This is a genomic window from Pseudoalteromonas sp. S4741, from assembly GCF_005886135.1.
Lineage (GTDB): Bacteria > Pseudomonadota > Gammaproteobacteria > Enterobacterales > Alteromonadaceae > Pseudoalteromonas > Pseudoalteromonas tetraodonis.
On record NZ_PNCN01000108.1, the window covers coordinates 1 to 43,699 of the forward strand.

A 43,699-nucleotide genomic window follows, 5' to 3' on the forward strand; every position below is an offset into this window, starting at 1 on the left:
ATATAGCGTCCTTTTTTGTTTACTTAGATTTTATTAACGAACTTTTGCGTCAATATCAACTAAGTCAGTTAAATGACACGTTTCACCACTGTGAGTTTTAATGCCGTGCTCACCAAAGTAATCACGCTGGGCTTGAACTAAGTGCCCATTACTTGGTGTTGTTAGCGTAGCTAAGTAGGTTTGTGTTGCACTAAGCACAGGAAACGCCAGACCCGTCATAACGGCTTGGCCAGTCACTTTACGCATCGCTAATGACTCTTTTTCAAGCGTGTCAATAAACTCAACGCCTTGCGCTACACTATCAAGGTAATCAGCACGGATAATACACCCTGCACGCCATGTTTGTAGCGTTTTCGCTAAATCAACTTTCCATTGATGAGTTCGTGAAGCGCCTTTAATTAATGCAAGTCCTTGACGGTATGCCAACAGGCTCGCAAGGGTAAATGCATCTTTAAGCTCGTCTAAATCAATATCTACTTGCGTGGTATTTTGTGCGCTGTACGTCATTTCTTGTGCGGCAGTGGTATTACACGCATTGGTTAAATGACGAGCTTGTACAGCAGCCACTAGCGACGGTACCGCAATACCTAATTCAAGGGCGTTTTGTGCTGTCCATAAACCGGTGCCTTTTGCGCCTACTTTATTGTCAATTAAATCTACAAGCGGAATATTATTCGAATTTTCAAGTGATAAAATATGGCTTGAAATTGACAGTAAATAGCTATTTAGCTGCCCTTGAGACCATTCGTTAAATATCTCTGCAATTTCTTTAGGTGAGCGATTAGTGCCGTGACGAAGTAGCTGATACACTTCAGCAATCAGTTGCATGAGTGCGTATTCAATTCCATTGTGAACCATTTTTACAAAATGGCCGCTGGCTGACTGGCCCACACGCGCAAAACACGACTCGCCTTTATAGCTTGCAGCAACCTTTGTAAACCATGGCTCGACACGCTCCCAGCCACCTTCAGAACCACTGGCCATCATAGCTGGACCGTGACGTGCACCCTCGGCACCGCCTGAAATACCCATAGTGGCAAATTCAAACTTATCTTGGTATTTGAGCTTACGGTTAATACCGTCTTTGTAATTACTGTTGCCACAATCAACAATAATGTCACTACACTGAACACCCGCTTCAATAAGCTCGTTGCAAACCGCATCAACTAACTCACCAGCAGGCACAAGTAATAAAATAGAACGCGGTGCTTCTAAACGCCTAACCATATCCCCTAGATCAGAGACAATGTGAAGTTTATCAGCCATGCCTTGTGATTTAGCACAACTTAGTAATTCTTCACCCGCATTTGGGTTTTTGTCATAAGCGACAAGCGTTATCCCTTTTTCAATCAAGTTCAGGGCAAGATTTTTCCCCATAACGCCTAACCCTACTAATGCAACTTGCATTTAGTGCCCTCCTCGGTAACAACTATTTGGTTAGTAAATTAAAATAATACCGCGTGCATTATACTCAGACCGCAGCCATGAGCAAAGCTACATGCATTTATTACAGTTAAAATAAACGCCGCAATTATATCAAAAAACCGCTCTCTCAGGGCAAGAAATAGCAGTGCTATTTAAATTTTTAGATCATTGACGCCCTGTGACACCGGTGTCATAATGATGACATATTCATTTTGTATATAATAGTCGCAATGTTATAAAAATTGCATAAAACTAAAGATTGCTCTTTATTAGTAATCGCTAAAAATAAAATAACCGTCAACTTGCTTAAAAAAAGCACACAGGAGAATTTAATGTTAAGACGTACAAAAATAGTCGCGACACTTGGACCTGCAACAGATAGAGATAATAACTTAGAAAAAATTATTCGTGCAGGCGCAAATGTCGTTCGATTAAATTTCTCACACGGTGTTGCACAAGATCACAAAAACCGTGCACAAGCTGTTCGAGATATTGCAACTAAACTTGGTAAGCACATCGCGATTCTCGCTGACTTACAAGGCCCAAAAATTCGCGTTTCAACCTTCAAAGAAGGCAAAGTGACCTTATCTGTTGGTGCAAAATTTATTCTTGATGCCAAAATGGAAAAAGGCCAAGGCGATATTAACGCCGTCGGTATTGACTACAAAGAGCTACCACAAGATGTTGCCCCTGGTGATTTATTGCTATTAAACGATGGCTTAATTCAACTTACTGTAGAAAGTGTTGAAGGTCACTTAGTTCACACCATTGTGACTGTTGGCGGCGTCCTTTCTAATAATAAAGGGATTAACCGTTTAGGTGGTGGCTTAACGGCACCTGCATTTACGGAAAAGGATAAGGAAGATTTAATCACTGCTGCTGAAATTGGTGTTGATTACATTGCGGTTTCTTTTCCTCGCAGTGGCGATGATATGCGTTATGTACGTTCATTAGCGGAGGCTGCAGGCTCTAATGCACAGCTTTTAGCTAAAATTGAGCGTGCTGAAGCAGTAGAAACACAAGAAGCAGTTGATGACATTATTTTAGCGTCTGACGCTGTTATGGTTGCCCGTGGCGACTTAGGTGTTGAAATTGGTGATGCTGCACTGATGGGTAAACAAAAACTTATTATTCGTCGTGCTCGTTCATTAAATCGTACCGTAGTAACCGCTACGCAAATGATGGAATCGATGATCGATAACCCTATGCCAACACGCGCAGAAGTTATGGATGTTGCCAATGCAGTACTTGATGGCACAGATGCAGTGATGCTTTCTGCTGAAACAGCCGCGGGTGATTACCCGGAAGAAACCGTTGCGACTATGGCGCGTGTTTGTTTAGGTGCTGAATCGCAAAAAGAAACACACGTTTCTAAACATCGTTTAGACAGCCGTTTTTCTTCTAATGCCGAATCAATTGCCTTATCAGCTATGTATGCAGCTAACCACTTAGACTCTGTTAAAGCGATTATCACGCTTACTGAGTCAGGTAGCACGGCAAAATTGATGTCGCGTATTAGCTCTGGACTGCCTATTTATTCACTTTCACGTCATGCTAGTACATTAGGTCAAACAGCACTATATCGTGGTGTTTACCCTGTATTTTTTGACTCTACAAAATGCGAAAAAGATAGCATGGTTAAAGATGCATTAAGCACACTCGTAGCCGCAGGCTCTTTACAAGCAGGCGATACCGTGATCATTACCCACGGTGATGCGATGGAAACGATTGGTGCAACCAACACGATGAAAATAGTCACGGTTTCGTAATCGTAACACGCATAAAAAACGCGAGCTAAAAGCTCGCGTTTTTTATGCTATTTATTAAAGTTAGCTAGCTAATGCTGCTTTTACTTTATCACGGTAACTTCTACTTACTTTAAGCTCTTGCCCGTTATCTAACACTAATAAATATTCACCACTAACCTGAGTTACCAGCTTGCTAATTTGTTTGGTGTTAACAATCGCGCTGCGATGAACACGTACAAATAGGCTTGGATCCAATTCTTGTTCAAGCTCTTTCATAGTTTTACGTAATATATGCGTTTGCCCATCTTGGCAATGCAGACACATGTAATCACCTGCCGCATCTACCCATTGTATAGTAGCAACAGGTACTCTGACAATTTCCCCCTGCTCTTTTACAGCCAATGATTCAGGATAGCGACGATCAGTTAAAGTATCGCCAGTGGCTAATTTCTTTAGAATTTCTTCGCAGTTATTACCTGTTATCCCTGCTACGAAACTCGCTAGTTTTTTCTTATGGGCGTTATCCTGCTGAGTTTTTAAATAGGTATGCACTTTTTCTACCGCCTGTTTTAATCTGTTATCATCAACGGGTTTTAAAATGTAATCTAAAGCATGAATTTCAAATGCTTTAACAGCAAAGTGATCAAACGCCGTAACAAACACAATGGCAGGTAAATCTTTACTGCTTTCACTTAAAGCACGTGCGACTTCAAAACCGTTCATACCAGGCATTTGAATATCAAGAAAGACAAGATCAATTTTTTCGTTTTTACAACTTTCAATCGCATCAAAACCTGAGCTACACAGTTTGATCACTTCAATATCAGAAAACTCTTCAAGCCTGACGGCTAAACCTTTACGTGCTAATGGTTCATCATCAACAATAAGCGTTTTTATTCTTGTCATTTCTTCACAGCCTTCTCAAACGGGACACGCAGATTAACTTTTAATCCACTTGGCGTATTATGTGATAATACAAACGAGTAATTATTTTCGTAGAGCGTTTTTAATCTGTCTCGGGTGTTTGCCACCCCTACGCCTTGTGCATTAACTAACTGACCATTTTCAATATCAGTGCCAGGCCCATTATCGCCCACTTCAAGTAATAATTCATTAGCAAAAACTTGCGCTTTTATATCAATAACACCACCTTCTGACATATGGGCAATGGCGTACTTAATGGCATTTTCGATGATCGGTTGTAATATTAAGCTTGGCACTAATGCTTGTTTGGCCTGCTCACTCACGTCCACATTAACTTGTAAGCGCTCATCAAAACGTACACGTTCAATTTCTAAATAGAGCATTAATGCATGTAACTCTTGCTCCAGCGGCACTTTTTTAATTGGATCAGTATTAAGCGTATAGCGTAAAAAGTCACTCAATTTAGATACCATCAAGTTAGCATCTTTATTTTCTTTTACCAAAACTAAGGTTGATATTGCATTGAGCGTATTAAACAAAAAATGAGGATTTAGCTGGTATCTAAGCATTTTTAACTGCGCTTCGTGCGCCATTGTGGTCGCTTTTAAGGCTTTTTGACGTTCACTTTGTAATAACTGGTAATACTTAACACCAAAGTACAAACCACTCCAACACAAAATAATATAAACAGAATCAAGTCCTTGTTGTAAATAATAAAACCATTCTTCAGGACGGTATCCGTGGCGATAAATTTCCCACAGGTTAAACTTTTGCACCACGGCCCATAATGTACCGGTTATATAAGAGGCGCCAAATACAACAATAATTAATACCCAAGGTGAGGCATTCCAAATTTTGCGATAAATATAACGCAGAGGCACAGTCATTAAACAGCCCGCATAGGCGTTTAGTAAAATAACGAATACGTAAATATCACGCATTTCGAATACTTTAGAACCAATGTAGTTAACTAACGCATAACCTATCCAGCCTGCAATTTGCAAAAGCCAGAAAAAACGTTGCCTGTTATCAATTAAAGACTGCCAATTCAAAATTAATTATTACCTTGTAAATTTGTCACTATTATATCGATTTATCGTCAGGTATAGCACTACCAACTGTCTTACTTTTTAATAGCCCTATCGCAAACAATAAATTAAATAAATACAGGATGGATGTTCAGTTCTGGTTTAGTTGTTACATTAGTTGTTACATTAGACAAACTAAAACTCGTGTTGCAATTACCCCTGGCGGATGGTTTAAAACGCATAAAAAAAGCGAAAGGCATCCACCTTTCGCTTATCAATGTTTACTTTTATTTTTTAAGCAAGCTTATCTGAAGCAACTTTATAAGTCGGATCTTCAATTACGTTCACTTCAACTAAGTCACGTGCTTTATGAAGTAGTTCTGTACAGTCTTTACTTAAGTGACGCAAGTGCAGCTTTTTACCCGCTTTATTGTATTTGTCAGCTAAACTGTCGATGGCCTCAATCGCACTATGATCCGCAACGCGGCTGTATTTAAACTCAACAATCACATCTTTAGGGTCGTTCTTAACATCAAATAAATCAGCAAAGTTTTTAACCGAACCAAAAAATAAAGGCCCATGTAGCTCGTACACTTTTGAACCTTCTTTATCAATATAGTTAGTTGTGTAAATATGTTTTGCATGCTGCCATGCAAACACTAACGCAGAGACAATAACACCTACACACACCGCAATCGCAAGGTCGGTAATAACCGTTACACCCGAAACTAATACAATTACAAAAGCATCAGATAAAGGCACACGTTTCATCATTTTGAAACTCGCCCATTCAAATGTACCCAGTACCACCATAAACATAACCCCAACTAATGCGGCCAGTGGAATCATTTCGATTAAGCTTGAAGCGAAGATAATAAATGCCAGTAACATCAATGCGGCACTAATACCTGATAAACGCGAACGTCCACCTGAATTAATATTGATCATGGATTGGCCAATCATGGCACAGCCACCCATTGCACCAAAAAAGCCACATGTGACGTTGGCCGCACCTTGGCCAATACATTCTTTATTAGAATGGCCACGGGTTTCTGTAATTTCGTCAATCAAGCTTAGCGTTAACAGCGATTCAATTAAGCCAATTGCTGCTAAAATAAGCGCATATGGAAAGATAATTTGTAGTGTTTCTAAATTAAAAGGCACCATAGGAATATGAAACTTTGGTAAGCCACCGGCAATGGTTGCAGCTTCATTTCCTGTCATGCCTTTTAAGAAATCAAGTACCGTACGTGCTTCTAAATCAAGACCAATCACTAAACCCGTTACAGTAACAATAGCAACCAGTGATGAAGGCACCGCGGTAGTTAATTTTGGTAAAAAATGAATAATTGCCATCGTTAGCGCCACTAAACCTAACATGATGTAAAGCGCACTGCCCGTCATCCACATTTGGCCGCCAGCACCATCAGGCACTTTAAACTGTCCAAGCTGGGCTAAAAATATAACAATCGCTAAACCGTTAACGAAACCGAGCATAACAGGATGTGGAACCATACGAATAAATTTACCGAGCTTAAATACCCCAGCCAATATTTGTAGTAGCCCCATCAGCAACACAGTGGCAAATAGGTATTCCACTCCGTGATCAAGTACTAAACTTACCATCACAACCGCTAATGCACCGGTTGCACCCGAAATCATACCCGGACGACCACCAAAAATAGCCGTAATTAAGCCCACAATAAATGCAGCGTATAAACCAATAAGAGGTTCTACATTTGCAACAAAGGCAAATGCAACAGCTTCTGGGATCAAGGCAAGTGCCACTGTCAATCCAGAGAGAATATCGTTTTTAGCAGAGCTTGGCGCTCTGCTGAGTAAGTTAAACATTGAGTTCCTCAGTTTTATTTCGCTAACAAAAAAAGCGCTAGATTTTATCGAATTAGCGCTCATTTCACAATTATAGTTAATTCAGCCTGTGTGTTTTTAGCTGCTTAGTAAAGTTTAAAGTGGCAGTGCTGTGCTTCGTTTAACACACGTCATGGTCACATTAGAATGAACCTCTTGTACATATTCTAAGCTAAGCAAGTTATCGCGTACAAAGTGCTCATAACCTTCTATGCCTTGAGAAATAATACGCAACATAAAGTCCATAGTGCCAGCCATGGTGTAACATTCAGTCACTTCATCATAGCTAAGTATTAATTTTTCAAACTCAGCTAAATTCTTTTTACCATGGTTTGATAAACGTACATGGGCGTAAACCAACATATCAAAGCCCAGCTTTTTTTCATCAAGCAATGCGACTTTACTTTTGATATAGCCATCTTGTTCTAATTTAGCAATACGACGCCAACAAGGAGACTGAGAAAGTCCGACTTTGTCTGCAATCTCAGCAGTTGATAAACTTGCATCTTGTTGTAAAAGTGCCAATATTTGGCGATCTACGTGATTTAGAGACATTTTATTTCTTATTTATCTAATAAATTGGTTAAATTATACAGCCTTTTTAAAAAGCAGTCTGCTTATTTTTAACAAATATGCACATCAACCAAACTGGCCACTTACAAATGGGTTAGTAGCCTGTTCATGAGCAACATGGGTGTTGTTACCATGACCACTTAAAATTGCAGTGTTCGGTGGTAATGTCATGATATGTTGCACTATAGAGTCGATTAGCTGCTTGCTGTCGCCTCTAGGAAAGTCGGTACGCCCTATTGAACCTTTGAAAATAACATCCCCGACGATAACCGTATTGTGTGCTTGTTGATAAAACACAACATGCCCTGGTGTATGCCCTGGGCAATGAAGTACTTTAAATTCAAGCAGCCCAACCTTGATACTATCACCATGAGCTAACCATTCATCAGGATAGAAGGAATTGATCGGTTTAAAGCCAAACATAGTGGCTTGCATCGGTAAATTGTCGAACCAAAAACGTTCATCCTCATGAGGTCCAATCATTTTTACCTTGTGTTGCTCGCGTAAATTATGCGCAGCGCCCACATGATCTAAATGCCCATGGGTTAACCAAATCGCTGCCAATGATAAATTATGCTGCTTAAGTGCTGCATTAATTTTGTCAGCATCACCGCCAGGGTCAACCACGACAGCTTGCTGGGTTTGTTCACATACTATAATGCGGCAATTTTGCATAAACGGGGTTACGGGAATAGTGATTATTTTCATCTTATATTTCTTTATCTTTTTGCGCTGGAATAACTATATTCTCTTCGTATGACATTAAAATTGGGTATTTTAAATAAGCTTGATCATAAAATGGGCTATGCTCATATAACCAATTTAAACGTGCATCAGCGTTCTTAGCAAAGTCTTTATCCTGGTTTACTTTTTTATCAAATTCTTGGGCTAATTTTGGGTCATCAGCAAGCATTTTTTCAGCAAACGGTATCAAAGCATAATTTTCCATATATTCAGTGCGCTGAAAAATACTATTAAACTCCCCCCAAGCAAAAAATGAATCTGGTGCCTCAGGATGTAGCAAGTGGACAGCTAACTCTCCTACCTTTTGCTGTGTACTCACTTCAAACCAACCATCTAAATCCACATTTGTAGCTGGTACATAATCAAAACTAGCCGACACTCTAAAACGCCCTTCAAATGGCGCTTTATCAAAACTATATTGCGCTACTTTTGCCATTTTTAATGGCTGAGTGTTGGCACCACTGAGCTTATTAACTGACACCCCATGCAGGACTAATTTCTCAATAATATCGGTGTAAACAGGTGGAATAAAAAATGATTTTGGTACTTCAACCCTGTGCTGCACCTCTTTTTGCCAAAAAATAGGCAGCTTGTCATAATCTTGTTTTTTACCCAAATAGCTTACTTCTTGTTGATTTGACAATGGGCTCAGGCTTTTAGAATAAGCAATACCTTTAAACGCGATATGATCAGGCTGCTCAGAGTAACCACGCTTAACAATTAATTGCTTAGGAACAAATTCTTGTTCTTTTTTTACTGCATTAGCGAGTTTATCTTTATGCGCTGATAATGCTTCAATAGCACCATCTATAAACACATAAGTCCCTAACACGCGTTGTTTGTATGGCTTTAAAGAATGGTTTTCAACTAAAATGGTAGGCAATGACTTTAAATCACCCCACCCGTTTGAAAACCGCGGTGTGGCAACCCAACCGGCCAGCCCCGATTTAAATTCTTGCTTATCCATAACGAACACTAAAGGGCCCGGAATATGGCCTTGCTCAGCGAGAGTTTGATCAATCACTGGTTTAAAATAACGGTTAAGCGCATCTGAAATGGCAGGCGACTCGCTAGCAAATACTGGGTTATAGCCGTAGGTGACATCGTATTGGTAATCAGCCCCATCAGTCACATGTACGTCTATATATAAATTCGGATTATAATCGTTAATGACTGCAAGTACGCTTTTAACCTCGGGGGTATCTAATTTAGTGAAATCACGATTTAAATTAAGATTATTTGCGTTTGTTCTAAAACCCATTTTGACAGGGCCACGCTGATTAATACGATTAAACGCACTACTACGCTCGTGACCATCAACGTTTAATATTGGAATAAATAAAATGTTTACCTTTTTTAATATATCGCGTCGTTTACCCGTAGCAATATCTCTAAGCAACATAAACATTGCATCTTTACCATCAATCTCACCAGCGTGAATACCAGCCTGAATAAGCACGGTTGGTTTGGTGCTATTGGCCATTTGCCCCGCATTAAAAAAACCTTGTTCGCTGGCAATCAACATTTTTATTGCTCGTTTACTATTACTATAGCCAATCGTTTTTGATTTAAATTGAGTGGGATTCGCCGCTACCAACCTACCAACAAATGCCATGGTATCAGCATAATTAGGAGACGAGACACCCGCAGAAATTTCAAAGTCTGTGGTTAAAGGTCCCTGTTGTTGTAATAGTGAGGTACTACTACCTTCCCATGGTAATAATGGCGGTAAATGATCGCTATTTGCCATACTTGCAGATAAAACCAATAAACTTATAAACATATACTTCTCTAGCAAACGCATTAATTAAAGAAATTATAGCAATTAAAGCTTTTTAGATGCCAAAACTGCGGTGGTTCAACAAAAAAATGCAGCCAACTGCAGTTCCCTTTGATTATTTGCTCAAGTACTGATAAAAACATAATTAATATCAACCTTAAGAGCAACAATGAACATGCCTAAAATTCTGGTTTAGCTAATTTAAGTTAAATGGATACACGGCACTAAAAGGTATGACATAGCTAAAACAGTAAATTACAGGCACAAAAAAAGGAGCCATGGGCTCCTTTTCATTACTTATACAAAAACTTAAGCTGCCGCTAGGCCTTCTTTTGCTTTTGCTACAAGCGCTGCGAATGCAACTTGGTCGTAAACAGCGATATCTGCAAGGATCTTACGATCGATTTCTACAGATGTCTTTTTAAGACCATTGATAAAACGGCTGTAAGACAGACCATTTTGACGTGAAGCAGCATTGATACGTGCAATCCATAGTTGACGGAAAGTACGTTTCTTAGCACGGCGGTCACGGTAAGCGTATTGACCCGCTTTAGTAACAGCCTGGAAAGCTACGCGGTAAACACGTGAACGTGCTCCGTAGTAACCTTTCGCTTGTTTTAAAACTTTTTTGTGACGTGCACGTGCGACAACGCCGCGTTTAACTCTTGCCATTTCTAAAAACCCCTATTAAGCGAATGGTAACATACGTGAAACTAGACCATGGTCATTTTTATGAACCATCATCTTAGGACGTAGGTGTAACTTACGCTTAGAAGTTTTCTTAGTCAGAATGTGACGAAGATGCGCTTGTTTACGCTTGAAACCGCCAGAAGCAGTCTTTTTGAAACGCTTAGCTGCGCCTCTGTGACTTTTTAGCTTGTAAGCCATTGCAATAACTCCAATTGTATTGCTTAAAATTTAGTAAGAAGGCGTGAGATATATTGCTATAGCTCCACTTTAAAGGCCTAACTTACTGCTATGTTCCGGTGAAAACCCGATATAAATACCGCAATTTTACTTTAAAACCGGTTAACTCAGGTGGACATTTTCACACCACTTGCAAACCTGAGCTAAATTCGGTGCGTATTATCGCCTAATTATTACTTTTTAGCAACCGGTGCCATCATCATAACCATTTGACGACCTTCAACACGATTTGGGAAAGACTCAACAACTGCTAACTCTTCTAAATCGGTTTTAATACGGTTTAATAATTCGATACCAATTTCTTGGTGAGCCATTTCACGACCACGGAAGCGGATAGTTATCTTAGCTTTATCGCCAGCTTCTAAGAACTTACGTAAGTTGCGCAGCTTAACCTGATAATCGCCTTCATCCGTTCCCGGACGGAATTTGATTTCTTTAATCTGGATTTGCTTTTGCTTTTTCTTCTGCTCTTTTAGTTCTTTGCTTTTTTCAAAGATGAACTTACCGTAGTCCATAACCTTACAAACAGGCGGCTCAGCGTTTGGACTGATCTCTACAAGATCAACACCCGCTGCATCAGCCATAGCTTGCGCGTCTTTTAATGACTGAATTCCAGCTTGTTCGCCGTCGATGTCGATTAAACGAACTTCTAGCGCTGTAATTTCTTCGTTAATACGATTTTTTTGAGCTGTTTGTTGCCCTTTCTTGCCGCCTCTAATGGTACGTTCCTCCAAGAATATCAATAATATAAGCGTGTAGTTGGCCGTTTGTGATTGCCCTACACGCTCGATTTTTACTGTCGATTTTTGATTTCTTCACTGATTTTAGCGATAAAATCATCGACATTAAATTTGCCTAGGTCTTCACCTGTGCGAGTTCGTACTGCTACTTGCTGTTGTTCAACTTCTTTATCGCCAACAACCAGTAAGTAAGGAATACGCTTAAGTGTATGTTCTCGGATTTTAAAGCCAATCTTCTCATTTCTCAAGTCAGCAGCGGCTCTAATTCCAAGTTTATTTAATTTTTGTACAATTTCCTGCACATAAGGTGCTTGTTTATCGGTGATATTCATAATCACCACTTGCTTAGGCGCAAGCCACGTTGGGAATAAACCAGCGTACTCTTCTGTTAAAATACCGATAAAACGCTCAATAGACCCTAAAATAGCGCGGTGTATCATAACAGGTGTGCGACGTTCGTTATTTTCAGCTACATAAGTAGCGCCCAAACGACCCGGTAATGCAAAATCTAGTTGCACTGTACCACACTGCCACGCTCTGTCTAAGCAATCGTACAAAGTAAATTCAATTTTAGGGCCATAAAACGCCCCTTCACCTGGTAAATAATCAAATTCAATGTCATTTGCTTTAAGTGCGTCAGCAAGTGCAAGCTCTGCTTTGTCCCACATTTCATCTTCGCCAATACGTTGCTCTGGGCGAGTTGAAAGTTTAACAACAATTTTTTCGAAACCAAATGTTTCATAGGTATCGTAAACCATTTTAATACAGGCCGATACTTCATCCATGATTTGCTCTTCTGTACAAAATACATGAGCATCATCTTGGGTAAAGCCGCGTACACGCATTAAGCCATGAAGCGCGCCTGATGGTTCATTACGGTGACAACAACCAAACTCTGCCATACGTAGTGGTAAGTCACGGTACGATTTTAAACCTTGGTTGAAAATTTGTACGTGGCCTGGGCAATTCATTGGTTTAATTGCGTATTCACGCTTTTCAGATTCAGTGGTAAACATTGCCTCTGAATATTTTTCCCAATGCCCTGATTTTTCCCACAAAGAGCGATCCATCATCATTGGACCTTTCACTTCTTCGTATTGGTACTCACGTAATTTTTCACGCACAAAGTCTTCTAGCTCGCGGTAAATGCTCCAACCATCGTTGTGCCAAAATACCATACCTGGCGCTTCTTCTTGCCAGTGCCATAAATCGAGTGCTTTACCGATACGACGGTGATCGCGCTTCTCAGCCTCTTCTAAACGCTTTAAATACGCTTTAAGTTGCTTTTTATCGCCCCATGCTGTGCCGTAAATACGCTGTAGCATTTTGTTTTCACTATCACCGCGCCAGTATGCGCCGGCCACTTTCATAATTTTGAAGTTTTGACAAAATTTCATGTTTGGCACATGAGGACCACGACACATATCGATGTATTCTTCGTGATGATATAAACCTGGACGGTCATCTTGTGCGATATTTTCGTCTAGTATTTCAATTTTGTATGTTTCGCCACGCGCTGCAAAAGTGTCGCGCGCTTCTTGCCAGCTAACGGTTTTTTTCACTACGTCGTAGTTTGTTTTTGCAAGCTGTAGCATACGTTTTTCAATGGCATCAAGATCATCTTGAGATAACGAATGTTCCATATCAATATCGTAGTAAAAACCGTTATCAATTGTTGGACCAATCGCCATTTTTGCATCAGGGAAAAGTTGTTTAACAGCATGACCAATTAAGTGCGCACACGAGTGGCGAATAATCTCTAGGCCATCGTCGTCTTTTACGGTAATGATCTCAAGACGAGAATCGTCACTAATTAAATCACACGCATCTACGCGTTCGCCATTAACACGACCCGCAATGGTGGCTTTAGCAAGACCAGGGCCTATATCGTTTGCTACATCAAGAGTGCTTACAGGGTTTTCAAAACTACGCTGACTACCGTCAGGAAGAGTAATAACTGGCATTATAAATCCTTACATACAGTGGTGACACCTACAATGTATCACGTGTATTTTTAATTAATTAAATGAGAATGACTCGACAACGCTTTTACGAATAAGCATTGACTATTTTTCGCCGTAAATGGCTAATGTAGATGCTGAGTCTGCTCAACTACAAGAAAGTTATTGTCGCGTGCTGCAGCATTAATTACAAGTTTTAAGCTATTAAAAACCACCCAATTTTACCATAAAAGTGCAATTAATAACGTTTAATAAGAGTCTGTTGAGTTTTCAGTATTAGGATTTGTTTAATCTAGGGGCGATTTAGTTAAAGCCCGGGAGCTATCACCTGGTGCTAAGTAAAAATTGAGCAACGCTCACACCTGTTTAAAGTAAACAAACCATAGCGCTGTCTTAGCTAAAAAAAGGAGGGCTGCACATTTAGCCGCAAAGATAAACAGACCTTGTTACATCAAAATGACGAATGGACGTTAAGCGCAAACAAAAACACCACTGTAAGTGCTTAAACTCGCATTTTAATGCGTGTTGCGTATAATAACGGGTAATTAAGTTATAGTAGAGATTAGCAATGAGAACATGTGGTGTAGAAATTACCGGTAGTGATGTACTACTTTGTATTTTAAGTAAAGATAATGACGTTTTTGATATTCGTGACGTGCGCCAAACACGCTTTACCTTAGGTAACGGTAACGACACTGAAATAATGCGTAAATTTCAATTTGATTTTGCAAAGCTGATGCAAGATTACCAAATTGATTCTGTTGCCATTCGCGAACGCCAGCCTAAAGGTAAATTTGCAGGTAGCGCTAAAGGGTTCAAAATGGAAACGGCTATTCAATTAATCGACAACCTCGATGTTCGCGTGTTTTCAACCACCGAAATAAAAGAGCAAGTAAAACGCAACCCAATCCCTATCGCGTTCGAAGACACTGGTCTTAAAAAATATCAAGAAAATGCATTCGTTAATGCTTACGTTTATATCATGAAAAAAACCTACCGCAGCGACGAAATGTAATACCAATTGCATCCATGTAAAAACGCGTAATAGCTCAATATTACGCGTTTTTTTATGTCTAAATTTTCAAATAAAAGTGTAAGACATTAGTCTAACCCTCTTCCCTTTGTCGACAATTCATGTTTATTTAATCAACAAGCCTTGGATAGATAAAAACATGGAGAATGTCATGAAAGCGACACAAACAGTGCATAAAGAAGTAGAACAAATAAACACTATACCGCTATCAAATAGTTATTTTAAGGGGATTCAAAGCACACCGCTAATAGAGCAAACTATTGGAGAATACCTTGATTCAATTGTCGACAATAACCCAGAGGCATTGGCAGTTGTTGTTGCTCACCAAAATATTCGCTTAAACTATAAGGAGTTTCAGCAGCAGATTAATCAACTTGCTATGGGGTTGTTGGCATTAGGGGTTAAATCAGGTGACAGGGTCGGTATTTGGTCACCGAACAATATACAATGGTGCTTAACTCAATTTGCCACGGCCAAAATCGGCGCAATCATGGTGTGTATTAACCCAGCTTACCGCCCAAATGAACTGCAATATGCGCTTAATAGTGTTGAATGCTCTACACTTATTACTGCCACAGCGTTTAAGGGCAGTCACTACGTTAATATGCTACAAAGTTTAGCCCCAGAGCTAAATAGTTGCCAAAAAGGGGAATTAAAAGCCGCTCAGCTTCCTTCATTAAAAAATGTAATTTGTATAGGTGATGAGCCAGTAAATGGTATGTTTTCGTTTAATGAAGTACTCGCCATGCCCTCAGATGCCCACCAGTTAGAACTTCAAGCGGTGGCTAAAACCCTAAACTGTAATCAAGACATTAATATTCAGTTTACCTCTGGCACCACAGGAAACCCTAAAGGGGCTACGCTAACGCATAAAAACATTCTTAATAATGCACTGCTTGTTGCCCAAGCAATGCATTTTACTGAACATGATAAGCTGTGTATCCCTGTACCGCTTTATCATTGCTTTGGCATGGTTTTAGGCAGCTTATTGTGCGTAAGTAAAGGCGCTGCAGCTATTTATCCAAGTGATTCTTTCGATCCAAAAACCACATTAGAGGTGGTACAACAAGAAAAATGTACCGGGCTTCATGGCGTGCCTACCATGTTTATAAGCGAATTAGAGCTTAATAACTTTAGTGATTATGATTTAAGTACATTACGAACCGGCGTTATGGCAGGCTCAACCTGCCCCGAACAAGTTATGCGTAAAGTACAAACACTCATGAATATGAACCAAGTCGTTATAGCCTATGGACAAACAGAGTGTAGCCCAATCAACAATATCACTGAAACCGACTCATCAATTGAGCGTCAAGTCACCACAGTAGGACGAGCGCTTGCGCACACTGAAGTAAAAATTATTGATGAACTGGGTGAAATTCAAAAAATAGGCCAGCCTGGTGAAGTTTGTAGCCGTGGAGCTGGCATTATGCGTTGCTATTGGAATGATGAAGAAAAAACCAAAGCCACTATCGATGATCAAGGTTGGTTACATTCAGGCGATTTAGGGGTAATGGACAGTGAAGGCTTTGTTAGTATTGTTGGCAGAATTAAAGACATGATTATTCGCGGTGGTGAAAATATATATCCCCGTGAGATTGAGGAGGTTTTATACACCTACCCGGGTATACAAGACGCCTCTATTTTTGGCATTAGTGATGAAAAGTTTGGCGAAGAAGTGTGTGCCTGGATCCAGCCTAAAGAAGGTGAAGTACTTGATGAGCAAGCAATTCGATTATTTTTAAAAGACAAACTCGCCTACTTTAAACAGCCTAAATACATTCGCTTTGTTGAAAATTACCCGATGACGGTAACCGGCAAATTGCAAAAATTTAAAATGCGCGAACAAATGCAAGAAGAGCTCGCCGAGTCAGCATTTTCGTAATAATTAACGGCTACTTTATTACAATGCAACGATTAAGCGTTGCATTGTATTTTATTATAAATTATCGAGCTAAGACTCAATTAAGTCTGATAGTTAAAGATGTGCCAATTATGGGCAAAAAATGAATTTGAAAGATTGTTGGGTGGCGCCTTCGGCTTAACCAACCTACATTTTGACGTAGGTCGGATAAGTGCCAATTGCGGAAATGGATAACGCCCGCCTAATGCGCCTTACACTGGTGGGCTTTTTTGCATTGTTTGCTAAAAGTGTGGCAGCTGGCAATGTCGGATTTAGATGCTTGTTAGCAATACATTCTGTTGCGGCTAACCTGCCACCTTAGACAAGAACATGAAAAAGCCACCCAGCAAAATAATTGCAATGATGACTATAGCTGTGAGCGTCTTCGACTGAAACATTGATTCAATTAAACCAACTTCAGTTTGCATTTTAATTAGGTCTTTTGGCTCAACACCTTCTTTAATGCGAGGGTTATTTGTTTCGTTATTCATTGGCAACTCCACATGCGAAATATTCATGTATTACTAACGCCGCGTGAAGCGGACTAAAATTGTGGGTTAAAATGTGTAGCGAAGCGAAACCCACTGTTTTAGTTACGTTTAAACGCCTTGTTAGCACTCGCCTACCGAAAGTTTTTTCTAATACTATTAATGTAATTTAAATCAGTAGGGCATTGATTTGATGGCATCATTAAGCTTTTGACGCCAAAAACTAAACCTGCGCCAGCTACACCTGCAATTAAAGGAGACATTCCAATAAATGCTGAAATACCTGCGCTTCCGAGACCCGCACCAGCAATACCAGAGAAATCAGCATTAATTACATTTTTTAAATGAGTTGTAACTCGTTTTACACCTGACTCATTTAAAGTTTTATCAATATCTTTTAGCGCCAATTCAATGCGATCCAATTGTGCATTTCTAGCGCGTGGTACATTTCTTGAACTCAAGATATTTTCGTTTACTTCATCCATATGACAACGGAATGCAGTTAATTCATCTTGCCTTTTTTCCTTAAACTCTAAAATGTCTGCTAATGGCGTATCCGCACTTGGAACTGGTAGCATGTCATAAAGTTCAACTTCAACACCAACACTTACATTTTGTTGAGTGTAAAAAGGGATATCAGCAAGTTGTGCGATCGTCCAGCAACCTGGCTCTTCATCTTGATTTTTCCTAAACGCGGCTTCTTGAGCCTGAATGAAGAACTCACCTTGACCCGTGTTTATTGTTCCTTGAAAGCGAACATGAGTGCGTTTTAGTTTTCCTGACTGCTCTAAATAATCAATTTCAGGAGAAGAAACATGAATTAACATATTAGATGGGTAATCTATTTCGTCCCAATACATAAGATACTTTCGTAACTCTATTGGATCAGGAGATCCGCCACAACTGACTCCCCCGTATAAATAGGCTTGAAAGGTGGAGATACTACTATTCCTTTTTTATTCATACAGACCTCAGATTAGAGTGCTAACAGCATATTGAACACCGCTTTGGTGGTTTATAACACACCAAAAGGTGTATATCACATACCCTGATAATTTCACCAATAATTACCTTTGTAAACAAGTAATTAAAACAGCTAGGAACTAAGCAAGGTATTTTGCCCCAAAACGGCGTTTAATAATGTTATCGGAGAAAATTAAGCTCCTACTCAAAGAAGTAGGAATGAATTTAACTTTTTCAGTGTCCAATTAAAACAGCTTAAAAATTAAGCGAGCGGTTACACTACACCTTGTTCAATCATTGCATCGGCTACACGTCTAAATCCAGCAATATTAGCGCCTAATAGTAGGTTGCCGGGTTGATCAAACTCCTTTGCGGTGTCGTTGGCTGTGGTGAAAATATCTTTCATTATTTGTTTAAGCTTTTCATCTACTTGCTCAAACGTCCAGCTTTGCATACTGGCATTTTGTGCCATTTCTAATTGGCTCGTTGCCACCCCACCTGCATTTGCTGCTTTGCCAGGGCCATAAGCTATTTTTGCTTCAATAAAGCAATCAATCGCTTCTTTGGTTGAAGGCATATTCGCCCCTTCACTGACTAAAATACAACCATTTTCAAGTAGTGCTTTTGCATCCGCTTGGGTTAATTCATTTTGCGTGGCACAAGGGAATGCCGCATCCGCACTGTAACGCCATACAGCATGACCATCCTCTGGGTAATCATCGCGAGGGGTATACTTGGCTTGAGGATGAGTATCTAAGTAGTCACTTAAACACCCTCTTGATTGCTCTTTGAGCTGTTTTATCAGCTTTAAATCAATACCATTCTCATCGTACAAAGTGCCTTTTGAGTCACTACAGGTAATTGGTGTTGCACCAAGTTGATATAACTTTTCCATGGCATAAATAGCCACATTGCCTGAGCCTGAAATTAAACAGCGTTTTCCTGATAAGCTGTCATCACGATCTTCAAGCATATAGTTAGCAAAATAAACTGCGCCATAACCCGTTGCTTCTTTGCGAGCAAGCGATCCGCTCCAAAGTAAGCTTTTACCGGTTAGTACGCCTTCATAGCGCCCTGTTAAGCGTTTATATTGGCCAAACATATAACCAATTTCTCTTGCCCCTACGCCAATATCTCCTGCAGGTACATCGGTTGTAGGACCAATGTGGCGATATAACTCGGTCATAAACGATTGGCAAAAACGCATTATCTCGCCATCAGAGCGTCCTTTAGGATCAAAATTAGCGCCTCCTTTTCCACCGCCTATAGGCAAACCAGTCAGTGCATTTTTAAAAATTTGTTCAAAGCCTAAAAATTTTATGATGCTGGCATTTACACTTGGATGAAAACGTAAGCCGCCTTTGTAAGGGCCCAGCGCTGAATTAAATTCGATTCGGTAGCCTTTATTCACTTGAATATTGCCCTCATCATCAACCCAAGGCACACGAAACATTAACTGGCGCTCTGGCTCTACCATTCTTTGAATAATTGCTTGTTGTTGGTAATGACTGGTTTGCGCAAATATAGGCTCTAGCGAGTCTAGCACTTCTTCCACTGCTTGATAAAACTCACATTGCGCAGGGCTCGTCTGCTTTAATTGCGCAATTGTTCTGTGTATATAATTCATATTTATTCTTCCATGTAGGTATTTTTAATTTGAAATAGGAAAAATGATCAATGCTATTGCTAGTGAAGAAATTAATTATCCGATCATTATTTTTACACTTTAACATCATAGATAAACTGGATGCACGTGTTTGATGTTGAATTAAATTGTTGTTTCTTTTGTATAAAAACTCATTAAAAAAGAATTTATATGCTAAAAACAGCCGCTTGAATGAATAACATGTTAAAAGTATTAAAAAAATAGTAAAACAAAATACGACTCTACACTTTTACGAGAGCGACAAAATAAAATGCTTTATGAGACTGAAGTTGTAGAAGAATAGACGGATAATTGAGTAAATGTGGAGAGGTCAAAATGGAGGTTGTATTCAACCTCCATAAAATGCATTAAGCTTTTTCGCCATCTGGGCGAAAAGTACGCTGTACACCGGTTAAAAATAAACGCAAGATTTGATCGTTACACACACGGTAATGCTTGTTTTCAACTTTACGTGAAAATGCGCTTAGCTCATGTTTACTTAAATCAAAATCAACCAACGCCAAGGTCGCGATCACATCTTCTGCTTTCATATTTAAAGCAATACGTAGCTTCATAAAAATAATATTGTTGTTCAATTTACTTTCAGGCTCTGGCTGCTCACCTTCACGCTTGCCGCGCTTGGTATTTATAAAACCATTTAAAAATACCGCAAATTCAGTGTCACTTATTGGGGTATACCCAGGCTCGCCCTCTTTAGTTAACCATGCAATCACCTGCTCAGTGCTTACGCTCTGCGCTGCTGCGGCGAAAACATCAACCATAGCTGAATCTGTTAAATCAAAGGTGTAGCGAATACGGCGTAAAATATCGTTATTTGTCAAAGTAAATTCCAAGGTAAATAAGTGCTCAGCAAACAAACGCTGTTAAGTAGCGGCGCAGTTTATCAGAGTTACACTTAGTGCCCTATTAAATACTGTCTTTAATTACCCAATACTTTTGCCGGATCAACTCGTGTTGCTTGCCATGCTGGATACAGCGTCGCCAATATTGCAAGCACAAAGGTGGCAATAACAGTTAACACTATATCTTGCCAAACTAATTTACTGGGCAAAAATTCGATAAAGTACACACCTTCTAGCGGGTTTTCACCCAGTAACAAGCTCAGCCAAGTAAATAGCTCACTAATATTAATTGCTAAAATCACGCCAACAATTGAGCCTAAAAGTACACCCACAAATGCTTGGGTTAAGCCTTGCATGACAAAAGTAGCCAATATGGTACTGTCTTTGGCACCCATGGTTTTTAAAATAGCAATATTGCCTTCTTTTTCACGCACTTCCATTACCAGTGAAGACACAATATTGAAACTCGCCACCGCGATAATTAAAAACACCACAATATAAACAATCGTGCGCACCATTTGAATATCTTGATACAAGCTACCTTGCGTTCTAAGCCAACTCGAAATATACACATAATCGGTAATAGTCTGGCCAACACGAAGCGCTATTTGATGCGCCGAAAACACATTATCAACACGCAAGCGTAACCCTGTTACTTGGCTTTGATCATAGCCTAAGGCTTGTTGTGCTTTGTTAAGATGAATAAAAGCAGCGCTGCTGTCGATTGGTCCGCCCATTTCTATAATGCCCGCAAGCGTGAGGGTAACACGTTTTGGGGCGAGTATTGACCGGCCTTTTTCACTAATTTGCGGGATTAACAAGGTCACGTTATCACCTAATGCGATATTAAGTTGCTTAACAATTTGCTTGCCTAAAATAACATCATCACCTGTTAACTGGCTGACTAATTTACCTTGTGTAAATTGGTTGATGGCTGACACGTCACCTTCCAACGAAGGCTCAACACCTCGGATCTCAACCGCTTTTAATTGGCTTTTAAATTGCGCCATACCATTAACGGCAATAAATGGGGCTGCGCCTGTTACGTGTGGTTGCTGTTTTAACTTTTCGACTTTGCTAGGCCAATCGGCAATCGGCCTACTTGGGGCAACATATTCAACTTGCGGCACGACACTTAATAAACGATGAACCAATTGTTGTTCAAATCCATTAATCACCGATAACGCCACAATTAACACTGCAACACCAAGTAAAATACCGATAGTGGATGCTTTGGCTATAAAACTTACAAAGGCATTTTTTTCATCTTTATGGCCTGAATAGGCTCTAAAGCGTTTACTAATAAAGGCACTAAGCAACATGACTAGACTCTTTTATCGTTAGTTTACCATCATCTAAGTACGCTATTTTACCCAGCTTATCAGCCAGCTCTAAATCATGAGTAACTACCACAAAGCTGGTGTTTAAACTTTTATTTAGCTGATTAATTAAATCGTAAATTTTAATTGCATTTTGCTTATCTAAATTACCTGTTGGCTCATCAGCAAGCACCAGCGCAGGCTCTGTCACTAGAGCGCGTGCAATGGCAACACGCTGGCGTTCACCACCAGAAAGAGCCGATGGCTTATGGCTACTTCTATGTGCAAGGCCTACCTTATCTAGCATGTTAAGCGCTTTCTTATTGGCTTCTTTTGCGCTCAATCCTTTTATGAGTAATGGCATGGCAACGTTTTCAACTGCACTAAATTCCATTAATAAATGGTGGAATTGATAAATAAACCCTAAGTTTTTATTTCTGAAAGCCGCTTGCTGCGAGCGAGATAACTTAGCAACGTCTTGGTTTTTTATTTTTGCACTACCCGCACTGGCCGTGTCTAAGGTGCCTAAAATATGTAACAAGGTGCTTTTACCTGAACCTGAGCTGCCAACAATTGCCAGCATTTCACCTTGCGTTAGGGCTAAATCAACCCCTTTTAATACCTCAACCTGATTTTGCCCGTCTTGGTACACCTTACTTATTTTTTCACAACTAATTACTAAATCATTCATAACGTAATACCTCTGCTGGGTTTACTTTAGCGGCTTGGCGCGCTGGATATAAAGTCGCTAAAAAGCTCATTGCTAAGCTTAAAACGGCAATAACACTTAAACTAACCACATCAAATTTGACGGGGAGTGAAATTCCCGATAGTAAATTTAAACCAACCAAAGCCAGCAGTTCATTTATATATAAGCTTAATAAAATACCTAAAGAAGCACCCACGACTGTGCCAATTACCCCGTTATAGAGCCCTTGTACCATAAATACGGTTTGCACTTGGCTTGGTGTGAGTCCTAATGTTTGCAAAATTGCTACTTCGCTTTGTTTTTCACTGACCATCATGGTCAGTGCCGATACAATATTAAATACCGCCACCAGCACAATTAAGCCAAGGAGCATAGACATGATGCGTTTTTCCATCGCAACGGCGGCAAATAAAGTGCCTTGACTGCTTCGCCAGTCGGTGAGTTTAAAGTCATTGAGTATGTGTTGGCTGTCTTGCATAAATTGGTCAAGTGCAAACGGCTCATGCAGTGACACGCTTAAATTAGGTACCGTATTGTTACTAAGTTTTAAAACCCGTTGTAGTGATACGCCACTGGTAAATGCCAACCCCATGTCTATTTCGGAGCCAGTTTCATAGATAGCAGCAATTTTAAATAAACGTTGGCTTGGCATGCGCCCAAGTGGGGTGTACGTAGATGCGTTAGGCATAATTACACGTAACTTATCACCTAAGCCAACGCCAAGTTTGCGGCTTAAATAACGACTTATTGCAATATTATAATTATTGTTTAGTACATTTAGCCAATTGCCTTGCACTATTTTGTCGGTGATTTTATATAGCGAGCCGTTGTTGTCGTAAAGCCCTTGTAATAACACCCCGTGAAGATCTTTATTGGTTTGCAATATGGCTTCACCATGGCGATATAAACTAACATGATCAACATACGGTGATTGCTCAAGCGCAGATTTTAACGAATTCATTTGCGCTTTGGAGTGATCTTTGGCTTGCACTTCAACATGTGGAATAAGCCCCAACATATTTGATTTTAAACTACTCTCAAAGCCGTTCATTACACTACTGACCGTAAAAAGCGCCATTAAACCAATCGCTATACCTGCAATAGAAAAAAACGAAATGAACGAAATAAACGCATTGCCTTTAGAGGAGCGGCTATATCTGAGTCCGATAAATAGGCTAACAGGTTGAAACATATTAATTAAACATTAATGCCAAAAGTGTGGCTTATAGTAGCACGAACTCAGCGCAATTGAATATCACCATAAATGTAAGAAATAATTTATAAATCTGACACTTGGCTATATTTTAAACAAGCCAGTAAACCCTGCTAAACTTTCAGCCCTGTTATTAAGTAATCCAGTAATACCCGTACATTAGTAGCCACAAATTGCCGTGACGGATATAGACCCCACACGCCCTCTTGTTGTGGTTGGTATGCAGTTAATATAGGCACTAACTGACCGGATTTAATTTCATTTTCAATATAGTAATCAGGCAACTGAACAATACCCAAACCTTTTTTAGCGCCGTCAACCAGTGCCCAGCCGCTATTACAATGCAATCGCCCTGCGACCTTAATATGTTTATCACGATTATTTTCATTTACTCGCCAATAACTACTATTGCCAATTAAACATTGATGATTATTAAGCTCCCCCAAAGTGTGAGGCTCACCAAAACGCGCTAAATATGCAGGTGAAGCACACATAATAAATCGTCGCGAACTCAAGCGCCGCGCTTTTAAGCTTGAATCTTTTAAATGGCCTAGTCGAATGGCTAAATCAAAGCCCCCCTCTAATAAGTTTTCTTGCTCGTTAGAGAGCGTTGCGATTACTTCTACCTCAGGGTGATCATGCATAAATGAATGCACAATGGGCATAATAAAACTTTCACCATACATAACCGGTGCTGTTAATTTAATTTTACCTTTAGGTGAGGTTTGTACCGATGCTAAACCTTGAGTGGCCTCGTCCATTGCGTGCTGTAAATGTTTAACTTGGTGTAAAAACTGCTCGCCCTCTTTGGTTAACACAACCTTTCGAGTGGTACGTGTTAATAATTGCGTATTTAACCGTTGTTCAAGCTTTGTAACATGGCGGCTAATATGAGCAACCGATAAACCTAACGTCTGTGCAGCTTGGGTAAAACTTCCCTCTTCGCCAACAGCAATAAACTCATCAATACCTTCCCAACGCATAATTATTACCATACTGTAAAAGTGTTTTATTAAATTGAAGATTATCATCATCTGAGAAACAAATACAATAACCTCATCACCCAAACAGTATGGGTCTATAATTCATATTCAAACCACTACAAAGGATATACACATGTCTGAATTTATAAAATCAAAAGCAGCGATTGCCTGGGGCCCTAATCAGCCTTTAAGCGTTGAAGAAGTTGATGTGATGATGCCTAAAAAAGGCGAAGTAATGGTAAAAATCACTGCCACTGGTGTTTGTCACACTGATGCTTTTACATTATCTGGTGAAGATCCAGAAGGTATTTTCCCTGCTATTTTAGGCCACGAAGGTGCTGGCGTTGTTTACGCTGTAGGTGAAGGCGTAACCAGTGTTGAGGTAGGCGATCATGTTATTCCACTTTACACTGCTGAATGTGGTGAATGTAAAATGTGTAAATCTGGTAAGACTAACTTGTGCTCTGCAGTACGTGAAACGCAAGGTAAAGGCCTAATGCCAGATGGCACTACACGCTTTTATAAAGATGGTGAGCCTATCTATCACTACATGGGTTGCTCAACATTCTCTGAGTACACCGTACTCCCAGAAATTTCACTTGCTAAAGTAAACAAAGAAGCATCACTTGAAGAAATTTGTTTACTTGGTTGTGGCGTAACCACAGGTATGGGTGCGGTAACAAATACAGCAAATGTTAAACCAGGTGATACTGTCGCTATTTTCGGCCTAGGTGGTATTGGTTTATCGGCTATTATTGGTGCAAAAATGGCGGGCGCGGGTCGCATTATTGGTGTTGATATCAACACCAGCAAGTTTGACTTAGCCACTAAGCTTGGTGCAACAGACCTAGTTAACCCTAAAGACTTCGACAAGCCAATTCAAGAAGTGATTGTTGATATGACCGACGGCGGTGTTGATTACTCATTTGAGTGTATTGGTAATGTTGATGTAATGCGCTCTGCACTTGAGTGTTGCCATAAGGGTTGGGGAGAGTCTGTGATTATTGGTGTAGCCGGTGCTGGCCAAGAAATTTCAACTCGTCCGTTCCAACTTGTTACTGGCCGTGTATGGCGTGGTAGCGCATTTGGTGGTGTTAAAGGTCGCTCACAACTTCCTGAAATTGTAGAGCGTTACATGGCGGGTGAATTTGCGCTAAACGATTTTATCACTCATACCATGAGCCTAGAAGAAATTAACGATGCCTTTGATTTAATGCATGAAGGTAAAAGTATTCGTACTGTAATTCATTACTAATACGCTCATTTCACTTAATTACCATCACAAGCCGTTGCTATTAAGTAACGGCTTTTAAGGATTATTATGTTAGAAAATATTTCAACAGCTAAAGTGGCTGGCGGATGGCATAAGCAATACAGCCATAGCGCCTCAAGCACTCGTTGCACTATGCGTTTTGCAGTGTTTTTACCGCCAGGCGCCAGTGAAACCAATAAGGTGCCGGTACTGTACTGGTTATCAGGTTTAACCTGTACCGATGAAAACTTTATGCAAAAAGCAGGCGCATTTAAAAAAGCATCGGAGCTGGGTATCGCCATTGTAGCGCCAGATACGAGCCCACGTGGTGATAACGTGCCAAACGAAGACAGCTATGATTTTGCACAAGGTGCTGGGTTTTACCTTAATGCCACAAAAGCGCCCTACAACACCCATTTTAATATGTATGATTACGTTGTTAATGAGTTACCGGCACTAATTGAGCAACACTTTCCTGTTACAGATAAAAAAGCAATTAGTGGTCATTCAATGGGCGGGCATGGCGCATTGATGATTGCACTTAAAAACCCACATTCGTACGCCAGCGCTTCGGCATTTAGTCCTATTGTTAATCCTATGGCGTGTCCGTGGGGTGTAAAAGCATTTACAGGCTACTTAGGTGACGACAAAACAACGTGGGCACACTACGATACTTGCGAATTAATGCAACAAGCCGAGCAAGCAAACTATTTACCTATGCTGGTAAGCCAAGGTGATGCTGATAACTTTTTAGAAGAGCAGCTTAAGCCGCAAAACTTGGTCGATATCGCTGATAAAAAAGCGTATCCGCTGCAGCTCGAAATGCACGCTGGCTACGATCATAGTTACTTTTTTATTAGTAGCTTTATAGACCAACACTTATTATTTCATCATCAGTTTCTAGCGGCTTAGATCCATTACTGTGTAGAGTAGATTTATCTACTTCTACACATTCTTTTAAGACCTTAGTAACCTGCCTACATTTTTTAATCACACCGTCATCTCCTTTTATAAATTCAATTATGGCTTTATCAGTTTCGTAACCAAGCTTGCTAAAACTAAAACTATCTTTATCCTTTACAAAACTGTTAGTGCTATTGATGTTTGACTTGGATCTCGCCGTTTCATCCAAAAATATACCCATAACTGTACAACCACTTAATACATTATTTGAAAAGATAATAATTAATAAAATGCGCATGTAAACTCTCGTTGCAAATGAGCCAAATTATATACGACTTAAAAAGGAGTGTTGTAAAAATATGTAAGCCCCACAATTTTACCTAATAGAGTTTGCTTGTGTGGTACGCAGCTGAAATTCATTGCTGGGTAAAAACGCACTTTATTGTGTAAATATTGCTAACGCCACTCATCCCCCTCGATAAAAAAAAGGTAACACAATGATTTTATTTAAATTAATACCTTGGTTCAATTTTTGCTACTTATTTAGAATTTATCCGTGGAAATAGCAATGGAAATTGATCTACAGTGGAGTGACATTATTGATAATTTGATTCATCTTGGCATGGCGTATTTACTTGCCCTGCCAATGGCATATGATAGAGAGCGTAGCCATAATGGTGCAGGTCTAAAAACGTTTCCTTTAGTTGCCGTCGCATCATGTGGTTATGCACTGATTGCAATGTCAGTTTTAGAGGGCGCAGAGGCGCAATCTAAAATGTTACAAGGTATTATTACAGGTATTGGTTTTATTGGTGGTGGCGCTATTTTAAAAAATAACCAGTCTACATCTGGAACAGCAACAGCTGCGAGTATTTGGAATATGGGTTTAATTGGTATCGCTATTGCGTACAGCCGCTATGAAATAGCTATTTTGTTGGCAGTAATAAACTTCATAACGCTTAGGTATGTTAAAAAATTTAAATAAGGAAAATTATAATTAATTGCTTAGCGCTGACGCGATCACCCTGTTAAATTCAACCCTCAAACTCGCCTTTTGATATAATATAACATATTATCAAGTTCATTTTTTTCATTCTTGTTAATTGTATTTTATGTCATTAGCTTTATCGCAAAGTCGCTTGCATCATATTGATCTATTACGCGGCATTATCATCATATTTATGGTGATAGATCACGGCATGTATTATTGTCTAAATTATTCAGTAACTGATCCCATGACCTTACCCGGAACAGATGCGCTTACTTTTTTCACACGCTTTATATCGCATTTTTGTGCGCCATTATTTGTATTTCTAGCAGGCCTCTCTGCCGCTATTACAGAGCATAAATACGCGTGTACTCGTCAGTTTGCTAACGCTTTAATAGTTCGAGGCTTAGTGCTTATTTTATTTGAGTTTACAATTGTATCATGGTCATGGAGTTTTAATCCTCTTTTCCCGACGTTATATGCTCAAGTAATTTGGGCGATTGGCTGGGGCTTTGTGGTGCTTGGCTTGCTTCGCTTAATAAGTATATACCCTGTATTTATAGCTGGGTTATTACTGGTATTTGGTCATAACTTATTAGATGGTTTCAACTCGATTTAAGATCTTGCGCAAAACCTCAATATTTGTCGATATTGTGTTGTTAAACCTTAGTGAAACTCCATTGGATTTAACTTCTCCGATAAGGACATCAATATTATTACTGTCATTTAGCTGCAAACGTGAACATAACCCCGCTTCTCTTTCGGATTCACTATGATTTGGGAATCTAACTCCCAAAATATCAACTTCTGAGCTAATCCTGCCATTAATATCATGATGAACAATAAAACCATCAGAAAAGTATCCGTTTAATCGTAAGTAAAGTTTTACTAGTCGCTCTTGAAGCTGTGATCTTTCTTTATCTGTTAACATTCCTATTAACTTTTGAGTTTTAACAGCTTGTTGAACACCACTTTGAGGGTTATAACACCCCAAAACGGCGTATATTACATTGTTTAATAATTCCACTAAACAACTTCAATTTAAACAATTAATTACGTAGGCTGTAAAACACCTCTTGTTAAATACACCAAAGCGACTTTAAATAATGTTATTGGACAAAACACCTCAACTGCATAAATAAACAGTATCGATAAACATGCCATTTTTCGCTTATAAAACACTCAACTCATTGGCTAGTGATTTAGCTAGGTGGTTATAATTTTTGCTGTTGTATATTATGATGAGCTCACCCCCTGCATTTTTAAATCCATTAAGGTTTTTTCAGTCATTTTATTAAGGATTATCTCATGTCTAGCTATAACGAATCCCCAGAGCAAATTGCACAAGCCACTGAGGGCTATGTGATGCAGCAAACTATGTTACGTATTAAAGATCCAAAACCGTCGCTGGCATTTTATGAAAACGTATTGGGCATGAAGTTGTTAGGTAAGTACGACTTTCCTGATATGGAATTTACATTGTACTTTTTAGGCTACGAGCAAGATATGCCAAAAGGCGATGATAAACAAAAAACCCAGTGGGTGTTTCGCCGCCCTGCGCTGATTGAGCTTACCCATAACTGGGGCACTGAAAACGACGACAGCTTTAGCGGTTATCACAGCGGTAATGAAGAACCAAAAGGCTTTGGCCATATTGGTATTAGTGTACCCGATGTATACGCTGCCTGTGAGCGCTTTGCTAAGTACGATGTGGAGTTTGTAAAACAGCCAGATGACGGTTCTATGAAAGGCCTTGCCTTTATTAAAGACCCAGACGGTTACTGGATTGAAATACTCTCGCCGGAGGGCATTACTGACATAATTCAATCGCAATAAAAAACATTAAAAATAAAAAAGCCTGCAAATGCAGGCTTTTTGTTTACAAGTACTGTGAAAAACTTGAATTTTTTTAACGACGTAGTGCGTCTATACGTGCGTCAAGCGGCGGGTGAGATGAAAACAACTCAGCCATGCCTTTACCACTGGCAATACCGAAGGCCATCATTGAGCCTTCTAATTGCGATGGGTGGTTTTGCTTTAATCGCTCAAGGGCTGAACGCATTTTATCTGCGCCTACCAACTGAGCTGCGCCGCTATCGGCTGCAAATTCACGCTTACGGCTATAATGAGCAACCACTATGCTTGCCAGTACGCCAAATAATATTTGGAATAACATATCGAATAAGAAGTAAGTCCAGCTGCTGCCGCCCTCTTCTTCATCGCTATTGATGAAGTTGTCAACAATGCCAGCCATTACTTTAGCGGCAAAAATAACAAAGGTATTCACAACACCTTGAATAAGCGTTAGCGTTACCATGTCGCCATTAGCCACATGCGATACCTCGTGCGCCAATACGGCTTCGGCTTGATCTTGGCTCATGTTATGTAATAAACCCGTACTTACCGCCACCAGCGAATTATTTTTACTCGGGCCAGTTGCAAACGCGTTCATTTCTGGGCTGTCGTAAATCGCCACTTCTGGCATGTTAATACCGGCTTTTTTAGCTTGAGCAGCCACAGTGTTTACCAGCCATTGTTCGGTTTCGGTACGAGGTTGGGTGATCACTTGCGCACCAGTTGATTTTTTGGCGATCCATTTCGACATAAATAACGAAATAAACGATCCACCAAAACCAAATACAGTCGCAATTAGTAAAATTCCGCCAAGGCTACGATGGCTTAAGCCCAGCGCACTCATTATTATTGAAAGCACCACACCTAATACCAACATAACCGCGAGGTTAGTTAATAAAAACAAAAATACACGTTTCATACGAGTTCTCCAAAAATAACATTTATTGCTGAGCGATTTACTATGTTTGATCGGCTTTGAGCAATCACTGCGTTATGACACACTATGTCATAACGTCAGCGCTATTCTGTGACAAACTATGTCACAACACAAGGGTTATTTATGGATTTATCGATAATATTTCAAGCAGGGTTTTATAAATTTGTAATTTATGAGCTTGCTCTGTGTATGGGCTAATGGCAAGCAGTGGAAATGGTAAACGTGTTTTCAGTGAATCTAGGTTTGCTTGGAATTCATCCATAGTGGCATCAACTTGGTTTGCAATCCACCCTACACAATTAATCCCTAAGCTTTGCATGTGTGCAGCAGTGAGTAATGCATGATTTATACAGCCTAGTTTCATCCCTACCACTAATATTACTGGCAGTTGCTCTGCTTTTACCCAGTCGTATAAATACTCGTTATTATTAATTGGTAATGCCCAGCCGCCTGCACCTTCTGTTAATAGGTAATCGGCGCCTTGTTGCTTAACATGTTGATAAGCTATGCTGAGCTTTTCTACTGTTATGTTTATACCTGCTTGCTCTGCAGCAATGTGCGGAGCTATTGGCGGCGCAAATGCAAATGGGTTAATTATGTCGTATTTAGCGCTGACTGTGGCGCTTTCCATTAGCATTAGTGCATCGGCGTTCACAAGCTGCTCAAACGCCATTTCACACCCAGAGGCAATCGGCTTAAAACCTATTGCGCGCTTTTTATGTTGCGCGAGTAACTTTAACAGCAAACTGGTTACATGAGTTTTACCGGCGTCGGTATCGGTACCGGTAATAAAAAACTGGTTCATGGCATGGCCTTATTATTTTTACTGGGCTTTTTCTAATGATAACAATACTACATGGTAAGATACATGGGCTTTATTGTTTATAATCGGATAAGCATCACATACTTTTTGCAGCGCTGATTTAGTTAATAAACCACGACGACTTGTTGCATGATTTTGTGTGGTGGCACCAATGGCTTTGATCGATTTTATAGCCGCTAATGCACTACTGTGCTGATCGGTATAAATGACTTTTTTTGAGGTGGTGATCTTAAACCCGGCATTTTCGACCGATTGGTTTATATTATTATGGCTTGCAAACTGATTAATATGATTATGTGAATCAAGCACTGCAAAGGCGGTTTTGATCTCGTTTAATGACCCTGCAACAACCGTACTAATATAGGCTTGTCCGCCTGGTTTTAATGCTTGATAAAGCGAGTGCATTAAGATTTCAAAATTAGTAGACCACTGCAAAGCAAAATTACTAAATAGCACATCAATACTGTTAGCTTGCAGCGGTAAATTATCCATGTCGGCGCACAGTTTTGGGGTGTATAAATCACTGCTTTTTAGCATGTTAAAACTTAAATCTATGGCAACAACTTGGCCAAATAATGCCCTTAAAGCCTGAGTATTAACAAGCGGCCCTGCGCCTAGGTCAACACAGAGCCTTTTAGGGTTTGCTCTAATGAGTTTAAATAAATCATTTGCTGCTTGTTTTTGCACATTGGCATGCTGGCTGTAACTGTTTGCTGCTTTTGAAAAGTTATGCGCTGTGGTTTTTTTTAAAGCCTGAGTCGCTAAATACACTGTGGTGGGATTAAGTGGCTTAGTTTTAATTGCCTGCGGGCTTATCATGAAATGACCTTCTGTAAACTACCAACGAGTTGTTTTATATCGTCATGGGTGTGGGCTGCACTTAAGGTAATACGCAAACGCGAGGTATTGTGTAAAACAGTTGGCGGGCGAATAGCCGTTAGCCAAATGCACTGCTGCTTTAGTTGCTCACTGGCTTTTAACGTTTGCTCGGCGCAGCCTAAAACAATTGGTTGAATCGCGGTGTTAGAGTCCATTAGCGCAATGTGCTGCTCTTTTGCTAGGCGTTTAAACAGCGCAATATTAGCGTTTAATTTGGCTCGCTTGTCGTTGGCGCCTCTTATGCTCTTTATACGCGCTAAAGTATGTGAGGCAATAAACGGCGACATAGCGGTTGAGTAGGTATAATCACGATTAAACTGCAGCATGTAATCTATAAAATGCTGCGAACCTAATACGCACGCCCCACTACTAGCAACCGCTTTACCAAAGGTGATCACTAAGATATCGGGCAAGGTGTCGGCTGCAATTAAGGCTTCACAACTGCCAAGCCCCGATTTTCCTAAAGCACCAAAACCATGGGCATCGTCTATCATTAACCACGCGTTATGCTGCTTTGCTAAGGTTAATAGCGCTTTGATTGGCGCGGTATCACCATCCATGGAGAACACACCTTCAGATACAATGAGCTTATTTCGCGCTTTTGATTTTTCTAGCCGTGAGCGTAAATGGTTTATATCGTTATGGTTAAAGCGTATTAACGCGGCGTTGGCGTGTAATGCGCCATCAATTAAACTGGCATGATTGAGTTTATCTTGAAAAATCGCACTGTGTTGCGCTGTCGCTTTATCTTGAAATAGCGCTTTTATAACACTGCTATTAGCACTAAAGCCCGAATTAAACAGCATACCTGCCTCATAACCCAAAGCACTACATAAAGCTTGCTCAAGCGCTTGCTGTGGCTGTTGATAACCTGTCACTAGTGCTGAACTGTGGCTACCTAGTAATGGCGCGCTGGTTAATTCCACCGGCGAATCGCCAAACCCTAAATAATCGTTACTCGCAAAGTTAAGGTAGGTTTTATCATCAACCGTAATAGTGCGCGCTGTTGCGCTTTGTACTACATAGCGTTTACGCAAGAGCTGCTGTGCTTTGCGTTCATCTAAATGGGTGTTTATAAATTCAAATGACATAAATGCTTTAACCTTCAACGCAATACTTTAAACCATTAGCATAGTACTGAGCACTTTACGCTTCGTAAAACAATTCTGCGGTTGCTTTATCAGCCACTTGCGATGACAAAGACGCAGCAACGGCTTCATCTGAATAATCGTGGCGTGTTTCTGGGTTCATCCCGAGCTTTTTAATTAATTGCATGTCGGCATCGGCTTCTGGGTTTTCGGTAGTAAGAAGTTTATCACCATAAAATATAGAGTTAGCACCGGCAAAAAAGCACATTGACTGCATTTGCTCATTCATTGCTGTGCGTCCTGCTGATAAACGTACGTAACTATGGGGCATCATAATACGTGCTGTGGCAATGGTACGAATAAACTCAAACTGATCTAAGTCATCAACGTTTTCAAGCGGTGTCCCTTTCACCTTTACTAGCATATTAATTGGCACGCTTTCGGGCTGCTGGGGTAAATTAGCTAACTGCATTAATAAGCCATAGCGGTCGCTTGCTTGCTCACCCATACCGACAATACCGCCGGAGCATACTTTCATACCAGCGTCTCGCACATTGCCTATAGTATCAAGGCGGTCTTGAAAGGTACGAGTTGATATAATTTGCTCATAGTATTCAGGTGAAGTGTCGAGGTTGTGGTTATAGTAATCAAGCCCTGCACTGCGCAGTTCATGAGCTTTTTCGTTATTTAACATGCCTAAAGTCATACAGGTTTCAAGGCCAAGGGCTTTTACTTCTTTTACCATTTGCGAAATGTATGGCATGTCTCTGTCTTTTGGATCTGACCATGCAGCCCCCATACAAAAACGAGTGGCGCCTTTTTGTTTTGCTAACCGTGCTTGCTCTACCACTTTTTCTACTTCTATTAGGCGCTCGCGTTCTAAATCAGTTTTGTAATGCCCCGATTGCGGGCAATATTTACAGTCTTCTGGGCAGGCACCTGTTTTAATAGATAACAACGTAGAAATTTGTACTTCGTTTGGATTAAAATTAGCGCGATGCACAAAGGCGGCTTTAAATAATAAATCGTTAAATGGCATTTCAAATAAGGCTTTTACTTCCTGATGGGTCCAATCGTGTCGAACTGTTGCAAGCTCCATAATACTCTCTTTTATTTTTTGCTCTTGGTGTTATTGGCTTAGAATACGTATTGCCGTACCATTGTCAACGAAGCCCACTTAGTTAAAGTTTACATATGAACAAAAAACAAACGATAGACCTTGATTTTGATCGTCAGCACATTTGGCACCCCTACACCTCAATGACTCAACCTATTCCGGTTTACCCCGTTACGCATGCAAATCACAACCTTATTTACTTAGAAACGGGTGAACAACTTATTGACGGTATGGCCTCATGGTGGAGTGCTATTCACGGCTATAACCATCCGGTTTTAAATGAAGCGATGCACGCCCAGATAGATAAAATGAGCCATGTAATGTTTGGTGGCATAACCCACCAGCCGGCAGTAGAGCTCTGTAAAAAGCTGGTAGCGATAACGCCAGAGGGATTAACAAAGGTGTTTTTAGCCGACAGTGGCTCAGTAAGTGTGGAAGTAGCGATAAAAATGGCGCTGCAATATTGGTTAAGCCAAGGGGTTACAACAAAACAAAAATTAATGACTCCGTTCAAAGGCTACCATGGCGATACGTTTGCAGCGATGAGTGTGTGCGATCCTATTAATTCTATGCATAATTTGTACGCTGGTTTTTTGCCTGAGCATATTTTTGTGCCTGCCCCTATTAGCCAATTTAATAGTGCGTTTAATCAAGCTGAGGCTGATGAACTCAAAAGCTATTTTTTAAAGTACCACCAGCACGTTGCCGCGTTTATTATTGAACCTATAGTGCAAAACGCCGGAGGAATGAATTTTTATCATCCTGAGTATTTAGCCTGTGTGCGTAAACTATGCACTCAATATAATGTGCTGCTTATTTGCGATGAAATTGCCACCGGATTTGGCCGCACCGGCAAATTGTTTGCTGTAGAGCATGCCAATATAGAGCCCGATATACTGTGTATAGGTAAAGCGCTGACTGGTGGCGCAATGACACTTTCGGCAACCATAACTAGCGAAAAAATAGCCACAGGGATCAGCGAAGGAGAAGCTGGGGTTTTGATGCACGGACCTACATTTATGGGAAATCCCCTTGCCTGTGCTGTTGCCTGTGCCAGTATTGATTTATTACTAAGCCAAAACTGGCAACACCATATCAGCGAAATAAATACTCAATTACAGCAGCTGCATAAATGCCAAGCGCTCAGCACCGTGGCGAATGTACGTACTTTAGGAGCTATTGGCGTAGTAGAGCTTACAGAAGAGGCTGGTAGCATTGATGTCGCTAAAATTCAGGCTTATTTTGTATCTCAAGGAGTATGGATACGCCCCTTTGGTAAGCTAATTTATCTAATGCCACCGTATATAAGTGACAAAAACAGTATTCGCGCTTTATGTGATGCTATTTATAACGCCATAAAAGGTAAACATTACGTATAGATAGGTTAACTATCATCAAGGATTACGTTAAAATTTATGCAAATAATTAGTTTGCTGCCTATTCGTCCCAAAACATTGGTATTTTTAGCCCTGACCTGTCATTTAGTGTGTTGATCTGAGTGATCTTTAGGGATATGATAATGCCTATCATTTACAATAACATTTATGGACTCACTTGCTATGAAAATATTACTTAAGCCTGCCAAGACATTAAGTGCAAGTTTTTTACTCGCCTCTGCGATTTTTGCACAACCGGCACTTGCTAATGGCCCTATTGGTGAGCATGTTAATCACCTTCAAGCTAATTTAAAAACTTACAATGAAGACGTTGAATGGATGATCTCTAAAGTCGATACCATGGTAAGCGATTACGAGAAAAAAGGCGCAAAAGCAGTCAATAGTGATGATTTGGTTGAGTACTGGGAGTCAGTTAAATTCCACAGCGCCATAGAAACTAATTACGTGCCTGTCTATGCCTCTATTTGGCAAGGTTTGTATGGCATAAAAATGGCTATCGATAATAAAAAACCAGCGTCAGAAGTACGCAAACAACAACAAGCAATGAATAATGCCCTATGGCAAGGATTAGGCGCAGTTAAACTGGCGGCTAAGTTTCAACAAAAAGGGTTATTAGATAGCGTTAAAGCAACAGCAACCAAAGAAATGACGCAAAGCGCGACTATCGACGAAATTAAACACAAATTAGACCGAGTGGTCGCTAAATACGCAGAACGTTTAAGCGATGAAGCCACCAACATAGTGCACGACACCTACCTACATTTATTCGAAGGTGTTGAAGGTACACTAATTGAGCAAGACGCGAAGTTAGTAGAAATCCTAGAAAAAGACTTTAACGTCACACTTCCACAAGCAATTTCTAATAATAAAAGTGTTGATGAAGTTCGTGATGTGGTTGTTGATATGCAAACCAAACTAAGCCGCGCTCAAACGCTGATTGAAAAAGCAGAAAAAGCACGTAAGGATGTATTTTAAGTGAAACGCAGAACCTTTATTCAAGGCTTAGCTGCGTTAGGGGTAGCGGGTGCTTTACCGCTATCGCTTTCACGCGCTTTTGCCGCTGATATTGCTATTGCAAACCCCGTGTCTGTTGATACATTGCCTAAACTAAAAGGTGCATTGACGCTTTATTTAGGCCGTGGTGAAGGTGGCTTATACGAAAACGTATTACAAGCCATTCAAAAAAAGAACCCTGAACTTGACCTTGCCATTCGTCGCGGCCCTACCGCAGCGCTTGCCAACACCATTGTTGCCGAAGCAAATGCAGGGGTTAAACGTGCCGACTTATTTTGGGCAGTCGACTCTGGGGCAATTGGTTTAGTTACCGATGCCGGTCTTGCCAAGCCCATGCCGAGTGATTTATCAGCGCAATTACAGCCACAATTTAGATATGATGAATGGGCACCTGTTACTGGCCGTATTCGTACTTTACCCTTTAATACCGATCGCTTAACCAAAGAGCAAATTCCAACGAGCATTATGGACATTGCCGACAGTGATTTAAGTATTGGTTGGGCGCCTGCTTATGCTTCTTTTCAATCGTTTATTACTGCTATGCGGCTTTTAGAAGGTGATGATAAAACGGCTAAGTGGCTCAAAAAAGTTAAAAAACGATCTAAAACCTACGCCGGTGAACTCGGTGTGGTAATGGGCGTTGAACGTGGTGAAGTAGACATTGGTTTTGCTAATCATTACTACACGCTGCGCTTAAAATCAGGTAAGCCCGATGCAAAACTTGATTTAGCCTTTACGCAAAATGATGCTGGCTGTTTAGTTAACGCTTCAGGTATTTTATCGTTATCTGACGACCCACTGGCAATCAACTTTATGCGCTATTTACTTAGCATTGAAGTGCAAAGTTATTTAGCAAGCGAAGCCTATGAAATCCCACTGGTTAATGGCATTACTCAACCCGATGGATTGCCAAAGTTAACCAGTATTTCGCCACCTAAAATTGATTTAACCCAGTTGGCTGATTTACGCCCAACTATAGATTTAATGCGCAGCAGCGGCGTTTTATAATGCGAATACCTACATCTTACCCAATGGCGCTGCTTGCAGCGCTAGTGACCCTGACCCCTATTTTTGTTTTAATTACGCTTGCCTCTGACGCAAGCTCTTTTTTTGATAGCCATAATTTAACTATTTTAGGCAATACCTTGTCGTTAATGGGATTAACTGTATTAGGTTCAATTTTAATTGGTGTGCCCTTAGCATTCATTAGCGCCTATGTGCAGTTACCGTTTAAAAAGTTTTGGCTGGTGGTGTTTGCAGCCCCGCTTGCTATTCCCAGTTACATTGGCGCTTTTACGCTTTATGCTGCATTTGGTCCTGGCGGTGAAATAAACAACTTACTTGGTTTTGAAACCCCTTCTATGTATGGCTTAACGGGAGCCGCCATTGTCATGACCTTGTATACTTTTCCGTTTGTTATGATGACTACCCGTTCGTCTTTACTTAGTTTAGATGCCAGTATGGTCAACGCTGCTCGCACACTGGGTATGTCGATGACGCAAAGCGTATTTAAAGTTATTTTACCCCGCGTAATAAATGGCATTGCTGCAGGGTCATTATTGGTTGCGCTATATACCTTATCTGACTTTGGTACTCCCGCAATGATGCGCTTAGATACGTTTACCCGTGTTATTTATGTGGAATACAATGCCTTTGCCTTAAGCCGTGCGGCTATGTTATCACTGCAACTGATGGTGATTGTTGGCTTTTTATTAATGATTGAATCACAAATAAAAACCGCCTCAGAGCGTCAAGGTCGTTCGCTTATTTTATTCCCTAAAAAATGGCAACTAGGCGCTATGTTTGCCACCTTTGCACCTATTTTGTTACTCGCTATTGGCCTACCTTTAGCAGTATTTACTTTGTGGTTAGTGCGTGATGGCTTTAGCTCGTTTGATTTTAGTATTGCCTGGCATTCAACTTACGCTTCAGCCATTGCCGCTATTGTTACAGTTATTGTTGCCATTCCGGTTGCCCATGCGGCTTTAAGTGGTAAGGCTGGTAAAGTAATGGAACGTGTTACTTACTTTGGTTTTGGTATTCCGGGTATTGTTATGGGTACAGCGCTTGTGTATGGCGGCTTACAACTACCCTTTTTATATCAAACGCTGGGCTTATTGATTATTGCTTATATGCTACGTTTTTTACCACTTGCGGTAGGTTCTGTGCGTACCAGCACCGAGCATCTTGACCCAAGTTTAGTAAAATCAGCACGGGTATTAGGCGCAAGCCCGCGCGAAGCCTTTACGCGTATTACTTTACCCCTAACTATGCGTGGTATTATTGCAGGTGGCGCCTTGGTCTTTTTAGAGTCAATGCGTGAATTAGAAGCCACACTTTTATTAGGCCCCACTGGCTTTGAAACGCTGTCTACCTACTTATGGCGTGTTTACGAAGCCGGTTATTTTGGCCGTGCTGCTATTCCTGGCTTATTGTTGGTAGTGATTTCTGCGGGTGCTTTAGCTATTATGATGTCTGGCGAAAAACGCAACCAGTTTGAACATTAAGGATTTATAAAAAATGCTATCTGTAAGTCAGTTGTCTATAGATTATGGCAGTAACCGTGTTGTTAGCGATTTAAATTTCACCTTAGGTGAAAGCGAAATATTAATGCTTGTTGGTCCAACAGGTTGCGGAAAAAGTACTATTTTACAAGCGTTAGCGGGGCTTTTACCAATTAGTGAGGGTGAAATTAAAGTAGCTAAATGGACAGCGACACCAAAGCATACTGTGGCGCCTGAAAAACGCAGCGTAGGTATGGTGTTTCAAGACTTTGCGTTGTTCCCTCATTTAACAGTTGAGCAAAACGTATGTTTTAAACTTAAAGACACCAGCCCTGCCGATCACTGGCTAAAACTTCTTGGTTTAGATGCATTTAGGCATAAAAAACCAGCCACACTGTCAGGCGGGCAAAAGCAACGCGTAGCATTAGCGCGTACCCTTGCCCACCAACCTGACTTTGTATTACTTGATGAGCCGTTATCTAACCTTGATGCTGCCTTAAAAGATATGTTGCGTTGGGATATCCGCAACGCATTAAAAGAAGCTGGTGTACCGGCAATTTGGGTAACGCATGATCAAGAAGAAGCGCTTTCGGTGGGCGATCGTGTGGGTGTTTTAAAAGGCGGTAAAATACAACAAATTGACACCCCAGAGCAGTGTTTTAGTACCCCAAACAACCGCTTTGTTGCGCGCTTTTTAGGTGAAGCCAGCTTTATAAAAGGAACCCTAAATAACGGCCAAGCGCTTACCGACATTGGTAATGTGCCTGCAAACGGCATTGATTGTGACACTTGTGAGGTAGAAGTTTTACTTCGTCCAGATGATGTATTATTAGTACAAAGCAGTATTGGTAATAATGGTGAAGTAATTTGGGTACGCTTTGAAGGCGGTAGCCGTTTATGCGCGGTTAAACTTGCATGTGAAACCGTAGTAACTAGCCGAGTAAGCCATGAGGTGGTTGTACACCCAGGTGACAAGGTACATGTTTCGCTCAGTACATCTCACCCATTGGCGGCATTTAAAAGCTAGTAGCGTATTTATCTTACTTGAGAGGAAACCATGAACGGACCAAATCCAAACAATCCATCACCTATGGACGGTTTTCCTCAAGTAGGTTATTTAAAAAACTTTATTAAGTCACCTAATATAGAAGTGGGTGATTACACCTATTACGACGACCCTGATGGGCCTGAACATTTTGAAAAATGTCCTTTATCATTTCGATTTTATTGGGGATCGTCTCATCATAGGTAAGTTTTGCGCCATAGCTAAAGACGTTACTTTTATAATGAATGAGGCTAACCATCAAACCTCCGGCTTTTCTTCTTATCCATTTTTTATATTTGGTAACGGTTAGGAAAAGTCTGCACCTCAACAAAGTGACTTACCTTTCAAGGGCAATACTGAAATAGGTAATGATGTATGGATTGGTTACAACGCCACTATTATGCCGGGGGTAAAAATTGGCAGCGGCGCCATCATAGCGAGTAAATCTGTGGTAACCAATGATGTACCTGCCTATAGCATTGTTGGCGGTAACCCTGCAAAAGTAATAAAAAAGCGTTTTGATGAAACAACTATCAATCAACTTTTAGCAATTGCATGGTAGGGCTGGAGCAGTGGAAAAATTACCGCTCATTTAGATGCCATTACCCACGCTGATATAGACGTTTTAGCTGAAATTTAATAATTACCACTCAAACATGTAGGCCATTTTACTAATGGTTTTAAGCGGTATGTTATGACTATTGCGCTTGGCATATAAGTGTTGCATTGATTTGTCTTTTACTTCACCAACAATCACTTCTTTTACTTGATACCCTAAAGCTATCGCTGCTTGCGAATAGGCAATGAATTCCCATTTTTTAATGTTAGTGTTATCAACAATAACCAGTTCAATACCTTGTGCTAACGCGTTAATAAAACGTGCTAGGTTTAGGTTATGATATTGCGATAATTTAAACTTATCGAAATGATATTCACCCTGCTCGTTTACAAAGTAATCATCTGTTGAGCAAATAAAATAATTGCTTTCATCTGCGCCCGATAATTCGTCAGCGAGATTTTGCGCATAATATGACTTACCACTGCCTGGCAGTCCTCGTAAAATAAAAACTTGTTTCATAGCATCCATTTTTTATTAATGGTAAACGTTAATTCGGTTTGATTACTAATAATGCCACAAATTGATGAATTTTCAGAGTAACAAATGGTAATAGTAGCCATTTAACTCTAAAAACTGGTTAAAAAAACCGCGCGTGACTAAAAACTTTTAAAGAGTTGCCCACAACAGTTTTTTTATTTTACTTTACTAGGTATTATACAAGGTTCAAGTGCAGTGACCTTACATACATAAATGCATGAGTAACGCACAATTAATTTATATAGTTAGGCAACTTATATCATTGGAGTGAAGATGAGCCATTTAGCGATTTCAGAGCTATTAAAAGGCAATGTTGCGGTAGACAGCCAAGTAACCATTAAAGGCTGGATCCGTACACGCCGCGATTCAAAAGCAGGAATATCATTTTTAGCCGTTCATGACGGTTCGTGTTTTGATCCTATTCAAGCGGTAGTTCCTAATTCACTGAATAATTATGATGAAGTTACAAGCTTAACAGCAGGCTGTTCTGTGTCGGTTACCGGTGTATTAGTGCAATCTGCAGGACAAGGTCAATCTTTCGAAATTCAAGCTAATTCAGTGACTGTGTTAGGTTGGGTTGAAAATCCAGATACTTACCCAATGTCGGCTAAGCGCCACAGCATTGAATATTTACGTGAGCACGCTCACCTTCGCCCGCGCACCAATATGATTGGCGCAGTAACGCGTGTACGTAACTGTTTAGCGCAAGCGATTCATCGTTTTTACCATGAGCAAGGCTTTTACTGGATCAGTACACCAATCATCACAGCCAGTGACTGTGAAGGTGCGGGTGAAATGTTCCGCGTATCAACCCTTGATATGCAAAACCTGCCAATGACAGATAAAGGCGAAATTGATTACAGCGAAGACTTTTTTGGTAAAGAAGCATTCCTAACGGTATCTGGCCAGCTAAACGGTGAAACATATGCATCAGCTATGTCTAAAATTTACACCTTTGGCCCTACGTTCCGTGCAGAGAATTCAAATACATCTCGCCACTTAGCTGAATTTTGGATGGTAGAGCCAGAAGTTGCGTTTGCTGATTTAGAAGATATCGCAAAATTGGCTGAAAACATGCTTAAGTACGTGTTTAAAGCGGTATTAGAAGAACGCCGTGACGACATGGAGTTTTTTGCTCAACGTATCGAAAAAACTGCGATTAGCCGTTTAGAAGAATTTGTTGAAAAAGACTTCGCACAAGTTGATTACACAGACGCTGTAGAAATTCTAAAAGCATGTGGCAAGAAGTTTGAGTACGCTGTTGAATGGGGTGTAGATTTACAGTCTGAGCACGAGCGTTACCTAGCAGAAGAACACTTTAAAGCACCGGTTGTTATTAAAAACTACCCGCGCGATATTAAAGCATTTTACATGCGTCAAAACGAAGACGGTAAAACTGTTGCGGCTATGGACGTAGTGGCACCTGGTATTGGTGAGATCATTGGTGGTTCACAACGTGAAGAGCGTCTTGATGTATTAGATGCACGCCTTGACGAAATGGGCTTAAATAAAGAAGACTACAGCTGGTACCGCGACCTACGTAAATACGGTAGCGTGCCACACTCTGGCTTTGGTTTAGGGTTTGAGCGCTTAGTTGCTTATGTTACCGGTATGGGTAACGTACGTGATGTGATTGCATTCCCACGTACTAAAGGCAGCGCAACGTACTAAGCCACGCTTTGTGACGTTAAATAAAAAACCAACCTAAGGGTTGGTTTTTTATTGTCTTTATCTAAATCTTTATAAATATCTTGCGTTTATAAAGCATATTTGACATTAACTAAAAGCCTATAACATGTAATAAAGCAAAGGTGAACTATGCCAATTTAGCACTCATAACTAAAGCGAGTTGCTCATACATCCCCCCCCCCAGTGGAGCTCGCCAATATTTACGTGTGATGCGCTCTGTACCCAGACACCCGCAAACCCAGAAACACAACAACGGCGTCGCCCCGCGCGCCTTT

40 protein-coding genes and 2 pseudogenes are annotated in these 43,699 nt (G+C 40.4%); 15 read left to right on the forward strand and 27 right to left on the reverse strand.

The window, feature by feature from the left end; genetic code table 11:
* Nucleotides 1–33: 33 nt before the first annotated feature.
* Complete coding sequence (gene gnd, locus CWC30_RS14170; protein WP_138627418.1) at nt 34–1,407, reverse strand: NADP-dependent phosphogluconate dehydrogenase; 1,374 nt, start codon at nt 1,405–1,407, stop codon at nt 34–36.
* Between the two features lie 350 nt (nt 1,408–1,757).
* Here gnd and pyk point away from each other — a divergent pair, with 350 nt between their 5' ends.
* Nucleotides 1,758–3,194 (forward strand): pyruvate kinase, encoded by a 1,437-nt coding sequence (gene pyk / locus CWC30_RS14175; RefSeq protein WP_036982801.1) that lies wholly within the window; start codon nt 1,758–1,760, stop codon nt 3,192–3,194.
* Between the two features lie 60 nt (nt 3,195–3,254).
* On the opposite strand, the gene CWC30_RS14180 is transcribed toward pyk, so the two are convergent.
* From CWC30_RS14180 to thrS, 10 genes are all read right to left on the reverse strand, one after another.
* On the reverse strand, nt 3,255–4,079 hold the full coding sequence (locus CWC30_RS14180; protein WP_008110464.1) for a LytR/AlgR family response regulator transcription factor: 825 nt from the start codon (nt 4,077–4,079) through the stop codon (nt 3,255–3,257).
* Nucleotides 4,076–5,149 (reverse strand): sensor histidine kinase, encoded by a 1,074-nt coding sequence (locus CWC30_RS14185; protein ID WP_008110465.1) that lies wholly within the window; start codon nt 5,147–5,149, stop codon nt 4,076–4,078. Before CWC30_RS14185 ends, CWC30_RS14180 begins: the two co-directional genes overlap by 4 nt.
* A 270-nt stretch (nt 5,150–5,419) precedes the next feature.
* Nucleotides 5,420–6,976, reverse strand: coding sequence for a SulP family inorganic anion transporter (locus tag CWC30_RS14190; RefSeq protein ID WP_138627419.1), 1,557 nt, complete (start codon nt 6,974–6,976; stop codon nt 5,420–5,422).
* A gap of 114 nt (nt 6,977–7,090) precedes the next feature.
* A complete protein-coding gene (locus tag CWC30_RS14195) occupies nt 7,091–7,549 on the reverse strand; it encodes an Lrp/AsnC family transcriptional regulator (RefSeq protein WP_008110469.1) in 459 nt (152 codons plus the stop codon).
* Between the two features lie 84 nt (nt 7,550–7,633).
* Nucleotides 7,634–8,275, reverse strand: a complete 642-nt coding sequence (locus CWC30_RS14200; protein ID WP_036982802.1) for an MBL fold metallo-hydrolase — start codon at nt 8,273–8,275, stop codon at nt 7,634–7,636.
* Nucleotide 8,276: 1 nt separating this feature from the next.
* Nucleotides 8,277–10,094, reverse strand: a complete 1,818-nt coding sequence (locus CWC30_RS14205; protein ID WP_138627420.1) for a M14 family metallopeptidase — start codon at nt 10,092–10,094, stop codon at nt 8,277–8,279.
* 306 nt (nt 10,095–10,400) lie between these two features.
* Nucleotides 10,401–10,763 (reverse strand): 50S ribosomal protein L20, encoded by a 363-nt coding sequence (gene rplT, locus CWC30_RS14210; RefSeq protein ID WP_008110477.1) that lies wholly within the window; start codon nt 10,761–10,763, stop codon nt 10,401–10,403.
* 15 nt (nt 10,764–10,778) lie between these two features.
* Nucleotides 10,779–10,979 carry a 50S ribosomal protein L35 gene (gene rpmI / locus CWC30_RS14215; RefSeq protein WP_004587840.1) on the reverse strand — a complete coding sequence of 67 codons (201 nt, stop codon included), beginning with the start codon at nt 10,977–10,979 and terminating at the stop codon, nt 10,779–10,781.
* 212 nt (nt 10,980–11,191) lie between these two features.
* Complete coding sequence (gene infC / locus CWC30_RS14220) at nt 11,192–11,752, reverse strand: translation initiation factor IF-3 (RefSeq protein WP_008110479.1); 561 nt, start codon at nt 11,750–11,752, stop codon at nt 11,192–11,194.
* Nucleotides 11,753–11,811: 59 nt separating this feature from the next.
* A complete protein-coding gene (thrS, locus tag CWC30_RS14225) occupies nt 11,812–13,722 on the reverse strand; it encodes a threonine--tRNA ligase (RefSeq protein ID WP_069439415.1) in 1,911 nt (636 codons plus the stop codon).
* Between the two features lie 565 nt (nt 13,723–14,287).
* Here thrS and CWC30_RS14230 point away from each other — a divergent pair.
* Entirely contained in the window at nt 14,288–14,734 is a 447-nt protein-coding gene (locus CWC30_RS14230) for a DUF3010 family protein (protein WP_010389888.1), read from the forward strand.
* Between the two features lie 169 nt (nt 14,735–14,903).
* Nucleotides 14,904–16,637 (forward strand): AMP-binding protein, encoded by a 1,734-nt coding sequence (locus CWC30_RS14235; RefSeq protein WP_138627421.1) that lies wholly within the window; start codon nt 14,904–14,906, stop codon nt 16,635–16,637.
* A gap of 323 nt (nt 16,638–16,960) precedes the next feature.
* On the opposite strand, the gene CWC30_RS14240 is transcribed toward CWC30_RS14235, so the two are convergent.
* The 8 genes from CWC30_RS14240 to CWC30_RS14275 form a co-directional block, all read right to left on the reverse strand.
* Nucleotides 16,961–17,146 (reverse strand): hypothetical protein, encoded by a 186-nt coding sequence (locus CWC30_RS14240; protein WP_249929878.1) that lies wholly within the window; start codon nt 17,144–17,146, stop codon nt 16,961–16,963.
* 131 nt (nt 17,147–17,277) lie between these two features.
* Nucleotides 17,278–18,003: a DUF6236 family protein gene (locus tag CWC30_RS14245; protein WP_138627422.1), complete on the reverse strand. Its 726-nt coding sequence runs from the start codon at nt 18,001–18,003 to the stop codon at nt 17,278–17,280.
* A 377-nt stretch (nt 18,004–18,380) separates the two neighbouring features.
* Nucleotides 18,381–19,733, reverse strand: a complete 1,353-nt coding sequence (gdhA, locus tag CWC30_RS14250; protein WP_138627423.1) for an NADP-specific glutamate dehydrogenase — start codon at nt 19,731–19,733, stop codon at nt 18,381–18,383.
* Between the two features lie 386 nt (nt 19,734–20,119).
* On the reverse strand, nt 20,120–20,593 hold the full coding sequence (locus CWC30_RS14255; protein WP_024601041.1) for a YehS family protein: 474 nt from the start codon (nt 20,591–20,593) through the stop codon (nt 20,120–20,122).
* A gap of 98 nt (nt 20,594–20,691) precedes the next feature.
* Nucleotides 20,692–21,936 carry a lipoprotein-releasing ABC transporter permease subunit gene (locus CWC30_RS14260; protein ID WP_138627424.1) on the reverse strand — a complete coding sequence of 415 codons (1,245 nt, stop codon included), beginning with the start codon at nt 21,934–21,936 and terminating at the stop codon, nt 20,692–20,694.
* Nucleotides 21,926–22,624 (reverse strand): lipoprotein-releasing ABC transporter ATP-binding protein LolD, encoded by a 699-nt coding sequence (gene lolD, locus CWC30_RS14265; protein WP_036982810.1) that lies wholly within the window; start codon nt 22,622–22,624, stop codon nt 21,926–21,928. Before lolD ends, CWC30_RS14260 begins: the two co-directional genes overlap by 11 nt.
* Complete coding sequence (locus CWC30_RS14270; protein WP_069439410.1) at nt 22,617–23,834, reverse strand: lipoprotein-releasing ABC transporter permease subunit; 1,218 nt, start codon at nt 23,832–23,834, stop codon at nt 22,617–22,619. Before CWC30_RS14270 ends, lolD begins: the two co-directional genes overlap by 8 nt.
* Before the next feature lie 134 nt (nt 23,835–23,968).
* Nucleotides 23,969–24,841: a LysR family transcriptional regulator gene (locus CWC30_RS14275; RefSeq protein ID WP_171034725.1), complete on the reverse strand. Its 873-nt coding sequence runs from the start codon at nt 24,839–24,841 to the stop codon at nt 23,969–23,971.
* A 130-nt stretch (nt 24,842–24,971) separates the two neighbouring features.
* On the opposite strand from CWC30_RS14275, the gene CWC30_RS14280 reads away from it, so the two are divergent.
* Nucleotides 24,972–26,093: an S-(hydroxymethyl)glutathione dehydrogenase/class III alcohol dehydrogenase gene (locus CWC30_RS14280; protein ID WP_036982813.1), complete on the forward strand. Its 1,122-nt coding sequence runs from the start codon at nt 24,972–24,974 to the stop codon at nt 26,091–26,093.
* Nucleotides 26,094–26,159: 66 nt separating this feature from the next.
* A complete protein-coding gene (fghA, locus tag CWC30_RS14285) occupies nt 26,160–27,002 on the forward strand; it encodes an S-formylglutathione hydrolase (RefSeq protein ID WP_069439408.1) in 843 nt (280 codons plus the stop codon).
* On the opposite strand, the gene CWC30_RS14290 is transcribed toward fghA, so the two are convergent.
* The gene (locus tag CWC30_RS14290; RefSeq protein ID WP_138627426.1) at nt 26,956–27,291 is read right to left on the reverse strand and encodes a hypothetical protein; all 336 of its coding nucleotides are present in this window, start codon (nt 27,289–27,291) and stop codon (nt 26,956–26,958) included. The genes fghA and CWC30_RS14290 overlap by 47 nt on opposite strands.
* Before the next feature lie 270 nt (nt 27,292–27,561).
* On the opposite strand from CWC30_RS14290, the gene CWC30_RS14295 reads away from it, so the two are divergent.
* A complete protein-coding gene (locus CWC30_RS14295) occupies nt 27,562–27,978 on the forward strand; it encodes an MgtC/SapB family protein (protein ID WP_138627427.1) in 417 nt (138 codons plus the stop codon).
* Between the two features lie 127 nt (nt 27,979–28,105).
* Nucleotides 28,106–28,585 (forward strand): annotated as a pseudogene (locus tag CWC30_RS14300) (acetyltransferase domain-containing protein); the annotation flags it as partial.
* Here CWC30_RS14300 and CWC30_RS14305 read toward each other — a convergent pair.
* Entirely contained in the window at nt 28,577–29,008 is a 432-nt protein-coding gene (locus CWC30_RS14305) for a hypothetical protein (RefSeq protein WP_138627428.1), read from the reverse strand. The pseudogene CWC30_RS14300 and the gene CWC30_RS14305 overlap by 9 nt on opposite strands.
* 281 nt (nt 29,009–29,289) lie before the next feature.
* On the opposite strand from CWC30_RS14305, the gene gloA reads away from it, so the two are divergent.
* Nucleotides 29,290–29,817 (forward strand): lactoylglutathione lyase, encoded by a 528-nt coding sequence (gene gloA, locus CWC30_RS14310; protein ID WP_036982819.1) that lies wholly within the window; start codon nt 29,290–29,292, stop codon nt 29,815–29,817.
* A 73-nt stretch (nt 29,818–29,890) separates the two neighbouring features.
* Here gloA and htpX read toward each other — a convergent pair whose 3' ends face one another.
* From htpX to bioB, 5 genes are all read right to left on the reverse strand, one after another.
* Nucleotides 29,891–30,754: a protease HtpX gene (gene htpX / locus CWC30_RS14315; RefSeq protein WP_138627429.1), complete on the reverse strand. Its 864-nt coding sequence runs from the start codon at nt 30,752–30,754 to the stop codon at nt 29,891–29,893.
* Between the two features lie 139 nt (nt 30,755–30,893).
* The gene (bioD, locus tag CWC30_RS14320; protein WP_138627430.1) at nt 30,894–31,577 is read right to left on the reverse strand and encodes a dethiobiotin synthase; all 684 of its coding nucleotides are present in this window, start codon (nt 31,575–31,577) and stop codon (nt 30,894–30,896) included.
* A gap of 18 nt (nt 31,578–31,595) precedes the next feature.
* The gene (locus CWC30_RS14325) at nt 31,596–32,414 is read right to left on the reverse strand and encodes a methyltransferase domain-containing protein (protein ID WP_138627431.1); all 819 of its coding nucleotides are present in this window, start codon (nt 32,412–32,414) and stop codon (nt 31,596–31,598) included.
* A complete protein-coding gene (locus tag CWC30_RS14330) occupies nt 32,411–33,565 on the reverse strand; it encodes an aminotransferase class I/II-fold pyridoxal phosphate-dependent enzyme (RefSeq protein WP_069439403.1) in 1,155 nt (384 codons plus the stop codon). The genes CWC30_RS14325 and CWC30_RS14330 overlap by 4 nt, the downstream gene beginning before the upstream one ends.
* 55 nt (nt 33,566–33,620) lie before the next feature.
* Nucleotides 33,621–34,661 carry a biotin synthase BioB gene (gene bioB / locus CWC30_RS14335; RefSeq protein ID WP_138627432.1) on the reverse strand — a complete coding sequence of 347 codons (1,041 nt, stop codon included), beginning with the start codon at nt 34,659–34,661 and terminating at the stop codon, nt 33,621–33,623.
* Nucleotides 34,662–34,756: 95 nt separating this feature from the next.
* Here bioB and bioA point away from each other — a divergent pair, with 95 nt between their 5' ends.
* The 6 genes and pseudogenes from bioA to CWC30_RS19080 all read left to right on the forward strand — a co-directional run bounded on the left by bioA (nt 34,757) and on the right by CWC30_RS19080 (nt 41,279).
* The gene (gene bioA / locus CWC30_RS14340) at nt 34,757–36,058 is read left to right on the forward strand and encodes an adenosylmethionine--8-amino-7-oxononanoate transaminase (protein ID WP_138627433.1); all 1,302 of its coding nucleotides are present in this window, start codon (nt 34,757–34,759) and stop codon (nt 36,056–36,058) included.
* A 180-nt stretch (nt 36,059–36,238) separates the two neighbouring features.
* A complete protein-coding gene (locus CWC30_RS14345) occupies nt 36,239–37,051 on the forward strand; it encodes a hypothetical protein (protein ID WP_036983462.1) in 813 nt (270 codons plus the stop codon).
* The gene (locus CWC30_RS14350; protein ID WP_069439400.1) at nt 37,052–38,098 is read left to right on the forward strand and encodes an ABC transporter substrate-binding protein; all 1,047 of its coding nucleotides are present in this window, start codon (nt 37,052–37,054) and stop codon (nt 38,096–38,098) included. It abuts the gene before it with no gap.
* Complete coding sequence (locus CWC30_RS14355) at nt 38,098–39,597, forward strand: ABC transporter permease (protein WP_013464979.1); 1,500 nt, start codon at nt 38,098–38,100, stop codon at nt 39,595–39,597. The genes CWC30_RS14350 and CWC30_RS14355 overlap by 1 nt, the downstream gene beginning before the upstream one ends.
* 13 nt (nt 39,598–39,610) lie before the next feature.
* Nucleotides 39,611–40,621 carry an ABC transporter ATP-binding protein gene (locus CWC30_RS14360; RefSeq protein WP_138627434.1) on the forward strand — a complete coding sequence of 337 codons (1,011 nt, stop codon included), beginning with the start codon at nt 39,611–39,613 and terminating at the stop codon, nt 40,619–40,621.
* Between the two features lie 30 nt (nt 40,622–40,651).
* Nucleotides 40,652–41,279 (forward strand): annotated as a pseudogene (locus CWC30_RS19080) (CatB-related O-acetyltransferase).
* Between the two features lie 3 nt (nt 41,280–41,282).
* Here CWC30_RS19080 and CWC30_RS14370 read toward each other — a convergent pair.
* Nucleotides 41,283–41,717, reverse strand: a complete 435-nt coding sequence (locus tag CWC30_RS14370) for an AAA family ATPase (RefSeq protein ID WP_013464982.1) — start codon at nt 41,715–41,717, stop codon at nt 41,283–41,285.
* Between the two features lie 291 nt (nt 41,718–42,008).
* Between CWC30_RS14370 and asnS the strand changes: the two genes are divergently transcribed.
* The gene (gene asnS / locus CWC30_RS14375; protein WP_013464983.1) at nt 42,009–43,406 is read left to right on the forward strand and encodes an asparagine--tRNA ligase; all 1,398 of its coding nucleotides are present in this window, start codon (nt 42,009–42,011) and stop codon (nt 43,404–43,406) included.
* Nucleotides 43,407–43,699 lie beyond the last annotated feature (293 nt).

What these genes read in the sequence shown, in the direction of transcription:
- fghA (WP_069439408.1), top strand. Translation starts at nt 26,160, where the DNA reads ATGTTAGAAAATATTTCAACAGCTAAAGTGGCTGGCGGATGGCATAAG.
- lolD (WP_036982810.1), bottom strand. Translation starts at nt 22,624, where the DNA reads ATGAATGATTTAGTAATTAGTTGTGAAAAAATAAGTAAGGTGTACCAA.
- gloA (WP_036982819.1), top strand. Translation starts at nt 29,290, where the DNA reads ATGTCTAGCTATAACGAATCCCCAGAGCAAATTGCACAAGCCACTGAG.
- bioD (WP_138627430.1), bottom strand. Translation starts at nt 31,577, where the DNA reads ATGAACCAGTTTTTTATTACCGGTACCGATACCGACGCCGGTAAAACT.
- CWC30_RS14205 (WP_138627420.1), bottom strand. Translation starts at nt 10,094, where the DNA reads ATGTTTATAAGTTTATTGGTTTTATCTGCAAGTATGGCAAATAGCGAT.
- CWC30_RS14345 (WP_036983462.1), top strand. Translation starts at nt 36,239, where the DNA reads ATGAAAATATTACTTAAGCCTGCCAAGACATTAAGTGCAAGTTTTTTA.
- CWC30_RS14290 (WP_138627426.1), bottom strand. Translation starts at nt 27,291, where the DNA reads ATGCGCATTTTATTAATTATTATCTTTTCAAATAATGTATTAAGTGGT.
- asnS (WP_013464983.1), top strand. Translation starts at nt 42,009, where the DNA reads ATGAGCCATTTAGCGATTTCAGAGCTATTAAAAGGCAATGTTGCGGTA.
- gdhA (WP_138627423.1), bottom strand. Translation starts at nt 19,733, where the DNA reads ATGAATTATATACACAGAACAATTGCGCAATTAAAGCAGACGAGCCCT.
- CWC30_RS14360 (WP_138627434.1), top strand. Translation starts at nt 39,611, where the DNA reads ATGCTATCTGTAAGTCAGTTGTCTATAGATTATGGCAGTAACCGTGTT.
- pyk (WP_036982801.1), top strand. Translation starts at nt 1,758, where the DNA reads ATGTTAAGACGTACAAAAATAGTCGCGACACTTGGACCTGCAACAGAT.
- CWC30_RS14180 (WP_008110464.1), bottom strand. Translation starts at nt 4,079, where the DNA reads ATGACAAGAATAAAAACGCTTATTGTTGATGATGAACCATTAGCACGT.
- rplT (WP_008110477.1), bottom strand. Translation starts at nt 10,763, where the DNA reads ATGGCAAGAGTTAAACGCGGCGTTGTCGCACGTGCACGTCACAAAAAA.
- CWC30_RS14200 (WP_036982802.1), bottom strand. Translation starts at nt 8,275, where the DNA reads ATGAAAATAATCACTATTCCCGTAACCCCGTTTATGCAAAATTGCCGC.
- CWC30_RS14325 (WP_138627431.1), bottom strand. Translation starts at nt 32,414, where the DNA reads ATGATAAGCCCGCAGGCAATTAAAACTAAGCCACTTAATCCCACCACA.
- CWC30_RS14260 (WP_138627424.1), bottom strand. Translation starts at nt 21,936, where the DNA reads ATGTTGCTTAGTGCCTTTATTAGTAAACGCTTTAGAGCCTATTCAGGC.
- htpX (WP_138627429.1), bottom strand. Translation starts at nt 30,754, where the DNA reads ATGAAACGTGTATTTTTGTTTTTATTAACTAACCTCGCGGTTATGTTG.
- CWC30_RS14330 (WP_069439403.1), bottom strand. Translation starts at nt 33,565, where the DNA reads ATGTCATTTGAATTTATAAACACCCATTTAGATGAACGCAAAGCACAG.
- CWC30_RS14295 (WP_138627427.1), top strand. Translation starts at nt 27,562, where the DNA reads ATGGAAATTGATCTACAGTGGAGTGACATTATTGATAATTTGATTCAT.
- CWC30_RS14270 (WP_069439410.1), bottom strand. Translation starts at nt 23,834, where the DNA reads ATGTTTCAACCTGTTAGCCTATTTATCGGACTCAGATATAGCCGCTCC.
- CWC30_RS14355 (WP_013464979.1), top strand. Translation starts at nt 38,098, where the DNA reads ATGCGAATACCTACATCTTACCCAATGGCGCTGCTTGCAGCGCTAGTG.
- CWC30_RS14245 (WP_138627422.1), bottom strand. Translation starts at nt 18,003, where the DNA reads ATGTATTGGGACGAAATAGATTACCCATCTAATATGTTAATTCATGTT.
- CWC30_RS14370 (WP_013464982.1), bottom strand. Translation starts at nt 41,717, where the DNA reads ATGAAACAAGTTTTTATTTTACGAGGACTGCCAGGCAGTGGTAAGTCA.
- rpmI (WP_004587840.1), bottom strand. Translation starts at nt 10,979, where the DNA reads ATGGCTTACAAGCTAAAAAGTCACAGAGGCGCAGCTAAGCGTTTCAAA.
- CWC30_RS14280 (WP_036982813.1), top strand. Translation starts at nt 24,972, where the DNA reads ATGTCTGAATTTATAAAATCAAAAGCAGCGATTGCCTGGGGCCCTAAT.
- CWC30_RS14240 (WP_249929878.1), bottom strand. Translation starts at nt 17,146, where the DNA reads ATGAATAACGAAACAAATAACCCTCGCATTAAAGAAGGTGTTGAGCCA.
- bioA (WP_138627433.1), top strand. Translation starts at nt 34,757, where the DNA reads ATGAACAAAAAACAAACGATAGACCTTGATTTTGATCGTCAGCACATT.
- CWC30_RS14190 (WP_138627419.1), bottom strand. Translation starts at nt 6,976, where the DNA reads ATGTTTAACTTACTCAGCAGAGCGCCAAGCTCTGCTAAAAACGATATT.
- CWC30_RS14230 (WP_010389888.1), top strand. Translation starts at nt 14,288, where the DNA reads ATGAGAACATGTGGTGTAGAAATTACCGGTAGTGATGTACTACTTTGT.
- CWC30_RS14195 (WP_008110469.1), bottom strand. Translation starts at nt 7,549, where the DNA reads ATGTCTCTAAATCACGTAGATCGCCAAATATTGGCACTTTTACAACAA.
- bioB (WP_138627432.1), bottom strand. Translation starts at nt 34,661, where the DNA reads ATGGAGCTTGCAACAGTTCGACACGATTGGACCCATCAGGAAGTAAAA.
- CWC30_RS14235 (WP_138627421.1), top strand. Translation starts at nt 14,904, where the DNA reads ATGAAAGCGACACAAACAGTGCATAAAGAAGTAGAACAAATAAACACT.
- thrS (WP_069439415.1), bottom strand. Translation starts at nt 13,722, where the DNA reads ATGCCAGTTATTACTCTTCCTGACGGTAGTCAGCGTAGTTTTGAAAAC.
- gnd (WP_138627418.1), bottom strand. Translation starts at nt 1,407, where the DNA reads ATGCAAGTTGCATTAGTAGGGTTAGGCGTTATGGGGAAAAATCTTGCC.